General features: G+C 71.7%; 52 protein-coding genes, 1 tRNA gene and 1 pseudogene (2 of these 54 cut by a window edge). 26 read left to right on the top strand and 28 right to left on the bottom strand.

Translation table 11 applies throughout. The features are described 5' to 3' along the window. The 7 genes from ACIBUY_RS28905 to ACIBUY_RS28875 all read right to left on the bottom strand — a co-directional run. Positions 1 to 1,811, bottom strand: partial view of a hypothetical protein gene (locus tag ACIBUY_RS28905; protein WP_399154187.1) — the 5' portion only. The gene continues 658 nt to the left of window position 1, outside the view; the window shows 1,811 of its 2,469 coding nt (coding positions 1-1,811); it begins with the start codon at positions 1,809 to 1,811; its stop codon lies beyond the left edge, outside the window. 23 nt (positions 1,812 to 1,834) lie between these two features. Continuing rightward, the gene (locus ACIBUY_RS28900; RefSeq protein ID WP_399154186.1) at positions 1,835 to 2,821 is read right to left on the bottom strand and encodes a nucleoside triphosphate pyrophosphohydrolase; all 987 of its coding nucleotides are present in this window, start codon (positions 2,819 to 2,821) and stop codon (positions 1,835 to 1,837) included. Between the two features lie 57 nt (positions 2,822 to 2,878). After that, positions 2,879 to 3,550, bottom strand: coding sequence for a SurA N-terminal domain-containing protein (locus ACIBUY_RS28895; protein WP_365566274.1), 672 nt, complete (start codon positions 3,548 to 3,550; stop codon positions 2,879 to 2,881). A gap of 136 nt (positions 3,551 to 3,686) precedes the next feature. Beyond that, a complete protein-coding gene (locus ACIBUY_RS28890; RefSeq protein WP_365566272.1) occupies positions 3,687 to 4,532 on the bottom strand; it encodes a glycoside hydrolase domain-containing protein in 846 nt (281 codons plus the stop codon). Positions 4,533 to 4,597: 65 nt separating this feature from the next. Next, on the bottom strand, positions 4,598 to 6,163 hold the full coding sequence (locus ACIBUY_RS28885; RefSeq protein WP_399154185.1) for a protein kinase: 1,566 nt from the start codon (positions 6,161 to 6,163) through the stop codon (positions 4,598 to 4,600). Further along, positions 6,160 to 6,750 carry a hypothetical protein gene (locus tag ACIBUY_RS28880; protein ID WP_365566268.1) on the bottom strand — a complete coding sequence of 197 codons (591 nt, stop codon included), beginning with the start codon at positions 6,748 to 6,750 and terminating at the stop codon, positions 6,160 to 6,162. The genes ACIBUY_RS28885 and ACIBUY_RS28880 overlap by 4 nt, the downstream gene beginning before the upstream one ends. A 245-nt stretch (positions 6,751 to 6,995) precedes the next feature. Next, positions 6,996 to 9,074 (bottom strand): N-6 DNA methylase, encoded by a 2,079-nt coding sequence (locus tag ACIBUY_RS28875; protein WP_399154184.1) that lies wholly within the window; start codon positions 9,072 to 9,074, stop codon positions 6,996 to 6,998. Between the two features lie 239 nt (positions 9,075 to 9,313). Between ACIBUY_RS28875 and ACIBUY_RS28870 the strand changes: the two genes are divergently transcribed. Then, on the top strand, positions 9,314 to 10,183 hold the full coding sequence (locus ACIBUY_RS28870; protein WP_399154183.1) for a DUF4190 domain-containing protein: 870 nt from the start codon (positions 9,314 to 9,316) through the stop codon (positions 10,181 to 10,183). A 44-nt stretch (positions 10,184 to 10,227) separates the two neighbouring features. On the opposite strand, the gene ACIBUY_RS28865 is transcribed toward ACIBUY_RS28870, so the two are convergent. The 3 genes from ACIBUY_RS28865 to ACIBUY_RS28855 all read right to left on the bottom strand — a co-directional run bounded on the left by ACIBUY_RS28865 (position 10,228) and on the right by ACIBUY_RS28855 (position 12,680). Continuing rightward, positions 10,228 to 10,989 (bottom strand): N-acetyltransferase, encoded by a 762-nt coding sequence (locus ACIBUY_RS28865; protein WP_365566261.1) that lies wholly within the window; start codon positions 10,987 to 10,989, stop codon positions 10,228 to 10,230. 26 nt (positions 10,990 to 11,015) lie between these two features. Then, positions 11,016 to 11,744, bottom strand: a complete 729-nt coding sequence (locus ACIBUY_RS28860) for an HNH endonuclease family protein (protein WP_399154182.1) — start codon at positions 11,742 to 11,744, stop codon at positions 11,016 to 11,018. Positions 11,745 to 11,813: 69 nt separating this feature from the next. Beyond that, positions 11,814 to 12,680, bottom strand: coding sequence for a hypothetical protein (locus ACIBUY_RS28855; protein WP_399154181.1), 867 nt, complete (start codon positions 12,678 to 12,680; stop codon positions 11,814 to 11,816). Between the two features lie 151 nt (positions 12,681 to 12,831). Here ACIBUY_RS28855 and ACIBUY_RS28850 point away from each other — a divergent pair, with 151 nt between their 5' ends. After that, positions 12,832 to 13,476: a TetR/AcrR family transcriptional regulator gene (locus tag ACIBUY_RS28850; RefSeq protein WP_399154180.1), complete on the top strand. Its 645-nt coding sequence runs from the start codon at positions 12,832 to 12,834 to the stop codon at positions 13,474 to 13,476. A gap of 56 nt (positions 13,477 to 13,532) precedes the next feature. Here the strand turns inward: ACIBUY_RS28850 and ACIBUY_RS28845 are convergent, their stop codons facing one another. The 3 genes and pseudogenes from ACIBUY_RS28845 to ACIBUY_RS28835 all read right to left on the bottom strand — a co-directional run. Continuing rightward, positions 13,533 to 14,564, bottom strand: coding sequence for an endo-1,4-beta-xylanase (locus ACIBUY_RS28845; RefSeq protein WP_365566255.1), 1,032 nt, complete (start codon positions 14,562 to 14,564; stop codon positions 13,533 to 13,535). A gap of 52 nt (positions 14,565 to 14,616) precedes the next feature. Continuing rightward, the gene (locus tag ACIBUY_RS28840; RefSeq protein WP_365566253.1) at positions 14,617 to 15,519 is read right to left on the bottom strand and encodes an alpha/beta hydrolase; all 903 of its coding nucleotides are present in this window, start codon (positions 15,517 to 15,519) and stop codon (positions 14,617 to 14,619) included. A gap of 443 nt (positions 15,520 to 15,962) precedes the next feature. Then, a pseudogene (locus ACIBUY_RS28835) lies at positions 15,963 to 16,122 on the bottom strand (substrate-binding domain-containing protein); the annotation flags it as partial. 144 nt (positions 16,123 to 16,266) lie between these two features. Here ACIBUY_RS28835 and ACIBUY_RS28830 point away from each other — a divergent pair. The 3 genes from ACIBUY_RS28830 (at position 16,267) to ACIBUY_RS28820 (ending at position 18,148) form a co-directional block, all read left to right on the top strand. After that, entirely contained in the window at positions 16,267 to 17,064 is a 798-nt protein-coding gene (locus ACIBUY_RS28830) for an SDR family NAD(P)-dependent oxidoreductase (protein ID WP_399154179.1), read from the top strand. Positions 17,065 to 17,075: 11 nt separating this feature from the next. Next, entirely contained in the window at positions 17,076 to 17,432 is a 357-nt protein-coding gene (locus tag ACIBUY_RS28825; RefSeq protein ID WP_399154178.1) for a MerR family transcriptional regulator, read from the top strand. 80 nt (positions 17,433 to 17,512) lie between these two features. Further along, positions 17,513 to 18,148: a Uma2 family endonuclease gene (locus ACIBUY_RS28820; RefSeq protein ID WP_365566247.1), complete on the top strand. Its 636-nt coding sequence runs from the start codon at positions 17,513 to 17,515 to the stop codon at positions 18,146 to 18,148. Between the two features lie 4 nt (positions 18,149 to 18,152). Here ACIBUY_RS28820 and mfd read toward each other — a convergent pair whose 3' ends face one another. Then, positions 18,153 to 21,692 (bottom strand): transcription-repair coupling factor, encoded by a 3,540-nt coding sequence (gene mfd / locus ACIBUY_RS28815; protein WP_365566245.1) that lies wholly within the window; start codon positions 21,690 to 21,692, stop codon positions 18,153 to 18,155. A gap of 197 nt (positions 21,693 to 21,889) precedes the next feature. Here mfd and ACIBUY_RS28810 point away from each other — a divergent pair, with 197 nt between their 5' ends. Together ACIBUY_RS28810 and ACIBUY_RS28805 are read left to right on the top strand one after the other, a co-directional pair. Next, complete coding sequence (locus ACIBUY_RS28810) at positions 21,890 to 22,159, top strand: type II toxin-antitoxin system prevent-host-death family antitoxin (protein ID WP_365566243.1); 270 nt, start codon at positions 21,890 to 21,892, stop codon at positions 22,157 to 22,159. Then, positions 22,156 to 22,530, top strand: coding sequence for a type II toxin-antitoxin system VapC family toxin (locus ACIBUY_RS28805; protein WP_365566241.1), 375 nt, complete (start codon positions 22,156 to 22,158; stop codon positions 22,528 to 22,530). Before ACIBUY_RS28810 ends, ACIBUY_RS28805 begins: the two co-directional genes overlap by 4 nt. A gap of 88 nt (positions 22,531 to 22,618) precedes the next feature. Here ACIBUY_RS28805 and ACIBUY_RS28800 read toward each other — a convergent pair whose 3' ends face one another. Together ACIBUY_RS28800 and ACIBUY_RS28795 are read right to left on the bottom strand one after the other, a co-directional pair. Continuing rightward, positions 22,619 to 25,207 (bottom strand): FtsX-like permease family protein, encoded by a 2,589-nt coding sequence (locus ACIBUY_RS28800; RefSeq protein ID WP_365566239.1) that lies wholly within the window; start codon positions 25,205 to 25,207, stop codon positions 22,619 to 22,621. A 118-nt stretch (positions 25,208 to 25,325) separates the two neighbouring features. Then, on the bottom strand, positions 25,326 to 26,114 hold the full coding sequence (locus ACIBUY_RS28795; RefSeq protein WP_365566237.1) for an ABC transporter ATP-binding protein: 789 nt from the start codon (positions 26,112 to 26,114) through the stop codon (positions 25,326 to 25,328). 311 nt (positions 26,115 to 26,425) lie between these two features. Between ACIBUY_RS28795 and ACIBUY_RS28790 the strand changes: the two genes are divergently transcribed. The 3 genes from ACIBUY_RS28790 to ACIBUY_RS28780 all read left to right on the top strand — a co-directional run bounded on the left by ACIBUY_RS28790 (position 26,426) and on the right by ACIBUY_RS28780 (position 30,021). Beyond that, positions 26,426 to 27,961, top strand: a complete 1,536-nt coding sequence (locus tag ACIBUY_RS28790) for an MDR family MFS transporter (RefSeq protein ID WP_399154177.1) — start codon at positions 26,426 to 26,428, stop codon at positions 27,959 to 27,961. Between the two features lie 81 nt (positions 27,962 to 28,042). Beyond that, a complete protein-coding gene (locus ACIBUY_RS28785) occupies positions 28,043 to 28,396 on the top strand; it encodes a DUF485 domain-containing protein (protein WP_365566233.1) in 354 nt (117 codons plus the stop codon). Further along, positions 28,393 to 30,021 carry a cation acetate symporter gene (locus tag ACIBUY_RS28780; protein ID WP_399154176.1) on the top strand — a complete coding sequence of 543 codons (1,629 nt, stop codon included), beginning with the start codon at positions 28,393 to 28,395 and terminating at the stop codon, positions 30,019 to 30,021. Before ACIBUY_RS28785 ends, ACIBUY_RS28780 begins: the two co-directional genes overlap by 4 nt. 18 nt (positions 30,022 to 30,039) lie before the next feature. On the opposite strand, the gene ACIBUY_RS28775 is transcribed toward ACIBUY_RS28780, so the two are convergent. Then, entirely contained in the window at positions 30,040 to 30,693 is a 654-nt protein-coding gene (locus tag ACIBUY_RS28775; RefSeq protein ID WP_399154175.1) for an MOSC domain-containing protein, read from the bottom strand. Between the two features lie 120 nt (positions 30,694 to 30,813). Here ACIBUY_RS28775 and ACIBUY_RS28770 point away from each other — a divergent pair, with 120 nt between their 5' ends. The 4 genes from ACIBUY_RS28770 (at position 30,814) to ACIBUY_RS28755 (ending at position 33,336) form a co-directional block, all read left to right on the top strand. Next, a complete protein-coding gene (locus ACIBUY_RS28770) occupies positions 30,814 to 31,389 on the top strand; it encodes a GNAT family N-acetyltransferase (RefSeq protein WP_399154174.1) in 576 nt (191 codons plus the stop codon). A 64-nt stretch (positions 31,390 to 31,453) separates the two neighbouring features. Further along, positions 31,454 to 31,858 carry a PxKF domain-containing protein gene (locus tag ACIBUY_RS28765; RefSeq protein WP_399154173.1) on the top strand — a complete coding sequence of 135 codons (405 nt, stop codon included), beginning with the start codon at positions 31,454 to 31,456 and terminating at the stop codon, positions 31,856 to 31,858. 283 nt (positions 31,859 to 32,141) lie between these two features. Further along, positions 32,142 to 32,582 (top strand): hypothetical protein, encoded by a 441-nt coding sequence (locus ACIBUY_RS28760; RefSeq protein WP_365566225.1) that lies wholly within the window; start codon positions 32,142 to 32,144, stop codon positions 32,580 to 32,582. 4 nt (positions 32,583 to 32,586) lie between these two features. Next, a complete protein-coding gene (locus ACIBUY_RS28755; RefSeq protein WP_399154172.1) occupies positions 32,587 to 33,336 on the top strand; it encodes a phosphotransferase family protein in 750 nt (249 codons plus the stop codon). Positions 33,337 to 33,403: 67 nt separating this feature from the next. On the opposite strand, the gene ACIBUY_RS28750 is transcribed toward ACIBUY_RS28755, so the two are convergent. Both ACIBUY_RS28750 and def read right to left on the bottom strand, forming a co-directional pair. After that, the gene (locus tag ACIBUY_RS28750) at positions 33,404 to 33,961 is read right to left on the bottom strand and encodes a CAP domain-containing protein (protein WP_365566446.1); all 558 of its coding nucleotides are present in this window, start codon (positions 33,959 to 33,961) and stop codon (positions 33,404 to 33,406) included. A gap of 101 nt (positions 33,962 to 34,062) precedes the next feature. Further along, positions 34,063 to 34,668: a peptide deformylase gene (gene def / locus ACIBUY_RS28745; RefSeq protein ID WP_365566222.1), complete on the bottom strand. Its 606-nt coding sequence runs from the start codon at positions 34,666 to 34,668 to the stop codon at positions 34,063 to 34,065. Between the two features lie 69 nt (positions 34,669 to 34,737). On the opposite strand from def, the gene ACIBUY_RS28740 reads away from it, so the two are divergent. Together ACIBUY_RS28740 and ACIBUY_RS28735 are read left to right on the top strand one after the other, a co-directional pair. Then, positions 34,738 to 35,250, top strand: coding sequence for a helix-turn-helix domain-containing protein (locus tag ACIBUY_RS28740; RefSeq protein ID WP_399154171.1), 513 nt, complete (start codon positions 34,738 to 34,740; stop codon positions 35,248 to 35,250). A gap of 120 nt (positions 35,251 to 35,370) precedes the next feature. Next, entirely contained in the window at positions 35,371 to 36,402 is a 1,032-nt protein-coding gene (locus ACIBUY_RS28735) for an NlpC/P60 family protein (RefSeq protein ID WP_365566219.1), read from the top strand. Between the two features lie 36 nt (positions 36,403 to 36,438). Here the strand turns inward: ACIBUY_RS28735 and ACIBUY_RS28730 are convergent, their stop codons facing one another. From ACIBUY_RS28730 to ACIBUY_RS28710, 5 genes are all read right to left on the bottom strand, one after another. Beyond that, entirely contained in the window at positions 36,439 to 36,663 is a 225-nt protein-coding gene (locus tag ACIBUY_RS28730; RefSeq protein WP_399154170.1) for a hypothetical protein, read from the bottom strand. Between the two features lie 44 nt (positions 36,664 to 36,707). Continuing rightward, positions 36,708 to 37,604, bottom strand: coding sequence for a cellulose-binding protein (locus tag ACIBUY_RS28725; protein ID WP_365566216.1), 897 nt, complete (start codon positions 37,602 to 37,604; stop codon positions 36,708 to 36,710). Positions 37,605 to 37,730: 126 nt separating this feature from the next. Then, entirely contained in the window at positions 37,731 to 38,717 is a 987-nt protein-coding gene (locus ACIBUY_RS28720) for an LCP family protein (RefSeq protein ID WP_365566215.1), read from the bottom strand. A 69-nt stretch (positions 38,718 to 38,786) separates the two neighbouring features. Further along, on the bottom strand, positions 38,787 to 41,339 hold the full coding sequence (locus tag ACIBUY_RS28715) for an SUKH-4 family immunity protein (protein ID WP_399154169.1): 2,553 nt from the start codon (positions 41,337 to 41,339) through the stop codon (positions 38,787 to 38,789). Between the two features lie 7 nt (positions 41,340 to 41,346). Next, positions 41,347 to 42,339 (bottom strand): SMI1/KNR4 family protein, encoded by a 993-nt coding sequence (locus tag ACIBUY_RS28710; protein WP_365566212.1) that lies wholly within the window; start codon positions 42,337 to 42,339, stop codon positions 41,347 to 41,349. A 241-nt stretch (positions 42,340 to 42,580) separates the two neighbouring features. On the opposite strand from ACIBUY_RS28710, the gene ACIBUY_RS28705 reads away from it, so the two are divergent. Together ACIBUY_RS28705 and ACIBUY_RS28700 are read left to right on the top strand one after the other, a co-directional pair. Continuing rightward, complete coding sequence (locus ACIBUY_RS28705) at positions 42,581 to 43,135, top strand: YwqJ-related putative deaminase (protein ID WP_365566211.1); 555 nt, start codon at positions 42,581 to 42,583, stop codon at positions 43,133 to 43,135. After that, positions 43,135 to 43,644 (top strand): SUKH-3 domain-containing protein, encoded by a 510-nt coding sequence (locus ACIBUY_RS28700; RefSeq protein WP_399154168.1) that lies wholly within the window; start codon positions 43,135 to 43,137, stop codon positions 43,642 to 43,644. Before ACIBUY_RS28705 ends, ACIBUY_RS28700 begins: the two co-directional genes overlap by 1 nt. A gap of 158 nt (positions 43,645 to 43,802) precedes the next feature. On the opposite strand, the gene ACIBUY_RS28695 is transcribed toward ACIBUY_RS28700, so the two are convergent. Next, a complete protein-coding gene (locus tag ACIBUY_RS28695; protein ID WP_365566208.1) occupies positions 43,803 to 45,110 on the bottom strand; it encodes a histidine kinase in 1,308 nt (435 codons plus the stop codon). Positions 45,111 to 45,273: 163 nt separating this feature from the next. On the opposite strand from ACIBUY_RS28695, the gene ACIBUY_RS28690 reads away from it, so the two are divergent. The 6 genes from ACIBUY_RS28690 (at position 45,274) to ACIBUY_RS28665 (ending at position 50,057) form a co-directional block, all read left to right on the top strand. Further along, positions 45,274 to 45,345 (top strand) — tRNA-Gln (locus ACIBUY_RS28690). Positions 45,346 to 45,463: 118 nt separating this feature from the next. Continuing rightward, complete coding sequence (gene glmU, locus ACIBUY_RS28685) at positions 45,464 to 46,936, top strand: bifunctional UDP-N-acetylglucosamine diphosphorylase/glucosamine-1-phosphate N-acetyltransferase GlmU (protein WP_365566206.1); 1,473 nt, start codon at positions 45,464 to 45,466, stop codon at positions 46,934 to 46,936. Positions 46,937 to 47,056: 120 nt separating this feature from the next. Continuing rightward, positions 47,057 to 48,034, top strand: coding sequence for a ribose-phosphate diphosphokinase (locus ACIBUY_RS28680; protein WP_365566204.1), 978 nt, complete (start codon positions 47,057 to 47,059; stop codon positions 48,032 to 48,034). Positions 48,035 to 48,224: 190 nt separating this feature from the next. Beyond that, entirely contained in the window at positions 48,225 to 48,815 is a 591-nt protein-coding gene (locus ACIBUY_RS28675; protein WP_365566202.1) for a 50S ribosomal protein L25/general stress protein Ctc, read from the top strand. An 83-nt stretch (positions 48,816 to 48,898) separates the two neighbouring features. After that, positions 48,899 to 49,492: an aminoacyl-tRNA hydrolase gene (gene pth / locus ACIBUY_RS28670; protein ID WP_365566200.1), complete on the top strand. Its 594-nt coding sequence runs from the start codon at positions 48,899 to 48,901 to the stop codon at positions 49,490 to 49,492. Positions 49,493 to 49,586: 94 nt separating this feature from the next. Next, positions 49,587 to 50,057, top strand: a complete 471-nt coding sequence (locus ACIBUY_RS28665) for a hypothetical protein (protein ID WP_399154167.1) — start codon at positions 49,587 to 49,589, stop codon at positions 50,055 to 50,057. A gap of 24 nt (positions 50,058 to 50,081) precedes the next feature. Here the strand turns inward: ACIBUY_RS28665 and ppc are convergent, their stop codons facing one another. After that, complete coding sequence (gene ppc, locus ACIBUY_RS28660) at positions 50,082 to 52,820, bottom strand: phosphoenolpyruvate carboxylase (RefSeq protein WP_399154166.1); 2,739 nt, start codon at positions 52,818 to 52,820, stop codon at positions 50,082 to 50,084. A gap of 340 nt (positions 52,821 to 53,160) precedes the next feature. Between ppc and ACIBUY_RS28655 the strand changes: the two genes are divergently transcribed. Then, positions 53,161 to 54,144: a fatty acid desaturase gene (locus tag ACIBUY_RS28655; RefSeq protein ID WP_365566195.1), complete on the top strand. Its 984-nt coding sequence runs from the start codon at positions 53,161 to 53,163 to the stop codon at positions 54,142 to 54,144. Positions 54,145 to 54,156: 12 nt separating this feature from the next. Further along, a complete protein-coding gene (locus tag ACIBUY_RS28650; protein WP_365566194.1) occupies positions 54,157 to 54,840 on the top strand; it encodes a TetR/AcrR family transcriptional regulator in 684 nt (227 codons plus the stop codon). Positions 54,841 to 54,861: 21 nt separating this feature from the next. On the opposite strand, the gene ACIBUY_RS28645 is transcribed toward ACIBUY_RS28650, so the two are convergent. Next, the gene (locus ACIBUY_RS28645) at positions 54,862 to 55,239 is read right to left on the bottom strand and encodes a VOC family protein (protein WP_399154165.1); all 378 of its coding nucleotides are present in this window, start codon (positions 55,237 to 55,239) and stop codon (positions 54,862 to 54,864) included. Further along, positions 55,236 to 55,746, bottom strand: partial view of a trans-aconitate 2-methyltransferase gene (locus ACIBUY_RS28640; RefSeq protein ID WP_399154164.1) — the 3' portion only. It continues 305 nt past the right edge of the window; only the last 511 of its 816 coding nucleotides appear in the window; its start codon lies beyond the right edge, outside the window; it ends in the stop codon at positions 55,236 to 55,238. The genes ACIBUY_RS28645 and ACIBUY_RS28640 overlap by 4 nt, the downstream gene beginning before the upstream one ends.

Here is a 55,746-nt window from a genome sequence, read left to right as displayed (position 1 = left end):
GGGACGGCCTCGTCCGCCCTGCCGTGGCGGAGCAGGCTGCCGCCGAGTGCGGACATGGCGTTCGCCATGCCCGCGTCGGCGGCCTGCCGCAGCAGGCGCTCCGCCTCCGGCCCGAAGGGAAGCAGGCCCGACAGTTCGTACGCGGCCTCCATGTCGCCCGCCTCGGCACGCGGGCGCAGCGTCGCGGCGAGGGTCTCGATCACCGCGCGGTCCTCCGGGGAGTCCGGTGCGGTGTACTCGTACATCTCCCACAGCCGCTCCTCGGAGACCGGCTCCTTCGCGGTCCGCAGCTCTCCCGCCACCAGCGCCCCGTGCGCCCGCCAGGTGTCCGGCTCCGGCCCCGGCATCAGGAAGCCGACGTTGCCGATCCGTTCCTGCACGGCCCACTCTCCGAGGTCGGACGCGCCCAGGTCCCTGAGCAGTTCGGCCGGCACCGCCCCCGCGTACCCGCACCGCGCCACGTCGAGAGCGGCCCGCACGGTCGCGACGCCGTCCGGGTCGGCGTCGCGCGCGCTGAGCCGCTGCCACTCCTCGTACAGCAGATGCCCGAGCGCCAGGTACGCGGCCGGGTTGTTGCCATCGGTCCACAGGTACGCCTCGTACGCGCGCGGGTCCTCCGTCTGCTCGGCCAGGCGCGCGAACTCCGCGTCGCTCCAGGCCCTCGGAAGCTCCACGGTGTGCGCGTGCCCGACGACCCGGTCGCCCGGTGTCGAACCGGTCCTGCGCTCGTAGTACGCGTCGGCGTCCATCGTGGCGAGCACCCGCACGCCGAGCGCCGTCAGACGCCCCAACAGGCCTGGTTCCAGGCCGCGTTCACCGAGGTGCCCCTCGATGTCGTCGAGCCAGAGCAGATACCGGCCGGGGCTCCCCCTGAGCGCGCCGAGCAGCGCGCGCAGATCGGCGCCGCGCTCGGGGGCGTAGAACTGGTACCCGTCCAGGCAGTGCGCCGCGTGCCAGGCGGTGTACGACATTCCGGTGACCGGCTTGCCGAGGAGCAGGACGAGCCCGTTCAGGGTGAGCCGCTCGGCGAGTTCGGCGTCGCGGTCGCGCGGGACGTACGGCGGGATGTCGGGCAGCCCCGGAACGCGCCGGGTGGGGCGCACCCCGAACTCGGCGGGACCGACCTCGTGGACGGGCCGCCAGTCGACTCCGTCGGGGACGGGCCCGAAGTGCTGGTTGAGGGTGCCGATGTGGGCGGCCTGGGTCACGGACTGCTGGGTGCCGCCGCTGATGGTGCTGGTGGTGGTGTAGACCGTGCCGCCCACGGTCCGCTGCGTGGACTCCCCCGTCACACCGGCCGGTACGCCGGCGGGGCGCGCGTCCCCCTGTGCGTCGCCCGGGTCCGGCGCGGTGTCGACCGCCAGGACCCGCAAGAAGCGCTCGCCCGCGGGCGCTTCCGCGCCACAGATCCCGCAGGAGCCGTCGGAAAACCTGTTGAAGGTGTCGCAGTGTCCGCACCGCCAGGCCGCCCGGGTACGGCCCCGGGCACGCGTCGCATAGAGGAAGGAGAGCGCCGACCGGAGCGCCGGCTCGAGCCGCCGGTCCCGGCGCACGGCGTCCGACAGGTCCGCGCACCATGCGGCCTCGGTGACCGCACGGTCCTTCGTGCCGAGCCGGAGACCGGTCGCGTCCCGTTCGAGGGCGAGCTCCACCGCGGCCACGTCGCCCGCCTCCCGGAAGAACTCCAGGAACACGTCCCGGGTCATCGGCCAGGCTCCGGACCCGCCCTCCCCCATCGCGGAGACGAGCACCTTCGCCCCCGAAGCCGCCAGCTCCGCCAACTCCCGCTCCACACAAGCCCCCAGCCCCACGAACCGACCCTGGGGCAACGGTACTAACCCGCGAGCCCCTCAGCGGCCCGAACCGCGTCCCGATAGGCCCGGGCGGCAGCCCTGAGTGCCGCCTCCGGGTCGACCCCGGCCTCCTCCGCGCGCAGGGCGAGTGCCAGGAGTTCGTAGCCGACGCCCTGGCCCGTGGGCAGCGGGACGTCCAGGGCCGCCGTGCGCACGCGCGAGCCGAGCTTCGCCGCGAGGGCGAGAGCGGGCTGGCCGACCGGGACGCCGTCCGTGACCGACTCCCGCTGCTTCTCCTCCGCCTTGGTGCGCAGCCAGTGCTCCTTGACCTCCTCGGGGGTGGAGGCGGTGTCGTCGCCGAAGACGTGCGGGTGGCGGTGGATGAGCTTGGTGACGATGCCGCCCGCGACGTCGTCGATGGAGAACGGCTCCCCCTCGTCGCCCTCGCCGGTCGCCTCCTGGGCGATCCGGGCGTGGAAGACGACCTGGAGCAGCACGTCGCCGAGCTCCTCGCGCAGTTCGTCCCTGTCCCCCGTCTCGATCGCCTCGACCAGTTCGTACGCCTCCTCCAGCGCGTACTTGGCGAGGTCCTCGTGCGTGCGCCGGGACGACCACGGGCATTCGACGCGGATCCGGTCCATGACCTGGACGAGATCGAGCAGCCGGGCGCCCGGCAGGTCGTAGGAGCCGGGGAGCAGCTCCAGGGACGGCATCTGCTCGCGGCCCGAACCGGCGAGGGCGGCGAGGCCGTCGGTGAGGCGGCGGTCGCCCTCGGCGGTGGTGAGCACGACGACGGTGCGGCCGCCGTCGGCGCAGCGGTCGACGAGGTCGCGGGCCGTCGTGGTCACGACGGTGACCTCGACGCCCGCCTCCTTCAGGTACGGCAGCTGCGGGTGCGCGGCGTCGGCGCACAGGACGTCGGCGGCGTCGCGCAGGGTCGCCCACGCCTGCCAGGACAGCAGGCCGGGGGCGACCCGGTGGCTGGTGGTGAGCAGGACGATGCGGCCCGCGGTGTCTGAGTCGTTCACCCGTCGAACGTAACGCAGGCCGCCGACAGTCCTCGTGCCGTCCCCGCCACGACGGGGCTACGCGGTCTGCTGCTGCTCCGCCGACGGCACCGCGGTGACCTGCTTGAGCCACGGCGTCTTGGCGTCGACGCGGCTGCTGTTGGCCACGTCCCACGCTCCGTAGCGCGGGTTCAGGCCGACGTTGAGCTCCTTGGACGCCTTGCCGAGGGCCTTCCAGAAGACGGCCTTGCCCGCTTCGGTCTGCATGTCGGCGCCGAGCGCCGTCGCGAGCTTCTGCGCCTCGATCTCGGTGCGCAGGGACTCGGTGAGCCGCTTCGGCGCGACGCTGTACTGCGCCAGCCAGGCGGTCTCCAACTGCTTGGCGCCGCCCGCCTGTTGCTCCAGGCCGGCCCGCATGTCCTGCATCTCCTTGCGGGTGACCGTGATGCCCTCGTCGGTGGCGGCGCGGTGCAGGACCCGGTCGAGGACCATCGTGTGCAGCGTGTTGCGGGTCAGGCCGCCGGTCTTGGCGATGGCCTGTTCGTACTGCGCGCTGTCGGTGGTGGCAGCCTGCTGTGCGTCCCGCACCTCGTTCACCCGGCTCTCCAGCTGGGAGACCGTGATGCGCTGGCCGCCGACGACGGCCGCGGCGCCGGGGTGGGCCTCGCCTCCGCAGGCGGTGAGGAGGGGGACGGCCACGGCGGCGGACGTGAGCGCGATGGCGGTGCGGCGGCTGTTGCGGCGGTGCAAGGTGGGCCTCCCTGCGGCGAGTTTGTGCGTCGGTGCACAAAGTCCGTGATCGATAGTAGGAGGTGGCCGACTGCTCGGCCACCTATTCGACAACGATTCGCCGCGAGTTGAGGTACTCGGTCGGGCTCCGCCGTGCTCAGCCGACGATGGCCACGGGGGCGTCCCACGCGTTGCGGTCCACGGTGATCGTGTAACTGCCGCGCTTCTCCTTGCTGTTCACCATGTACTGGTGGCCGCGGCTGTGGTTCGTGTACAGCGACGTCGACCAGGGCCAGTCGGAGGTGGTCGTGGCGAGCTTGTCCCACTTGGCGTACCAGAGGTTGCCCGGCAGGTCCGTGCGGTCCTTCTCGGTGGCGATCGCGGCCGCGCTCGAGCTGCTGAAGCCGTAGTAGCCGGCCCGGTAGGTCTTGCCGCGCAGCGTCTTGGTGAAGGCGCGCACGTAGGAGAGCACGGCCTTGTTGCAGGACGCGTTCTTGATGTCGTACGGCTCCATGTCGAGGTAGAGCGCGCTGCCCGCCTTCATGCCGAGCGCGGACGCCTTGGCCACGGCGTCCTTGCCGTCGGCGGCGCCGAGCGTGGCGGCGTTCGACGTGGTCATCTTCTCGTTGCGGGTGCCGGTCTGGCAGGGCGGCTGGGCGCCTACGTAGAGCGGGATCAGCTTCCAGCCCTGGGAGTTGACGGTCTTGACCCAGGACTGGGTGAGGTTGGGCTGGTTGCAGCCGCGGTTCTTGCCGCCTATGTAGACGGCCGCCGCTCCGTAGAAGCCGGTGCGCCAGGCCTTCATGGCGGCGGCGGACGGCGCGGTGCAGGTGTCGAAGGCGCGGCCCGTGAACGTTTTCTGGGCGGGCCAGGTGGTGGCCGCCGACGCGGTGTTCGCGGCGACCGCGCCGCCCGCGACGACGACGGCACCGGCCGCGCCCCAGGCGACGTAACGGTTGCGCTTGGAGAGTCTGTGGCTCCCGCGGCTCCCGGACTTGGACATGCTGAGATCCCCACCCCTGGTTGCTGATCTTCGGCTACGAAAGATAGCCGGTCGGTGCGGAGCGCTCAGCCCCGGACCTGCCCGAGCCACTGCAGCGTGCGCCGCACCTCGGCCGGGAACGGGTGGCCCGGGCCGTGCAGCCGCTCGGAGTCGTGCAGCAGCCGGATCAGCGTCTCGTGGGCGGCGCCCCGGTCGCCGACGGCGAGCAGCAACTGGCCGATGCGGCGGCGCACTTCGAGGGCGAGGCGCAGGTCCGTGGTCGCGTACTGGTTCTCGTAGTACGGCAGGAGCGAGCGGTACTCGGCGAGGGCCGCGGCCGGTTCGCCGAGGGCCTCCAGGCACTGGGCGGCCTCGTAGCGGAACTGGAGGGAGGCCGGGTCGGCGTGCCCGGCCTCCGCGGCGCGCTCGTCGGCGAGCCGGCGCAGCTCGGGCAGGGCGCGGCGGTACTGGCCGTCGTCCATGAGCGTCGCCGCGTACTGCTTGCGCAGCGTGCGCACGACGGGCGAGTGCTCGCCGTGCTGGGCCGCCGCCGCGGGCAGGATCGCGCCGAGGATGTCGACGGCCTGCGTGATGCGGCCCTCGCCGAGCAGCCGCTTGACCTCGTCGACGGCGCGGGCCACGTCCGGGCGCTCGCCCTGGGCGCCCTGCATCTCGGCTCCGGCGGGCTGCGGCGCGGGCGTCACGGCCCGGTCGGGCCAGGGGGCGTGCGGGCGGAGGAAGGGGCGGGTCGGGTCGAGCGGGTGGCCTGTGGGCACTCCGCGCGCGGGCAGCAGCGGGAGCAGTTCCTCGTACGTCTGCTGCGCGGAGGCAGGCCGGTGCTGCGGGTCCTTGGCGAGCAGGCGCAGCACCAGGTTCTCCAGGGCCTCCGGTACTTCGGGGCGCAGTTGACGCACCGGGAGCGGGGCCTCGTACAGGTGGCGGTGGAGGATGCCGAGGGCGGTGGTGCCCGCGAACGGGACGTCTCCGCTGAGGAGTTCGTGCAGCAGCACCCCGAGCGCGTACAGGTCGGTGTACGGGCCGACGGCGCCGCCCATCGCCTGCTCGGGCGCCATGTAGGCGGGCGTGCCGATGGGGGAACCGGTGTGGGTCAGGCGCGTGGTGTCGGAGTCGAGGACGGAGGCGACGCCGAGGTCGAGGACGGTGACCGTGCCGTCCTTCTTCACCATCACGTTGCGCGGCTTGAGGTCGCGGTGGACGATCGGCACCGCGTGCACGGCCGACAGGACGGCGCACAGCTGGGCGGCGATCGAGACGGCCCACTGCCACGGGTACGGGTCGTGCTCGGCGAGGTGGTCGCCGAGGTCGGACCCGTCGATGTACTGCATGACGAGGTACAGCTCGGAGCCGATGCCCTCGCCCTCGGCGCCCGCGTCGTGCACGGTGACCAGGCCCGGGTGGTCGACCTGGGCGGTGACGCGGCACTCGCGCAGGAAGCGGCGGCGCAGCTCGTCGGCCTCGTGGCCGGCGACGCGGTCGGGGCGCAGCAGCTTCACGGCGACGCGGCGGTCGAGGCGCTGGTCGTACGCCGTCCAGACCTGGCCCATGCCGCCCTGGCCGATGAGCGTGGACAGTTCGTAGCGTCCGGCGATGACGCGGCCGCCGGTGGTGGAGGGGCCGGACACAGAGGTCACCGGCCGCCGTCCTGCTTGCGCAGGTAGTCGCTGAGCTCGTCCAGCTCGGCGCGGACCTGGTCGATGCGGTGCGGGGGCCCCGGCTGGCTCTGCGGGGCGGCCGGGGGCGCCGGGGTCGGCGCGGTGGCCGGAGTGGGGGTCGGCGTCGGCGCGGGGCCCGCGGCCTGGGTGGGCATCGCGTGCATGGGCGCCTGGGGCTGCGGCTGCGGCATGTAGGGCTGGGCCGGGGCCTGCGGCGGGTAGCCGTACGGGGTGCCGACCGGCGGGGCGCCGTACATCAGGGACGCCGTCGCGGCCTGCTGGGTCCGGTGGCCGTGGAAGCGGATGTCGGCGATCAGGTAGTACGTGACCGAGACGGCCATGTTGATGAGCATCAGGCCCATCCCGCCGTTCCCGTACCAACTGGTGAACTCCTCCGCGCCCGGGTCGCTGAAGATGCCGATCCAGCACACCAGTTGGACCGCGGCCACGGCTATGAAGACCCGCCAGTTGACCTTGCTGCGCGTCGTCAGGGCGAGCCGGAGCATGGGCACGAAGCCGAGGAAGCCGATGCTGAGGACGGCGATGGCCACGAAGAGCACGCGCATGCCCGCCAGTGCTCCGGAAGAAGGGAGCCTGGGCGGGGGTGCATAGCCGTGGCCGTGCATGGGTGCTCCTGCTGGTGGGTGCCTACGTTGCGAAGGACTGGCTGGCGAAGGTCGAGCTGATGACGGTCGGGCCGATGAAGGTCAAGCCGGCGAAAATTGGTGCTGCACCGAGCGTATAGGCCGACGCGGACAACGGAACCCGGGTTGTCCTCACTCCGGCCTTACACCGGTTCACGCGCACGCCCTCACTCCGGTTCCACAGTGCCGTCCGTAAGTCCGTCGTGCAGCCCCTGGACGAGCTGCTCGCCGAGCCTGACCGCGAGGCGCAGCGCGTCCTCGAAGGCGGCGAGGGACCTGAACCGGTCGCCGTACCCGGCCTGTTCGGCCAGCGGCAGGCGGGGCAGCTGGAGGCGGCGCACGTCGAGCCGGGTCGCGGTCGACGCGTAGCTGCTGGCCTGCCGGTTGTTCGCGGTGCCGCGCAGGAACCCGGCGACGAACCACGGGTCGAGCGCCGCCGGATCGGGCCGCAGGAGCGCGAGGCCCCGGCCCAGGGCGGCGCCCGCGGTGGCCTCGTCGACGACACGGACGACGGAGCCGCCGCCGACGACGGGCACGACGACGTCGCCGGGCTCCAGCAGGACGGGCTCGTCCGCGGTGGTGTGCGTGCCGGAGGGGGCGGCGCCGGTGAGCACGTCGTGGTCGGTGAGCATCGGCACGCGCGCGTGGCCGCCGGTGGCGCCGGAGGCCGCGGCGGTGTGCAGCGTGAGGGCGCCCGCGCGCGCGAGCTCGCCGATCGTGGTCTGCGGCCAGCGCGACGCCGCGGCGGCGGGCCGCGCGTCCCTCGGAGTCAGCTCCGTGGCCAGCCGCAGGGTGTCGGCGAGCCGTCCGCGCACGGCGGTCAGCTCCTCGGCGCCCGAGCCGCCCGCGGCCGGCGGGGGCAGGCGGCGGGCGGGCGCGAGGTCGACCTCGTCGTCGAGCAGCTCGATGACGGGCACGGAGCGGGCCAGGCCGGGCCGCTCGGCCAGGGAACCGGCACGGTCGAAGGCGCGCCACGCGTCGAGCACGGCTTCCTGCACGGCGTCCCAGGCCTGCTTCTCGCGTACGTCGCCGGAGGCGGCGGCCGTGGTGTCGACGAGCAGCAGCTCGGGCGCCGCGGGGACGGTCGCGGCGGGGCGGCGCAGGACCCACAGGTGCAGCGGGATGTTGTTCGGCGGGACGGCGCCCGCGGGCAGCGCGATCACCGCGCGCAGGGCGCCGCGGCGCAGCAGGTCGGCGCGGATGCGGCGCCCCGAACGGCGGGACGCGACGGCGGGCGGCATCAGGAGGACGGCGGTGCCGCCGTCCTCGAGGCGGGCCAACGCGTGCTGCACCCAGGCCAGTTCGGACTCGGTGCGGGCCGGGAAGCCGTACTCCCAGCGCGGGTCGTACGCCAGCTCGTCGTGGCCCCAGCCGCGCTCGTTGAACGGCGGGTGGGCGAGCACCACGCCCGCCCGTACGTCACTCAGGGCGTCGCCGCGCAGGGTGTCGGCGGCGGCGGTGCGGATGACCGGCGCGTCACCGCTGCCGTTGCCGTCGAGGGCGAGGCGGAGCGCGGTGAGGGCGGCCAGCTCGGGGGCGGCGTCCTGCCCGTAGAGACGCTGCCCCGGGCGGGTGTCCGCGGCGCGCACGGCGTGCAGCAGGGCGCCGGTGCCGCAGGCCGGGTCGAGCACGGTGGCGGCGGGCCCGGCGAGGGCGGCCATCAGCGCGGCCGGGCCCGGCGGGGTCAGCGTGTACTGGCGCGGGTTCGCGTCGAGGTGGCGGCCGAGGAGGAACGCGAAAGTGCCGCGCGCGCCCAGCTCCGCGGCGAGTTCGGCGGCACCGCGCAGCAGCGGCACGGACGGCAGGAGCGCGGTGGCCGTCGGGGTGGCCAGGGCCCGCTCGGTGGTGTGGCCGAAGCGCGGGGCGAGGACGCCTTCCAGGGCGGCGGGCAGCAGCTCGGCGAGGGCGGCGTCGTCGTCCGTGCCGCCGAGGGCGAGCCATTCGGTGGGGCGGTCGTGCACGAGGAGCAGGGCGCTTCCGGCGTGCAGCAGGGCAGTGACCGGGCCTGCCGGGTGTCCGGCGAGCTGCTGCCAGACGCGCTCGCGCAGCGGGACCTCGGCGAGCTTGCCCTGGGTGCGCAGCCAGTCCTCGACCTCGGCGAGCGCGAAGGAGGGGCTGGTCTCGGTGCCGCCGACTGGCTTGGGGAAGTCGGCGTGCCTGCGCCGCCAGTTGCTGACGGCGGCGCGGCCCACCCCCGCGAGCCGGGCGATCCCGGCGGCGGTCACTTCTGTCGCGTTGTCCTGCACCGATCGGCTCCCCTCGCGAGCGTGTGTGGCCGTGTACGGCCGTGCACGTCTGTGTGTGGCCGTGTGTGGCCGACCCTACCGACGTTCGCGTAAGAACCCCATTCACAACTGTTCACGCCTCACCTTTCGTGAATCGTGTTGACTCGGTTCACACATCATGATGTTCTTGACTCAGCCAACCGCCGGACAGGGAGAAAGCCGGGGGGAGGTTGGCATCTCTCATCTCGGAGGAAACAGTCATGTCCCAGACCCAGCCGCAGCAGCACCCCCAGTACCCGCCGTTCCAGCCGCCGCAGCACCAGCAGCCGCAGCAGATCGCGCGGAACGGCCTGGGGACGGCCGCGCTGATCCTCGGCATCATCGGCGCCCTGTCCGGGATCGTCCCGATCATGTTCTGGCTGGCCGGCGTCCTCGGCGTGGTCGCCCTGATCCTGGGCCTGACGGGGCACGCCAGGGCCAGGCGCGGCGAGGCGACGAACAAGGGGGTGGCCCTGACCGGCGCGATCCTCGCGCTGATCTCCCTGGGACTCGCGGTCTTCGGCGCGGTCACCACGTTCAAGGCGGTCGACGACGCGGTCGACGAGATCAACAAGTCGGTGTCGGACACCAAGCCGAAGGACACGAAGCCCTCGGGCGCCGCGAAGGACGACAGCGCCAAGGGCAGCGACAAGAGCGACGACAAGGGCGACAAGGGCGACGACAAGAAGGTCGACACCAGCAAGCCGTTGGCGGCGGGCGACGCCGTGGTCTACGACGACGACCTGACGGTCACGGTGTCGAACGCGGTCTCCTACCACCCGAGCGAGTACGCGGCGGGTCACACGGGGGGCAACCACGCCTACAAGGTGACCGTGACCGTCACCAACGACAGCAAGAAGAAGTTCGACGCGAGCCTGCTGCAGGCCGACGCGCGCGCCGGCCAGGACGGCGTCGAGGCGGAGCAGATCTTCGACGACAAGATCGGCAGCGGCTTCGACGGCACGATCCTGCCCGGCAAGAAGGCCACGGTCGTCTACGCCTTCGACGCCCCGGCCGCCGCGAAGAACCTCACGGTCGAGGTCACGCCGAGCTTCGAGTACGACGGGACCCAGTGGGACCTGAAGCTGTAGCCACCCGGGCAGTCGCCCGGGGACGGATCAGGTGCGGCAGGCGCTCAGAGCGCGTGCCGCACCCACACGTTGGGCTCGACGTACACGGCGACGTCGCGCTCCGGGTCGCAGTGCACCGGCACGAGAGCGGCCGGCACCTCGACCGGGCCCGCGGTGTCGAAGGCGACCCCGGTCCACGCCCGCCACTCGGCGAGCGAGCCGGACACGGTCATCGAGGCGGGCGCCACCTTGTCGATGACGCCGCCCGCGCGGACGTGCACCCGCAGCCACGGGTCGTGCGGCAGCCCGTCCGACTCCCGCACCCGGTACGCGTATTCGCTCATCGGGGTCTTCGGCTCCTGGTGCTTGCCGCTGGGCCGCACCGGCGCGACGACCTCGTCGAATCCACGGGACCGCGCGTTCTCCCGCAGCGCGGCGAGCATCCGTCCGGACAGGCCGCGGCCGAGGAGCCGCGGCACGATGGTGATCTCGACGGCGCTGACCGTGTCGGGCGCGACGCCGTGCCGGCGGTCGGCGAACGACCACTGGATCACCCGGTCCCAGCCCCGGTCCGGCAGCACTCCGCCGCGCCCCTCCACGTGCTGGGCGAACGGCACGCTGAAGCCCTTGGCCACGACGTCCCCGGCCGGGTCGGTGGCGACCAGCACGTACTCCGGCAGCTCTGCGGCGATCCGTCCCATGAAGGACCAGCCGACCGGGTCGTGCTGCACGAACACCGGCCAGGTGTCCTCCATCGTCCACACCGCGTCGCGCAGTTCGGGCCGCTCGGCGAGCGTCGTGATGGTGAGGTCCGCGTCGCTGGTCATGGCGTACGTCCTTCAGGGACAGGAGGTCAGCGGGCGTGGAAACGCGCCGGGGCCTCGGTGGGGTTGCCGCCCGACGGTAGCTTCTGGTCGGGGCAGGTGGTCAACACCTTTTGCATGGCGTCCCGTTCGGCGGCGGTCACCCACAGCCCGTACTTCTTCTTCACGGCGACCTGCCCGGCGACGTACGTACAGCGATATCCCTTGTTCGCGGGCAGCCAGGTCGCGGTGTCCCCGTCTCCCTTGCTGCGGTTGGGAGTCGCGTCGACGGCGAGCAGGTTCAGCGGGTCGTTGGCGAACGCGATGCGCTTGCTCGGGTCCCACTGGAAGGCGCCCTTCTGCCAGGCGTCGGACAGGGCGACGAGGTGGTCGATGTCGACCTTGCTGCGCCCGCGCGCGTACGAGACGTCCTTGCCACCGTACGGATCGGGGGACAGCAGGCCCGACGTCACCTTGCAGTGCCCGTCCGAGAACCGCACCGACTTCAGGTCCCGCTTGAGGATGTCGGAGCGGGTGTCGCAGCCGTTCGAGTCGGTGTCGGCCCAGGCGCTGCCGAACCGCTCCCGCGCGTAACCGGTCTTCGGCGCACGCCCCTTGACGGTGAGCGTGTCCACGGCGGCGAGCGCGCTGCCCGCCTTCCCCTCGGGCCCGGGCCCGGCCTCGCCGCCCGTCCCGGTCGTCGACTCGCACCCGGTGACGGCGACGACGCCCACCAGCACGACGCCCGCGATCCGACCGCCGACTCGCTGCACAGCCACGGCAGTACCTCCCCTTTTGTTCCTCTTCGCGACCTATTTCCCCCGCCGCTCACGGTACCCGAGGCAAGATCACACCTTGCCGATGCCCAGGGTCGTGACGGACGGCAGCAGTCCCGACCCCAGAACAGCTACCCACAACGGGCCCAGGAGATCGGCCAGTTCGGCGGTGCGGTCGGGGCCGAGCGCCTGCCAGGGGGCGGCGGCGAGCCGGTCGGTGCGGGACTCGACCCCGGCGCGCAGGGCGCGGCCCGCGTCGGTCGCGACGCCGTCGGCGTCCACCAGGCCGCGCGCGGCGAGGCGTTGGCGTGCGGCCCGCCACTCCTGCTCCGGCCAGCCGCGACTGGCGAACTGCTGCTCGGGGGCCGCGCCGATCGCCGCGAACGACACCAGCGACTCGGCCGGGTCGAGCTCCGCGGCGAGCAGCGCCACGAGGTGCCCGTCGCCCCGGTGTTCGCGCAGCACGGTCGCGGCCTGCCACAGGACCAGGTGCGGGGCGTCGGGCCAGGGCAGTTCGGCGTTGGCCGCCGCCAGCGGTCGCCCCTCGGTGTGCACGGCCTCGGCCGCGCGCCGGGCCAGGTCGGCGGCGCGCGACAGCTCGGGGCCGTCCAGTACGTCACCCAGGAGCGTTCGGTAGGCCCGGTCGATGCCGCGCAGCCGGGCGGCCAGGACGTCCTCCGGGGAGGCGACCTTCCATGCGGCCGGTACGTGCGCGGCGACCGTGTGGGGGTTGAAGCTGTAGAACGCGGACGCGACCCGCTCGGTGCCGGCTGCGCCCAGCGGAGCGGCGCGCAGCGCGAAGTAGCTCGGCCACCGCTCCGCCACGTCGTAGCCGAGCGCGGCGGACTCCTCGAAGACCTCGGGCGCGTAATAGAGGACGGCGTGCAACGGTTCCAGCAGGTGCCACATCTGGCGGGTGCGAGCAGATTCCTGTGCCATGTCGGTCATCCCCCTCGGCGCGTTCAGCGGCGCGTTCGCGCTCCCGCTTCTTGTCAGTGACACGTCTTGCCACTGACACGTCTTGTCAGTGACAAGATTGCGCGCCATCGGGGAACTTGTCAATGACAAGATGGGGCGTACGCTGATGGCCATGGCCGACACCCCGGCGCCCGCGCGCGCCTACCACCACGGCGACCTGCGACGCGCCCTGCTCACCGCCGCCCTGGACGAAATCGCCGCCGGCGGTCCGGACGCGGTGAGCCTGCGGGCGCTGGCCCGCCGCGCGGGCGTCTCGCACGCCGCCCCCGCACACCATTTCGGCGACCGGCCCGGCCTGCTCACCGCGATCGCCACGGAGGGATTCGACCTGCTCGCGCAGGAGCTGTCCGAGGCGGACGGGCTGCGGGAGGCGGGCGCACGCTATGTACGGTTCGCGGTCAGGCACCGTGCGTACTTCCAGGTGATGTTCCGCCCGGAACTCCTGCACACCGGCGACCCCGCGCTGGTCACCGCCCGCTCTCACGCGTCCGCCGCCCTCGGCGCCGGCATCACCGGGCTCCCGCCACAGAACCGGGGTGCGGACGCCCGCACCGCCGGAATCGCGGCCTGGTCCCTGGCCCACGGTTTCGCCACGCTGCTGCTGGCGCGGAATCTGACGGAACCCGTGGGCGGACAGGACCCGGAGGAGTACTTCCGCCTGCTGGCGGACCTGCTGTTCCAAGGCGGCGGGAACAGCAACGGCAACAGCGACGGCGACGGCGACAGCGACAGCGACAGCGACAGCGACAGCGACTGAGCCACGGCAGGGGGCCCCGGCGGCAGCTGCCGCCGGGGCCCCCTGCCGATGTCAGGTCAGCCCGTCGCGCTGTTCAGTGCCGCGAGGACCGCTCCGTACGCCTCCTTCTTCTGGTACGAGCCGTTGAAGAGCAGCGGGGTTTCCTGGGCGCGCCAGGAGTACTTGTCGGTGATGCCCCACACGGTGATGCCGTTGCACCGGGCGACGGCGACGCAGGCCTGCGTGACCTGCCGGTACACGTTCGCCTGCGCGGAGCCCGAGCCGCCGACGTCGAGTTCGGTGATCTGCACGTGCACGCCGAGGTCGGCGAAGCGCTGGAGGTTCTGCCGGTACGTGCTCAGGTCGGAGTTGGAGGCGAGGTGGCTCTGGAAGCCGACGCAGTCGATCGGGACGCCGCGGGCCTTGAAGTCCTTGACCATGCGGTAGATGCCGTCGCTCTTCGCGTTGAGGCCGTCGGTGCCGTAGTCGTTGTAACAGAGCTTGGCCTTGGGGTCGGCGGCCCGCGCGGTGCGGAAGGCGTCCTCGATCCAGCCGTCGCCGAGCTGCTTCTGGAGGTTGGACTGGCGCCGGCTGCCGTCCCATTCGAAGGCCTCGTTGACCACGTCCCAGGAGTCGATCTTGCCCGCGTAGTGTCCTGCGACCTTGGTGATGTGGTTGCGCATCGCGCTGCGCAGGGCGTCGCCCGTCAGGCCCTGGACCCAGCCGGGCTGCTGCGCGTGCCAGACCAGGGTGTGGCCGCGGACGAACTTGCCGTGCTGCTGGGCGTAGGTGACGAGTTGGTCGCCGCCGCTGAAGTTGAACTGGTTCGGGCTGGGCTCGGTGGCGTCCCACTTCATCGCGTTCTCCGAGACGACGCTGGAGAACTCCCGGTTGAGCGTGGACTCGTAGTCGGTCTCGCCGAGGTGCGGGGCGACCGCGGCACCGAAGTACCGGCCGTGCGCGGAGGCCGCGCCGCCGAGCGTGTCGGCGGCCTGGGCGGTGGGCGACAGGGTCAGGGCGGCGGCGGCCGCCAGGGCGCCGCCCGCCGCGGCGACGAGCACGGACTTGGTCCGTCGTGAGGTACGGGTTCTTGAGGAGCTGTCGGTCATGGCGCTTCCGTCTCTCTTGTGGGGGGGGCGGGACAGGGCCTCTTGTGGGGAGTCAGGCCAGGGCGGCTTCCCAGCGGGTGCCGGCGCCGGTGGCGTCCGCGGCGAGTCGGTCGCGGGCCGCGGTGTCGTCGTACAGGCGCCAGCGGAACCAGTCCACGAGGGTGTTCTGGGTCCGGTCGAAGGTGGGGAACCCCGGGTTCAGGTACGAGGCGTGGTCCGCGCCGATGTGGGTGAGGAACGCCTTGGGCGCGGGCAGTTCCTGGTACGCCTGCCGGGCCAGGTCGTAGCGGCAGGTCGGGTCCTTGTCACCGTGGATGAACAGCGTGCCCGCGTGGACCGAGGCCGCGGGGGTGCCCATGTCGACGCAGGCGACCGGCACGGCGGCGACGATCCGCTCGTCGGGCCAGGCGGTCAGCAGGCCGTGAATGGTCATGCCGCCCATCGAGTGCCCGGAGACACCGACGCCGGCCGCGGTGTCGATGTGTCCGGCGAAGGGTCCGCTCCCGTTCAGGGCCAGGGTCCGGGTGAGGACCTCGGAGACGTCCCTCGACCACTCCCCGCCGTACACGGAACCGATGTTGGTGTTGTCGGAGATCGAGGGTGCCGGACAGATGAATCCGGCGGCGGCTATCGCGTGGGTCTGCGAGGCGTACGAGTCGGAGTTGCCGTACGCGCCGTGGTTCCACTCCGCGACGGGGAACACCCCGTCCGCGAGCGGGGCGTTGGGGACGGGGGCGCCGCCGGGGGCACCGGGGGTCGGATAGAAGACCTTGGTGAACAGCGAGCGGCTGCCGCGGCTCCAGTTGAACTGGCGCACTCCGACGGCGAACTGCCGGGCGGGCGCCGCTCGTTCGGCACCGGAGGCGGTCCGCAGACCGGAGTCGAGCAGGGGGACGCTCAGACCCGCGGTCGCGGCCGCGGTCAGGCCGAGGAAGGTACGTCGCTTCAACGACATGCGTGACTCCTTACGTGGGGGCGTGGGGGACGTGGGGGGACGTGGGGGACGTGGGGGACGCGAGGGGTTCAGCAGGTGAAGCCCGTCTGCGTGACCAGGCCGACCTTGGAGGGCAACTGGCGTTTCTCACCGCGGGAGTTGGGGTCCCGGACCTGGTGGAGGCGATGCGTGAGGGGCATGGGCAACTCCAGAGCGGCTCATGAAGTGGGGGGATGGTGCGCATGCGTGCAGCTCAGGCCGTCATTGGTCGAAATCCCGGACGACTGCCGGGTCTTCGGACGTCTAGGAATGATGGTGGCTTGACGGTGGGCGGTCAACGCTTCGCGCGCAATTGTTTCGACCGACTGCTCGAAACAGTTGCGGAAAAGTTTCCACTGCACTGGCGAGCGGGCGACTTGGATACTTGGAGACCGAGAAAAAAGTCAGCCCGGCCCGGACCGCGAAAGGCACGCCGTCGAAGCCGACCACGCTCAGGTCCGCGGGAACGCGCAGCCCGGCCTCGCGCGCCGCCTGGTAGACGCCGAGTGCCTGCATGTCGTTGGCGGTGACGATCGCGGTGGGCCGGTCCGGCCGGCCGAGCAGAGTCCCGGCCGCGGCCTGGCCGCCCTTGAAGTTGGTGGCGCCGGCGTCGTGCAGGCCAAACGTGGAGACCACGACCACGACCACGACCCCGGTCCCGATCACCGAGCCTCTGCGGGCCGATTCGACTTGACGTTGTCACTGGCGTCAAGGTCGCACGATCCCCGCATGAACAGCACGAGCAGCACGCGCAGCGTCATCAACGCAGAGAACACCGCGCACACGGTCGCGCCCACGGTCGTCGTCACCGGAGCGGGCACCGGCATCGGCCGTGCCACCGCCCACGCCTTCGCCGACCGCGGCTACCGGGTCGTCGCGGTGGGCCGCAGGCCGCAGCCGCTGGACGGGACCGCCGCGTACGCCCCGGAGCTGATCACCCCGCTCGCCGCCGACGTCACGGCCGACGACGGACCGGCCTCCATCGTCCGTACGACCCTTCGGGCGCACGGCCGGCTCGACGTCCTGGTCCACAACGCGGGGATCACCAACTCCGAGTCCCTGGAGACGTACACGCGGGACTCGGCCCATGCCCTGCTCGCCACCAACCTGGTCGCCCCGACGCTGCTCACCCAGGCCGCGCTGCCCGCGCTGACCGCCTCGCGCGGCGTCGTCATCAGCGTCACGACCGCGATCGGGCAGCGCGGCTGGCCCGGCAACTCCCTCTACGCGGCCGGGAAAGCGGCCCTCGACTCGCTCACCCGGAGCTGGGCGGTGCAGCTCGCGCCGCGCGGGGTCCGGGTCGCGGCGGTCGCCCCCGGCGCGATCGAGACGCCGATCGCCGACCACTCCGCGTACACCGCCGAGGAGCGGGCCGCGATCCGCAAGTGGCAGCTGGAGCACACGCCGCTCGGCCGGGTCGGGCGCCCGGAGGAGGTGGCGGCGACGATCGTCCATCTCGCCTCGCCGGACGCGTCGTTCGTCACCGGAGTGATCGTGCCGGTGGACGGCGGAGCGGTCGTCGCCTGAGACTGCCGGGTATGCGGATCGGAGAACTGGCGGCGACCACCGGGACCTCGCCGCGCGCCCTGCGCCACTACGAGCAGGCGGGCCTGCTCACGTCCGAGCGCGCGGCCAACGGCTACCGGGTGTACGACGCGGCCGCCGTCACCCGCGTCGGCAACATCCGCCTCCTGCTCGACGCGGGCCTCACCGTGGACGACGTCCAGCTGTTCCTGCCGTGCCTGGACGGCGACATGCTGGCGCAGGGCCCCTCGGACGGCTTCCTCCGCATCGTCCGCGAACGGCTCGCGGTGATCGACCGGAGGATCGCGGCGCAGGTGGCGGTGCGGAATCGGTTGGCCACCGCACTGGACGAAGCGGCTCCGAACAAGTGACCCGAGGCGGGGTCACTCGTTCCGGCGATGCGTCGATCAAGCCGCCGAGTACGCTGGCAGGACGCGCCAGACTCCGTCGCATGGGAGCGCTGATGATGAGCACCGCCGCCGAGCATGAGCCGGAGCGTCCGCAGCCGAAGAGTACGTGGCCGACGCCACCGCTCGACGGCTGGACCGCAGACGACCTCGACACCATTCCGGGCCTCCCCCCCCACGCCGAGATGATCGACGGAGGCCTGTTCCTCGTGAGCCCGCAGACGTACTTCCACATGGAGACCCTCTGGCTGCTGGAAAGCGGACTGCGTGCCCATGCGCCCACGAAGCTGGCCGTGGTCCGCGAAATGACCACAAAGATCGACAAGCGGACCAGGCCGGAGCCGGACCTCATGGTGCTCCCGCGCAGCGCCGTGTCCGGCCGCCGCGAGACGTGGTACGACCCGGCCAAGGTCCTCCTCGCCGTCGAGGTCGTCTCCGACGATTCCGTGGAACGCGACCGTGAGATCAAGCCCCGCAAGTACGCTGCTGCCCGCATCCCGCACTACTGGCGCGTGGAGGACAGTGACGGCAAGCCCGTCGTCTACGTCTACGAACTCGATCCGGCGACCAACTCGTACGCGATCACCGGCATCCACCACGACCGGTTGAAGGTCAGCGTCCCCTTCGCCGTCGACCTCGAACTGGTGCTGCCCGAGGACGACGGCGTCGACGACGAGTGACTGCCTACGACCCCAGGATCGTCGCCAGGAACTCCCCGACCCAGGCCAGCAACTCCCGGCCGACCAGCGGCTTTCCGCCGACCTTTGCCGTCTTCGGGCGCGGTACGAGGATCTGGTGCGTGGCCGGCTTGATCACCGTGCCCGGGTACAGGCGCTTCAGCCTGAGCTCCTGCGACTCCCTCAACTCCACCGGCGCGAAGCGGATGTTGGTGCCCTGGAGCACGATCTCGCCGACGCCGCAGGCGCGGGAGAGCATCCGCAGGCCTGCGACCAGCAGGAGGTTCTCGACGGGCTCGGGCAACTTGCCGTAGCGGTCGGTCAGTTCCTCGCGGACCTGCTTGACGTCGTCCTCGGTGCCGGCGCTCGCGATGGCCCGGTAGGCCTGGAGGCGCAGCCGCTCGCCCGGCGCGTAGTCGTGCGGGACGTGCGCGTCGACCGGGAGCTCGATCTTGACCTCCAGCGGCGGCTGCTCGTCCGAAGAGCCGTCGCCGCCCTCCATCTGCGCGCGGTAGTCGGCCACGGCCTCGCCGACCATGCGGACGTACAGGTCGAAGCCGACGCCCGCGATGTGCCCCGACTGTTCGCCGCCCAGCAGGTTGCCCGCGCCGCGGATCTCCAGGTCCTTCATCGCCACGTACATGCCCGCGCCCATCTCGGTGTGCTGGGCGATGGTGGCCAGGCGCTCGTGGGCGGTCTCGGTCAGCGGCTTCTCCGGCGGGTACAGGAAGTACGCGTAGCCGCGCTCGCGGCCACGGCCGACGCGGCCGCGCAGCTGGTGGAGCTGGGAGAGGCCGAAGTTGTCGCCGCGCTCGACGATGAGCGTGTTGGCGTTCGAGATGTCGATGCCGGACTCGACGATCGTCGTCGACACCAGCACGTCGAACTTCTTCTCCCAGAAGTCCACCACGACCTGCTCCAGGGCCTGTTCGGACATCTGGCCGTGGGCCGTCGCGATGCGCGCCTCGGGCACGATCTCGCGCAGGCGGGCCGCCGCCCGGTCGATCGACTCGACCCGGTTGTGGATGTAGAAGACCTGGCCCTCGCGCAGCAGCTCGCGGCGGATGGCCGCGCCGATCTGCTTCTCCTCGTACGGGCCGACGAAGGTGAGGACCGGGTGCCGCTCCTCGGGCGGTGTCGTGATCGTCGACATCTCGCGGATGCCGGTCACCGCCATTTCGAGCGTACGGGGGATGGGGGTGGCGGACATCGTCAGCACGTCCACGTTGGCCCGCAGCTTCTTCAGCTGCTCCTTGTGCTCGACGCCGAACCGCTGCTCCTCGTCGACGATGACCAGGCCCAGGTCCTTGAACTTGGTCTCGGAGGAGAACAGGCGGTGCGTGCCGATGACGACGTCGACCGCGCCGTCCTTCAGCCCCTCGAGCGTCGCCTTCGCCTCCGTGTCCGTCTGGAAGCGGCTCAACGCCTTGACGCTGACGGGGAATTGGGAATACCGCTCGGAGAACGTGCCGAAGTGCTGCTGCACGAGCAGGGTCGTCGGGACGAGGACGGCGACCTGCTTGCCGTCCTGGACCGCCTTGAAGGCCGCGCGGACCGCGATCTCGGTCTTGCCGTAGCCGACGTCGCCGCAGATCAGCCGGTCCATCGGGACCGTCTTCTCCATGTCGTCCTTGACCTCGGCGATCGTGGTCAGCTGGTCGGGCGTCTCCGCGTACGGGAACGCGTCCTCCAGCTCGCGCTGCCAGGGCGTGTCCGCCCCGAAGGCGTGGCCGGGCGCCGCCATGCGGGCCGAGTACAGCTTGATCAGGTCGGCGGCGATCTCCTTGACCGCCTTCTTCGCGCGCGCCTTCGTCTTCGTCCAGTCGGCGCCGCCGAGCCGGTGCAGCGTCGGGGCCTCGCCGCCGACGTACTTGGTGATCTGCTCCAGCTGGTCGGTGGGGATGTAGAGGCGGTCGCCGGGCTGGCCGCGCTTGGCGGGGGCGTACTCGACGACGAGGTACTCGCGGGTGGCGCCCTGCACCGTGCGCTGCACCATCTCGATGTAGCGGCCGACACCGTGCTGCTCGTGCACGATGTAGTCGCCGGACTCGAGGGTGAGCGGGTCGATGGTCTTGCGGCGCCTGGCCGGCATCCGCTGGCCGTCCTTGCCGGCCGTCCGCTGCCCGGTCAGGTCCGTCTCGGTGAGGACGGCGACCTTCAACTCCGGGTGCACGAAGCCGACTTCGAGCGAGCCGCACGCCACCTGCACCACGGCGGGGGCGAGTGCGGCGAGGTCCTTGTCGAGGCGGGCGGCGATGCCCTCGCCGCCGAGCACCTCGACGGTGCGGGCCGCGGGGCCGTGGCCCTCGGTGACGAAGACGGTGCGCCATCCGTCGGCGAGCCAGCCCTTGGTGTCGGCGAGGGCCTTGGCGGTGTCGCCGCGGTACATCTCCGGTGCGTGCATGCCGAGTTGGAGGGTGTCGGCGTCCACATCCGCGTCGGCGGCGAACGGCGAGACCGACCACCACATCATGCCGAGCTCGCGCGCCCGCTCGCGCACGTCCGCGATGGACCACAGCGACGCCGCCCCTACGTCGATGGGGGCGTCGCCGCCCGTCGCGGAGGCGGCCCAGGACGCCTGCAGGAACTCCTGCGAGGTCGCCACCAGGTCCGCGGCCCGCGTCCGCACCCGCTCCGGGTCGCAGACCACGGCCATGGACCCCGCGGGCAGGACGTCGACCAGCAGCTCCATGTCGTCGACGAGGACGGGCGCGAGGGACTCCATGCCCTCGACCGCGATGCCCTCGGCGATCTTGCCGAGGAGCTCGCCCAACTCCGGGTGCTGCTCGGCGAGTTCGGCCGCCCTGGCGCGCACGTCGGCGGTGAGCAGGAGCTCCCGGCAGGGCGGCGCCCACAGTCCGTGCTCGGCGATCTCCAGGGACCGCTGGTCGGCGACCTTGAAGTAACGGATCTCCTCGACGTCGTCGCCCCAGAACTCGACGCGGAGCGGGTGCTCCTCGGTCGGCGGGAAGACATCGAGGATGCCGCCGCGCACGGCGAACTCGCCGCGCTTCTCGACGAGTTCGACCCGGGCGTACGCGGCCGCGGCCAGCGCCTCGACGATCTCGTTCAGATCGGCGCTCTGCCCGCTGCGCAGCGCCACGGGCTCCAACTCCCCGAGGCCCTTGACCTGCGGCTGCAGCACGGAGCGGATGGGTGCGACGACGACGGACACCGGGCCGGTCTCCGGGTCGTCGGCGCTCGGGTGGGTCAGCCTGCGCAGCACGGCGAGCCGCCGCCCGACCGTGTCCGACCTCGGGCTCAGCCGCTCGTGCGGCAGCGTCTCCCACGACGGGTACTCGGCGACCCCGTCCTCGGGCAGCAGCGAGCGCAGCGCCGCGGCCAGGTCCTCGGCCTCGCGCCCGGTGGCGGTGACGGCGAGCACGGGCCGCTTCGCCTCGCGCGCGAGGGCGGCCACCGTGAAGGGCCGGGACGCGGGCGGGCCGACCAGGTCGATGTGCATCCGGTTGCCGTCGCCGGCGGCCTTCACCGCTTCGGTGAGGGCCGCGTCCTTGACGACGGCGTCGAGAAGTCCGTACAGGCTCATGGGTGGGACTTGGCCTTTCCCGTCCGGGGTGGGCAACGCAAAGGGCCCGACACGTGGGACGGGCCGGGGGTTTCCAGGGTACGTCGCCGGGGAGCCCGTCACCCGGCAGAGGGAACGCGCTGGCCCATAGGGGGGAGGCGGGCTACCTTGGGAGCAGGCCCTAGTCCGCCCTTAGTCCATCCCTCCGGGAGAGCGTCATGGCCCCGAACGAAGCCCAGCGGCAGTACAACGTCCACGACGCCAAGACCCACTTCTCCCGGATCCTGCAACTGGTCGAGACAGGGGAAGAGGTCATCATCAGCCGCGCCGGGCAGCCGGTCGCGAAGGTGGTGCCCCTCCACCCCACCGTGCGGCGGACCGCACGGGGCAGCCTTCGGTCTCCGGTGGTCTTCCATGACGACTTCGACGACCTGTCCGACGACGACGGGTTCGCCGAGGCCTTCGGACTGCGGGAGGGCCCCGCGTGAAGCTTCTCGCCGACACACACGTGGTGATCTGGTGGCTGCTCGACTCCCCGGAGCTCTCCGACGACGTCAAGGAGTTACTGGACACCGAGTCATCGGCCTATGTCAGTGCGGTCACCCCATGGGAAATTGCCGTCAAGCAGGCGCTCGGCAAGATGGACGCACCGGATGACCTGCCTGAGCGAGCCCGAGACTGCCAGCTGAAGGCGCTCCCGATCTCGCTGGACCACGGCATGCGCGCCGGCCGCCTCCCGCTGCTGCACCGCGACCCCTTCGACCGCATGCTCGTCGCCCAGGCCCAGGCGGAGGGCCTGACGATCATCACGCGCGACGCGTGGATCCCGAAGTACGACGTCCAGGTCATGCGCGCCTGAGCCGGCAGCCGGCCGACAGACGGTCGACAGCCACAAGGGGCCCGGGAAGCGCAAGCTCCCCGGGCCCCTTCTCGTACGACCGACGGAGTCAGTCCGTCGCGATCGCGTTCAGCACGTTCATCCGGCCCGCCCGGAACGCCGGGATCAGGGCCGCGAACAGGCCCACGAAGGCCGAGGCGACGAAGACACCGATGATCGTCGGCCACGGGATCTCCAGGACCTTCAGGCCCTCCAGAGCCAGCAGCTTCTGGGCCGTCGCGCCCCAGCCCATGCCGAGGCCGAGGCCGAGGAGGGCGCCGAAGAGGGCGATGACCACCGACTCCAGGCGGATCATGCGGCGCAGCTGGCGGCGGGAGAGGCCGATGGCGCGCATCAGGCCGATCTCGCGGGTCCGCTCGACGACCGAGAGGGCCAGGGTGTTCACGACGCCGAGCACCGCCACGATGATCGCCAGGGCCAGGAGGCCGTAGATCATGTTCAGGAGCTGGCCGATCTGGTCCTTCAGGGTCTGCTTGTAGTCGGTCTGGTCCTTGACCTTGACGGTCGGGTCGGACGCGACGGACTTCTTGAGCGCCGCGTACGCCTGGTCGGCCTTGCCGTCGGCCGCCTTGGCGAACATCATCCCGTTCAGCGGCACCCGGTCCGCCGGCAGGTACGCGGTCGCGGTCGCGATGTTCGTGTACATCGCGCCCTTGTCGAAGACCGTGTCGTCGGACGTGATCGCCGCGATGCGCAGCTTCGCCGTCCGGCCGTGGTCGAAGGCGACGGTCATCGTGTCGCCGACCTCGAGGTGGTTCTTCTTCGCGAACTCGGAGCCGACCGACATCGCGTTCTTCCCGTACGCCGCCGTCAGCTCACCCGAGGTGGCCTCGCGGCGCAGGTCCTGGGCGTAGGACGGGCTGGCCGCGACCAGTTCCTCGTCCTCCTTCACCCCGTTCGGCGCGGTCAGCGTCGTCTTGACGTACTTGACCTCGGTGACGTGGGCGATGTCCCCGGACGCCGTGGTCTTCTTCAGGGCCGCGGCGGCCTGCGGCGTGATGACGCCGTTGCTGGGTTCCACGATGAAGTCCGCGCCGACCGACTTGTCGAGCTGGTCGGTGGCCGAGGCGACCATCGAGGAGCCGACGACCGAGAGGCAGGCGACGAGCGCGAGGCCGATCATGAGGGCCGCACCCGTGGCTCCCGTACGCCGCGGGTTGCGCAGCGCGTTGCGCTCGGCCATCCGTCCGACGGGCCCGAAGAAGCGGAGCAGTACGGCGCTGAGGACGCGGACGACACCGCCGGCGAGCAGCGGGCCGACGACGACGAAGCCGATGAGCGAGGCGACGATGCCGAGGCCGAGCCAGAGCGAGCCCTGGCTGGCCTTGTCGGCCTGGGTCGCGAGGTAGAGGGCGCATCCGCCGCCGCCCGTGAGGACGGTGCCGATGATCCCGCGGACGACTCCGGCCTTGGTGTCGGCGGGCGTGCCCGCGTCCCGCAGGGCCGCCATCGGGGAGACCTTGCCGGCCCGGCGTGCGGGCAGGTAGGCGGCGAGGACGGTGACGACGATGCCGAGCAGCAGCCCGATCGCCGGGGTCGTCCACTTCACGGTGAGGTCGTCGGTGGACAGGTCCATGCCCGCAGCGGACATCAGCTTCATCAGGCCGATGGCGAGGCCGACGCCCGCGCCGACGCCCACGACGGAGCCGACGACGCCGAGCAGCAGCGCCTCGACGAGCACCGACCGGTTGACCTGCTTGCGGCTGGATCCGATGGCGCGCATCAGGCCGATCTCGCGGGTCCGCTGGGCGACCAGCATCGAGAACGTGTTGATGATCAGGAAGATGCCGACGAGGAACGCGATCCCGGCGAAGCCGAGCAGCGCGTACTTGATGACGTCCATGAAGCCGGAGACGTCGGAGGCGTTGGCGTCCGCCGCTTCCTTCTGCGTCTGGATCTTGTACGCGCCGCCGCTGCCGAGCGTGTCCTTGACGTTCTGCTTGACCTGGGCGTCGGTGTACCCGGCGGCCGCGACGACGTTGATCTGGGTGAACTGCCCGGTCTTGCCGATGAGTTCACGCTGGGCAGTGGCGGTGTCGAAGTAGACGACGGCCGCGCCCGGGTTGGTGACCTTGAAGGAGGCGATGCCGACGATCCTCGCCTTGAGGTCGCCGGTGGCGGCGATGGTGCGCAGCTCGTCGCCGATCTTCAGGTGGTGCTTCTTCGCGGTGTCGGCGTCGACCATCACCTCGGTCGGGCCGCGCGGCGAGTGGCCCGAGGTGATCTCCATGGAGCGGAGGTCGTTCCTGGTCCAGTTGCCCGCGATGGTCGGGGCGCCGTTCTCGGAGCCCATGTTCTTGTTGGCGGAGTTCACGACGGTCACGTTCATCGAACTGACCGCGCCCTCGGCCGACTTGACGCCCTTCGCCTTCGCCACGGTGGCGATGGTGGCCGCGGGCAGCGACTCGGGGCGGCCCGTCGCGCTGCCCTCGGTCTTGGCGTCCTTAGGGCTGACCGTGACGTCGGAGGACGTCGCCGTGAACAGCTTGTCGAAGGTCTTGTCCATCGTGTCCGTGAACACGAGCGTCCCGCAGACGAAGGCCACGGACAGCAGCACGGCGACCGCGGAGAGGGCCATGCGGCCCTTGTGCGCGAAGAAGTTGCGCAGGGAGGTCTTCATGACCGTGTTGGCACTCATGACGTCAGTCCTGGGAGGTCGGCTCCGGCGCGCGGCCGGTGGGCGTCGAGGGGCGGTCGGCGGTCCGCAGGCCCAACAGGCGTGCTGCCAGGCCTGGTTGAGGTGCGGTCGGCGGTCTTCACGACGTACGCCCCCGCGCGTCGAAGTCCTTCATGCGGTCGAGGACGGCGTCGGCGGTCGGCCGGTACATCTCGTCGACGATGCGGCCGTCGGCGAGGTACAGGACGCGGTCCGCGTACGAGGCGGCGACCGGGTCGTGCGTGACCATCACGATGGTCTGGCCGAGCTCGTCGACCGAGCGGCGCAGGAAGCCGAGCACCTCGGCGCCCGCGCGGGAGTCCAGGTTTCCGGTCGGCTCGTCACCGAAGATGATCTCGGGCCGGGCGGCCAACGCCCGTGCCACGGCGACGCGTTGCTGCTGGCCGCCGGAGAGCTGGGTGGGCCGGTGCTTGAGCCGCTCGGCGAGGCCGACGGTCGTGACGACGCGGTCCAGCCACTGCCGGTCCGGCTTGCGGCCCGCGATGTCCATCGGGAGCGTGATGTTCTCGAGCGCGTTCAGCGTGGGCAGCAGGTTGAACGCCTGGAAGATGAAGCCGATCCGGTCCCGGCGCAGCTGCGTGAGCTTCTTGTCCTTCAGGCCGGTGATCTCGGTCTCGTCGAGGTAGATCTGCCCGGACGAGACCGTGTCGAGTCCGGCGAGGCAGTGCATCAGCGTCGACTTGCCGGAGCCGGACGGGCCCATGATCGCGGTGAACTGCCCGCGCGCAATGTCCACGTCGACGTGGTCGAGGGCAACGACGCGGGTCTCCCCCGACCCGTACGCCTTGACGACCTGCCGCGCCCTGGCGGCAACGGCCGTACGCCCTCCAGTGCCCCCGTGCCTGGGAATGCTTACAGCCGTTGTCACGGTTCTTCTCCTATGTCGGTTACCCACATCCCGCAGCGGTCTGCGGTACGCGTACAAGTCTGGTGATGCGGGGCCCCGGGCGCCCTGGTGGAAGTCACCGTCTTTCCCGGGGGAAAACCCCACCCCTGAACGGTAGGAAGAACCCCCGCACCCCCTCGTCCTCCGGGGGGAGGAACCGCCCCCGGTCCGTTGTACGGAGGTCCCCCTAGGGGAGGTCCACCCCTCGGTGGAGCCCTACTCAGGGTCGCCTCCACCCGCATAAGCTCCCGACCGGAGATACGTGCAGGGGGAACGAAATGCAGGGGGAACGGATGCAGCGGGCTCGGACGCCGGGGAAGAACAACACGGCGGTCGTCGCCGCGCTGATGCTGAGCATGGCGCTCGCCGCGCTCGACTCGACGATCGTGTCCACCGCGGTCCCGCAGATCGTCGGCGACCTCGGCGGCTTCTCCGTCTTCTCCTGGCTGTTCTCCGGCTATCTGCTCGCGGTGACCGTCACGCTCCCCGTCTACGGAAAGCTGTCGGACACCCTCGGCCGCAAGCCGGTCCTCGTCGCGGGCAGCGTGCTGTTCCTGGTGGGTTCCCTGCTGTGCGCATCGGCGTGGAACATGGCGGCCCTGATCGCGTTCCGGGTGATCCAGGGCCTGGGCGGCGGCGCGATCCAGGGCACGGTGCAGACGCTCGCCGCGGATCTGTACCCCTTGGCCGAACGCCCCAAGATCCAGGCCAAGTTGTCGACGGTGTGGGCCACGTCCTCCGTCCTCGGCCCGGCGCTCGGCGGCCTGCTCGCCTCGACCGGGGGCTGGCGCTGGATCTTCCTCGTCAACCTGCCGATCGGCGCCGTCGCGCTCCTCTTCGTCGTACGCCATCTGCACGAGCCGCCGCGCGAGCGCGGCCCGCGCGCCCGGATCGACTGGGCGGGCGCGCTCGCGGTGTTCGCGGCGGGCGGCGTCCTGCTGACGTGGCTGGTGCAGGGCGGAGTGGCGTGGTCCTGGACGTCACCGCCCTCAACGGCCCTTCTCTGTACGGGACTTGCCCTCGTCGCGGCGGTCGTGGTCATCGAGCGCAGGGCGGCCGAACCCATCCTCCCGGGCTGGGTGTGGCGACGGCGCACCATCGCCGCCGTGAACCTCTCCCTGGCCGCGCTCGGCCTCCTCATGGTCGCCCCCACCACCTTCCTGCCCACCTACGCGCAGTCGGTCCTCGGCCTCTCTCCCACGGCGGCCGGCTTCGTGCTGTCCGTGATGACGCTGAGCTGGCCGGTCTCGGCGGCCCTGAGCCAGCACGTCTACCGCAGGATCGGCTTCCGCGACACGGCCGCGCTCGGCATGACGGCGGCCCTCGCGGTCCTCGCCGCGTTCCCCCTGCTCCCCTACCCCGGGTCGGTCTGGCAGCCGGTCCTGCTCAGCCTGCTGCTCGGGGCGGCCCTCGGCCTGTTCCAGCTCCCGCTGATCGTGGGCGTCCAGTCCACGGTCGGCTGGGCGGAGCGCGGCACGGCCACCGCCTCGATCCTCTTCTACCGCCAGATCGGGCAGACCGTCGGCGCGGCCCTGTTCGGCGCGGTCGCCAACTCGGTGATCTCCTCGCACCTCGGCAGCGGCACCGACCTGGACTCGGTGGCCCGCAACTCCGGGACCGGTCCCGTGCGCCGGGCGATCGACGCGGCCGTCGACTCGGTCTACATCGGCGCGGCCTGCGCGGCGGCGCTCGCCCTCTTCGTCCTCGTCCTGCTCGCGCCGCGCCGCTTCCCGGTCCTGACGGCGGACCCCTCGGATGCCCACTCGCGGGAGCCGGACCGCCCCACCAGTTCGCCCGAACCCTCCCCCAACTCCCGTACCTCCGAGTAGCGTTCCGGCTTCCCACGCACTCCTCACGCACTCCCTGCGGTCCGCTCCCCCGGCGGGCCCGAGCCACGCAAGGAGAACGGGATGCCGCACCGCGCCCACCGCTCGCACGCGCACCGCCTCCCCCGCCACCCCGACCTGCCCGCACCCACCGGACCGAGCGCCGATCTGCGGCTCCTGCGCACGGCGTACCGCTGGCAGCGGCGCGTCGCCACCCTCACCGCACTCGGCTACTTCGTCGCCTTCCTCCTTCTCTCGGCGTTCGCCCCGTCCCTGATGAACCGCGCGGTCACCGGCGGCCTGTCCACGGGACTCCTGATCGGCCTGTGCCAACTCCCCGTCACCTGCGTGGCGTTGATGGTGTACGAGGCCACGGCCGCACGCCGGGTGGATCCGCTCGCGCACCGGCTGCGCCGGATCGGCGGCGGTGCGCGATGAGTACGTCGTCACAGTCGCTGTCCCTGGTGGCGTTCACCGCGGTGGCGACGGCCACGCTCCTGCTGTCCGTCGTGACCAGCCCCGACCGTGACGACCTGGAGACGTTCTACACGGGCTTCGGCCGCCTGACGCCGCTGCGCAACGGCCTGGCGATCGCGGGCGACTACCTCTCCGCGGCGACGGTCCTCGCGACCACCGGCATCATCGCGCTGGTCGGCTACGACGGAGTGGTCCTGGCCCTGAGCACGGCGCTCTCCCTGATGCTCCTGATGTTCCTGCTGGCCGAACCGCTGCGCAACGCGGGCCTGTTCACCATGGGCGACGTCCTGGCACGCCGGATGCCGGGCCGGGCCACGCGCATGGCGGCCTGCACGGTGACGCTGGCGGCGCTCCTGCCGCTCATGCTGGTCCAACTGGCGGGAGCGGGCGACCTGTTGGCGTTCCTCCTCGGCTTCAACAGCGGGGCGTTCAAAACGGTCTCGGTCATCGCGCTGGGCGCGCTGATGATCAGCTACGCGGCGATCGGCGGCATGAAGGGCACCGCCCTCATCCAGATCCTCAAGATCGTGATGCTGCTCGGTTCGGGCGCGGTGGCCGCGGCGCTGATCCTGCACCGCTTCGACTGGAACCCGGGCGAGCTGCTCGCGGCGGCGGCCCGGGGCAGCGGCGCGGGCCGCGCGTACCTCACCTCGGGCCTGCAGTTCACGGACAGCGCGGCGCCCCGCCTCGACATGATCAGCTCCGAACTGACCGTGGTGCTCGGCGGCGCCGCCCTCCCCCACGTCACGATGCGCATGTACACGGCCCGCAACGCCAGGGAGATACGCCGCTCCCTGTCCTGGGCGGTCTCATCGGTGGCCGTGGTCATCCTCATCGTCTCGGTCATCGGGTTCGGCGCGGCGGCGCTGGTGGGCCGTACGTCGATCACGACGGCGAACGCCCAGGGCAACACGGCGTTCCTGCTGGGCGCGCGAGCGGCGTTCGAGACCCTGGCCTCGACGACCCGCTCCCTCCTCTTCACTGCGGTCACCACGGCGATCTTCCTGACGCTGCTCGCGTCGGTGGCGGGCATGATCCTGGCCTGCGCGAACTCGCTGGCCCACGACGTGTTCGCGTACCGGCGCCGCCCGTTGTCCGCCCGCGCCGAACTGAGGACGGCCCGCATCTGCGCCCTGGCGGTGGGCGCCCCCGCCATCGCCCTGGCCACGCTGGTCCAGCACCACAACCTCCAGCCCCTGGCCACCCTCTCCTTCTGCCTGGGCGCGTCGGCCCTGGCCCCCGCCCTCGTCTACGGCCTCTTCTGGCGCCGCTACACGCGAACGGGCCTGCTGTGGACGCTGATCGGCGGGACGGTGACGTGCCTGATCCTGATGACGGGCACGAACCTGGTCTCGGGCACACCGACGTCGGCGCTCCCGGGCCGCGACTTCAACTGGTTCCCGTTCACGACACCGGGCCTGGTGTCGATCCCGCTCGGCTTCGCGTTCGGCTGGCTGGGATCGGTCCTGACGCCGCCCCGGAAGGCGGCGGAGCAGCGGCGGCAGTACGAGGCGGTGGAGGGCTGGATCCTGGCGGGGGCGGCGGGCCAGGGCCCGCCCCGCGCACCGACCCGCCGCGAGGGCTGACCGCCGACTACTGACAGGTCAGGTCAGCCGCGTCCGCCGCCGAGCCAACTCCCTTATTTCTCCGGGCAGTTCCTCGACCTCGACCAGCCGGATCAGCAGCTCCGGCTGGAGCGTCATCGCCCGAAAGGTCAGCTCGACGCTCACCTCATGGTCCGGCCGGTGCACGACCTCGACCGGGTCACCGGCACGGATCTCCCCCTCGGTGACGACCCGCAGATACGCGCCCGGCACCGCGGCCCGCGTGAACCGCTTGATCCAGCCCGCACGCTCCAGCCAGCCCTGGAACGTGGCGCACGGAATACGCGGACACGCCACTTCCAGCACCACATCGCCCCCGACCCGCCAACGCTCCCCGATCAGGGCGCCGTTGACGTCCACGCCCTCAGTGGTCAGGTTCTCCCCGAAGACCCCGCTCGCCAGGCCCCGGCCGAACTCGCCCTCCCAACGGTCGAGATCCTCCCGGGCATACGCATAGACAGCCTGATCGGTACCACCGTGATTCTGCACGTCATAGACCCGGTCCCCCACCAGCCCGACGGCACCGTCCCCCTTGGGCCCGGGCACCACAACGCCGACCGGCCCGTCGACCGGCCGCTTGTCGATGCCGGTGACACTGAGCCCCTTCCACGGATTGGCCCGCGGCCTACCGATGTTCACGGACAGCAGCTTCATGCCGGTGACGATACGGGCCACTGGGGTCCGGGGCTGCGCAATTTCCCACTGGTGGCAGGCAGTTCGGGGCGGCTGGGGGGGGTAGAAGATGGGCGCCACCGCACTTGAAACACTGCGGTCATGCCCTCTCTGGTCACTCCGCTGATACCCGCCGGCTCTCTCGCCGACAGCCCCCAGCCGTCACTGCCCGTCGCGGGTGGACTGCTGGCGAGGCCGTGGCGGCTGACGGACGCCGGCGCCGTCGTACGGGTCTTCCAGGACCCGGCGATCCAGCGCTGGCACCTGAAGCGGGCCGACTCGGAGGACGAGGCCCGGGAGTGGATCGCGCAGTGGCAGCGCGGCTGGCAGGACGAGGTCGCGGCGCACTGGACCGTCGTCGACGCGGGCACCGACGAGGTCCTGGGCCGGGTCTCGCTCCAGTCGCTGATCCTGACCGGCGGCCAGGCAGAGATCTCGTACTGGACGGCCCCCGCAGCACGCGGCACCGGCATCGCGTCCCGCTCGGTCGCCGCGGTATCGGACTGGGCCCTGAACGAAGCGGGCTTCCGCCGACTGGAACTCGGCCACTCCACTGTCAATCAGGCGTCGTGCGGAGTCGCGGCCAGGGCGGGATTCGAGCCGGAAGGTGTGCGCCGCAAGGCGTTGCTGCATGCGGACGGGTTGCACGACATGCATCTGCATGCCCGGGTCCGCTAGTGACTCGTCGAACCTGCCCGCCCGTCGCCCCCGGGCGAGGCTGTTCCATAAGCTGTCGGTTCTGTTGGCCGCCGCCGCGCTGAGCGCCGCCGGAATGCTGGCGACCACCGGCGCGGCCCATGCGGACGCCGTCATCCAGATCACCGACTCGGCCGACCCGGTCGCGGTCAACACCCCCTACGACTACGTCGTCAACCCCAATACCAACTGCTTCGCGGTCGGCGCCGCCGCGGAGTGCGGCAACGCCGGCTTCCACGGCACCTCCGAAACCATCACACTGACCGGGCTGCCCATCGACCCGGTCGAGGAGACCACCGGCGCCGGGCAGTCCAGCCTGACCTGCAACGCGGCCACCGACACGTACCCCTGTGTGTGGAAGACCGACAGCGCCTGGAAGAACACCTGCCGCACCTTCGGCCTGAAGCCGGCCGACAGCAGCGACCACTACGCCACCTTCAAGTTCAGCTGACCCACCCAGAATCCGTCCGGCCCGACTGACTCTGTCGTCGACAGGTCCCTGCCTGACCAGCAGACGCCGAACCGGGTTTCCCCAGCGCACCGGCGGCCCGTGCGGGAGTTCGCGTCCCGCACGGGCCGCCAACGCGCGGCGCGCGAGCACGTACGCTTCCTGGCCGCCGAACTCTTCACGGCGGACAGGTCCGCCTACGCACGGCCCCACTGTCAGTGCCCGCTGCTACGTTCGTTCGCCAAGGGCACATACGCATACGCGAGTGGGGAACGGGGCAGCAGGCATGGGCGCATCCGGCTGGGACTACTACGTGCCGTACCGGGAGGACATCGGGGCTGCTCTGGCCGGTCTTCGTCAGGAGGTCTTCGACGCACAGGACTACTACTGGGACCCGTGGGACGAGGACGCCCCGGACCGCTCCCGCACCCGCCCCGCCACCATCGAAGAGCTGTGGGAGGACGAGGGCGTCCAGGAAGAAGGGACGCATTCGATCCTCGACATGGAGCGGGTCCTGCGCCCCGGCGAGCAGCCCGACTACGGCACGGTCGAGCCGGTCCGGCCCGAGGAGGCCCGGCGTCTCACCGGCACGGACGTGCTCACCCGCGAGCACATACAGGCGATAGAGCCGCTGGCCGCACGCCGCTGGTTCGGGCGGGTCGCCGTGCTGCACGACTCGGCCGGGCTGCCCCGGGAGTTGTACTTCTGGGGGTTCTCGGGAGACTGACCCCATGGCACCAGACGACCAGGAAGCGCTCTCCGGCGGCCACATCCACCAGGTCGTACGCGTCGCGGACACCGTGCGCCGCACCCCCACCCCACGATCCGCCTACGTACACGAACTCCTCGCCCTGTTCGAGGAGCGCGGCTGGCCCGGCGCCCCCCGGTTCCTCGGGGTCGACGAGCAGCGGCGGGAGATCCTCGGGTTCCTGCCCGGGCGGGCGGCGTTGGGGCCGGAGGAGCGGCGGGCCGCGCGTACCGATGAGGGTCTCGCCCAACTGGCCGTTCTCGTAAGGGACTTCCATGACCTGACCGCCGGGTCGGACCTCGCCGGCGGCCACGAAGTCGTCTGCCACAACGACCTCGACCCCCGGAACACCATCTATGCCACGGAAGGCGACACCTGGCGGCCCCTCGCCTTCGTGGACTGGGACCTGGCCGCCCCGGGACGGCGCATCGAGGACGTCGCCCACGTCTGCTGGCAGTACCTCGAACTCGGGCCGGGGATCGAGGACACCGCCGACGCCTCCCGGCAGATGCGGCTGATCTGCGATGCGTACGGGCTTGCGCGCAGCGGGCGTGCCACCCTCCTCGACACCGTGCTGGCGTGGCAGGACCGCTGCCATCGGGGGATCGACGCCGCCGCCGAGCGCGGTGACCCCGCGATGGTGCGGCTGCGCGCGCTCGGGGTCGTGGAGGAGGTGCGGGCCGCGCAGCGGTGGGTCGCGGCGCACCGCTGCGCGCTGGCGGCGCAGCTGTGAGCAACCCGAGCCCCTCAGTGCCCGGCCGTGCGGGTGCAGGACGCCGCCGAGCGCCGCGGCCCCGCGGCTACGCGGCCCGCGGCCCCGCGCACACCGCCGCCCGCGTCACCAGCTTGCGGTGCGGGCCGAGCATGTCGACGTCCCAGTACTCGTGGTCGTATCCGATGCCGAGCGCCACGATGTCGCGGCTCATCAGCGCCTTGTAGAGGCCGTTGTCGGGTGACGGGTCGGTGGCCAGGTCGGCGAAGCGGCCGTCGTGGTGGTAGCCGGAGAGCATGTACTCGGAGATGTATCCGGAGTAGAGCCCGGCGTCGTCGAGGCGGTCGCGCAGCTCGCGGCCGTCACTGCCGACGGTGGTGAGCTCGCCGCGCGCCGCCATGTCCTTCGCGTGCGCGCGCGCCACCTGGGACGCCTTGTCGGAGATCCGCAGGGCCGGCCGGTGGTTGGCCTCCCGCTCCGCGTTGATCTCGCAGACGATGCGGTCGACGTCGGGGTAGTAGGCGCGCACCTGCGATTGCGCCTGCTCCCGCGTCTGCGTCTGCACCTGCGCCTGCGCCTGTGCCGGAAGGGCGGCCCCCACTCCGAGAAGTCCGCTCGCCACGGCCACGGCCACCATCCGAGCCATCCGCTTCACGTTCACACTGCCACCTCTCCTGAGGGCCGGTTTGCCCCGAGAAGTGTGTCAATGCCCGTACGCATACGGCGTATTCGACATGCGGCGGCGGCCTACGCCTTGTCCAGCCGCTCCGCCATCGCCGCCCGCCGCGCGAACACGTCCTCCCGCAGCTCCGCCATCTCCCGCAGCGCGTCCCGGCGTTCGCGCTTCGCGAGCCGGTCGAGGTAGAGGCGGCCGTACAGGTGGTCCGTCTCGTGCTGCAGGCAGCGGGCGAAGTAGCCGCGCCCCTCCACCACCAGCGGGTTGCCGTCCATGTCCTGGCCGCGGACGACCGCGTGGTCGGCGCGGGCCAGCGGCTTGTACGGGCCGGGGACCGACAGGCAGCCCTCCATCTCCTCGACCAGGCGGCGGCTCGCGAGCGGCTCCTCGTCCAGGACCGGGTTCGCGATGTGGCCGGTGTGCCGTACGCCCCAGTCGTCCTCCATGTCCCAGACGAACAGCTGCAGGTCCACGTCCACCTGGTTCGCGGCGATCGCCGCACCGTGCGCGACGTGGTTCGTGGCGAACATGTCGTCGATCAGGCGCGCCAGTTCCGGCGTGCCGAACTCCGCGTCCGTGACCGGCCTGCAGCGGCGCCGCAGCACCTCTTCGCCGACCACGGTGATGCGCCGCACCGTCCCCCGCTCGACCTCCGGCAACAGCCGCCCTTCGCCCATGACGTCCTCAACCCCTCGCCCCGTACCGGCACTTGACCAACTCCTTTGCAAAGTAGCACTCTTTGCAAAGTGACCGACGAAGACCTCGCCACCGACGAAGACCTCGCCACCGACAAAGACCTCACGGGAGACACCGGCCGGGCCGCCCGCCCCCTCCCCGACCACCCGCTGCGCATCGCCCTGCTCGACCTGCTCGCCGAGTGGGGCACCGTCACGTCCTCGCAGGCCGCGGCGCGGCTCGGGCAGAGCTCGGGCCTGTGCTCGTTCCATCTGCGCCGGCTCGCCGAGCACGGCCTCATCGAGGAGGCCTCGCACAACGGCGGGCGGGTGCGGCCGTGGCGGCTGCGCTGGGACGACCCGCGGCAGTCGGCCCGGGCCGCCGAGCGCACCCTGGACGCCGTCCTGCACCTGACGCCCGACGAGCTCGATCAACTTGCCGACGGCATCGCGCAGTTGACCGCGCCGTACGAACGGCGCCGGTCCCTTCCGCCCGGCGCGGGCCCGGTGTCGATCACGGCCCGGCTCCGCCCGACTCCGTCCGCACCCGGCGACGTAGCGTCAAATGCCGCTCACCAGCCGTGAATTGTGAGCAAAGAATGAAGAGAATGATCGAGTTTTTTCACATCAGGCTTTCAAAGGTCACGGGAAGGTCACTAGGGTCGGAGGTCGAACCCGCCTTCGGATGAAGAGGAGCTCGCCTTCGTGGCGTCCCACCGTCGACCCAAGCAACCGAACCGCGCCCGCGTGACACTGCTCACCGCGACCGCCGCCGCAGCCGTGGCACTCACCTCGCAGGCCGCCAACGCGGCCCCCAAGCCATCGAAGAGCGAGGTCAAGGCCAAGGTCGACAAGCTCTACGAAGAGGCCGAGCGCGCCACCAACCAGTACGACGGCGCCAAGGAGAAGCAGGAGAAGCTGGAGAAGGAGATCGGCGCGCTCCAGGACAAGGTGGCGCGCGAGCAGGAGGAGCTCAACGAACTGCGCAAGGGCCTCGGCGCGATGGCCAGCGAGCAGTACCGCACCGGCGGGATCGACCCCTCCGTCCAGCTGTTCCTCTCCGCCGACCCGGACGACTACCTCGACAGGGCGGCCACCCTCGACTCGCTGTCCGCGCAGCAGCTCGAGTCGCTGAAGAAGGTCCAGGCGAAGCAGCGCACGCTGGCCCAGGAGCGCTCGGAGGCGGCAGGCAAGCTCAAGGACCTCTCCGAGACCCGCACCGAACTCGGCAAGAAGAAGCGGGAGATCCAGGGCAAGCTCAGCAAGGCGCAGAAGCTGCTCAACACGCTGACCACCGCCGAGCGCCGGCAGATGGCCGACGACGACGCACGCGCCAGCCGCTCCTCGGCGGGCCGCGTCGACCTCGGCAACGAGCAGGCCGCCTCCCGGTTCGGTGCCGCCGCCCTGAACGCCGCCGCCACCCAGATAGGCAAGCCGTACGCCCGCGGCATGACCGGACCCAACTCGTACGACTGCTCGGGCCTGACGCAGTGGGCGTACGGGCAGGCCGGGGTCCAGATATCCCGGGTCACGTACACGCAGGCCAACGAGGGGCCCCGGCTCGGCATGAGTCAGCTCAAGCCCGGCGACCTGGTCTTCTTCAGCAACACCGAGCACGTCGGCCTCTACGCGGGCGGCGGCCAGGTGCTGCACGCCCCGCACCCGGGCGCGTACGTGCGCTACGAGTCGATGAGCACGGTCGGACCGTTCCAGTTCGGGGTCCGCGTCACCGGCTGACCGGGGCCTGGCCGGTGAGTGGATCGTGCTCGTCCCTCAGGGCACGAGCACGATCCACTCACCGGCCCCGGCCCCCGTGTCGGCGGCCCACGCCCGGCCGGCCTCGGCCAGCGGCATCGGCACGGGCCGCACCGTGAGGGCGCCGGCCGCGATCTCGGCGGCCAGCGCGGGCAGTTCGGACACGATGGCGGCGGTGGGGACGGAGCCCTGGCCGCTGCCGAGGACGCGCAGGTTCGCCTTGCGCAGGAGGGCGGAGGGCAAGGCACCGGCACTCACCAGGTACCTACGCGCTGCCTACGCGCCGCTCACTCGGCCGGAGCCCGCCCGGTCAGAGCGGCCAGCGAACTCCGCACGTGATCCATGTGGGCCCGCACCTCGTCCCAGGCCTCCCCGTGCTCGCGCAACACCCGCTCCGTGTCGCGAGACACCCGCTCCTCCTTGGCACGGGCCTGCGCCAGCAGTTCCGCCGCCGTCGCCTCCGCGTCCTCCTGCCCGTGCCGCGCCGCCTCCCGGGCCTCCGCGAACGCCCGCTTCGCCTCCGAGAGCCGCTCCTCGGCCGCGGTGACCCCGGCCGCCTCCCACGCGTCGACCGCGGCCTCCCGCTCGGCGGTCTCCCGCTCGAACGCCTCGGCCCGCTCGGCGTGCTCCTTGGCCTGGTCGGCGAGGACCCCTTCGCAGCGCTGCCGCATCTCGCGCAGCGCGGCCAGGGCCTCGCCCCGCATCTCCTTCACGTCCTGGCGCGCGGCCACCCGCAGTTCGTCGGCGGCGGCCCGCCCGGCCGTCTCCCGGCGCCGGGCCCGCTCCTCGGCCTCGCCGCGCACCTCGTCGGCGTACGCCCGGGCACTCTCGCGCACCTCGCGGCCCGCCGCCCGAGCCGCCTCCGTCAAGGCCTGCGCCTCGGTCTGCGCCGTGTGCCGGACGGCGCGGGCCTCTTCCTCGGTGAGCTCCAGCAGGTACTGCGCGCGCTTGCCGAGCGTGTCGTACGTCTGCGGGGCGAGCTGGGCGACGACCGTGCGCAGCCGCTCGGCCTCCGCCTCCATCTGCTTGTGCAGAACGGTCAGCCGGGCGGCCCGCTCCCACGCGTCGTCGCGGGACTGCGACAGCTGCGCCGCACGCTCCTCCACCTGCTCGGGACGGTAACCACGGCCACTGCGCCCCTTGGTGACGACGAAACCGTGCGGCGACGGCGCCGATGCACTCATCTCGATCCCCTCTGCGACGTTCTGCGCGATTGGCGCACATCTTTGTGGATCAAGCGGAAGCGTCCATAACGCGACACACGTGAGCGCACATGAACACACCACCCGACCTACCCGGTCAAGGATGCGTCAATTGCTGTCGAAAGTCGGAATCGTGGTGTCGTCGCGCAGCGCGGCGAAGAGTTGATCGGCCTCGCCCTGGTTCCATTCGACGACGTCCCCGACCCCTGCGACGTAGGGCTCACTGCCCACCGGCACGGTCGTCGTGGCCGCCAGATCGGACATCTTGAGGCCCATCGTGCCCAGTGATCCGATGCCGGTGCCCTCGTCGACGGTGAGCGCGTCGAGGGAGGCGCTCAGGAACGGGATCAGCTTCCACGGCGGGATCAGGACCCCCGCGCTCAGCGCCTTGTCGGCGATCGCGTCGACCAGCTGCCGCTGGCGCTTGACCCGGCCGAGGTCGCCCTGCGGGTCGGAGTAGCGGGCCCGCGCGTACTGCAGGGCCTGCACCCCGTCCATGTGCTGACAGCCCGCGTCGAAGTCGGCCCCGGACTTCTCGTCGTGCAGACCCCCGTCCGGTACGCAGATGGTGACGCCGCCGAGCGAGTCGACGACGTCCACCAGACCGAGGAAGTTGATCTCCGCGTAGTGGTCGAGGTGCAGACCGGTCGCCTGCTCCACGGTCCGGGTGAGCAGCGGTGCGCCGCCGAGCGCGTACGCCGCGTTGATCTTGTTCTTGCCGTGACCGGGGACGGACACGTACGAGTCGCGGGGGATCGAGATCAGGTACGGGCCGCTGTCCCCGTAGTGCAGGAGCATGATCGTGTCGGTGTTCAGGCCCTGGTCGTTGCCGACGTGCAGTTCCTTGCGCTGTTCGGGCGTCAGGTTCGCGCGCGAGTCGGAGCCGACGAGCAGCCAGTCCGTGCCCTTGCCCGCCGTCGGACGGCCGGAGTAGTCGGTGAAGGCCTTGGTGGTCTGCAGCCGGGAATCCGCCCAGAAGTACAGGGCCGTGCCGTATCCGACGAGCAGCACCAGGACGACGAGCAGCGTCAGCAGCACGCGCTTGGGCCAGCGCCGCTTCTTCGTCGCCCCGGTCTGCGTCCGTCTGCCCGCCATGACCGCATGATCGGGGTGCCCGACCGATTCCGCAGGTCGAGCGCCCCGATCACGTCCGGTCCTACGTGGCTACAGCAGGCCGTCCCACATCTGCTCGAGCAGCACCGACCACCAGGTCTCGGGCGAGCCGAGGGCGGCCGGGTCGAGCGCGTTCAGCTGGGCCTGGAAGTCGACGGTCCAGCGGCCCGCCTGCTCCTGGTTCAGGCCGTAGCGCAGGCGCCACATGCGGCCGAGCAGGCCGAGCGAGCGCGCGAACTCCGGCAGCCCGCTGTTCACGAACTGCGGCGGCACGGGGGCGCCGCCCGGACCGGCCTCGACCGGCACGGCCACGATGTGCGCCGTCCCGTACTGGACGCAGATCGCCTTGCCGAAGTCGGAGCCCATCACCAGGTACGAGCCCGCGTCCGACGCCGGGGCCACCCCGCGCTCCTGCGCGAGCTCGGCCAGCGTCGGCACCGGGCGGCCCGGCTGGGCCTGCGCCCAGAAGAACGGCCCGAAGTCGGCGGGGAGTCCGGCCACGACGAGCGTGTGCGCGACGACGTCCGGGACGCCCTGGCGCGACACGGCCCGCTGGTCGAACCGGAAGACGCCGGGCCCGAAGGCCGCGGCCAGCTCCTGCGCGATGGCCTCCGGCGGGACCGGCGGCGACGGCTGCGCGGGCGGCAGCGGCGCCCGCACCGGGGCGAGCCGCGCGGGACCGTCGGCGACCTGGTGCAACTCGCCCTGGTGCGCGATGAGTTGCTGCATGCCCTGCTGACGCGAGGCGTGATCGGTGCCGTACGGGGCGATCGAGGTGATCCGCGCCTGCGGCCACTGCTCCTTGATCATGCGCGCGCAGTACGCACCGGGCAGCGCACAGGACTCCAGCTCGGTGTGGAGCTCGAGGACCTGGTCCGCCGGTACGTTCATGCCGCGCAGCTCGTGGAAGATCTGCCACTCCGGGTGCGGCGTACCGGGCGCGGACCGCCGGATGAGCTGCTGCTCGGAGCCGTCGGGCGCGCGGTAGCGCAGCACGGCCTGGTAGCCGGGGCCGACGGTCGGCTGCCCCGTGGGCTGCTGCGGATAGCCGTACGCCGGGGGCGGACCGCCGGGGATCTGCTGCCCCGGGACGGGCGGCGGCATGGCGCCGGGCGGCGGGACGGCGGCACCGGGACCCGCGAGCATCGTGGCGGCGTGGTGGACGCCGCCGCCGGGAGGCGGCGGGGTGTGACCACCACCGGGCACACCGGGCGGACCCGGGGGCGGCGGGGTGTGACCACCGGGCGCTCCCGGTACGCCGGGCGGACCGGGCGGCGGCGGCGCCTGGCCGGGCGCACCGGGGCCGCCGACGGCCGGACCTGCCAGCATCGTCGCCGCGTGGTGCACACCGCCACCGGGAGGCGGCGGCGTCGACCCGGGCGGGGCCGGAGGCGTGGGAGCGGCAGGCGCGGGAGCGGCAGGCGCGCCGGGCGGCGTGACCTGCGGCTGCCCGTCGGGACCGAGCGAGGACACCATCTGCGTAGGGATGTACCCCCCGGCCGGAGCGCTGGGCGCACTGGGCGCACTGGGCGCACTGGGAGCACCGGGAGCACCGGGCGTGCCGGGCGCACCCGGCACCCCGGGCGCGCTGGGCGGCGGCGGAGTCTGCGCACCGCCACCGCGCGGACCGCGCGGCGGGGGCCCCGCCTTGCTGGTGGCGACGTCCGCGATGTCCCCGGCACCGGGCGCGAGCGGCCGCCCGGAGGCGTCCCGCGGCGCGCCCTGGGCGGGCGGCGGCGTCGAACTCACGGGAGGCGGCGGGGTGTTGGCCCCGGGCGCCCCACCGGGGTACCCGTACGACGGCACGGCGCCGGGCGGCGGCGTGGCCGGCACGGCCGTACCCGGCACCGGAGGCGGCATCGCGGCGGGCGTGTCACCGAGCGCCGGTGCCACCGCGGTCGGCGGGAGCTGGCTGCCGCCCGAGATCAGGGCGGTCTTGGCGTCGGCGGGGACGGGCGGCGGTGTGTCCTCGGACAGCGGCGGCGAGAAGACGGTCTGGGGCAGCGGCACCGAACGGTCGTCCTCGTCACCCGCGCCGTTCGTGTCCGTACCGGCCCAGGGCGTCGCACCGACCGGGGCGGCGGGCGAGGGGACCTGCGGCTCGACGGGGGCACGCACCGACTCGGGCACCGAATCGGCAGGCGCGGCAGGCGAGTTGGCGGCGGGGGTGGAGGCGGCAGGGGTGGAGGAGGACTGGGTGGAAGAGGACGCCGAACGGCGGTCCGGAATCCCCAGCTTGTCCGCCGCCTCCTGAAGCCACTCGGGCGGACTCAGCAGGAACGACGTCTGGTTCAGGTCCACCCGCTCGGGCGGTCGCGGCGCGGCCGGCTCCGCGGACGCCTCCGGCAGCCCGTACTCCTCCTCGTACCGCCTGATCACCTCGCCCACGGGCAGCGCGGGCCACAGCGTCGCCTCGCCGGAGTCGCGGGCGATGACGAGCCGCTGGCGGCCGCCGTCGGACACCGGACCGGTCTCCCGGTCCTCGGCCCACACCACGAAGCCCAGCTCGAACTCCCGCACCCGCACCTCGCGGTGCTGGTACGCGGGCACCTCTCCGTTGATCCATTCCTCGGCGCGCTCCTGCGCCTGCGCGAAGGTCACCATCGCGAGCTCACTCCCCACCCTCGACCGGGACGGCGCGGGCGAAGCCGCCGTCCACCATCAAGTTCGCCACCGTCTCCAACTCCGGCGGATTTCCCGCCAGTCGGGACAGGAAGGCATCGAAGTCGTCACCGCACGGCAGCAGCAGCCGTGCCACCCGGTCGGCCACCGTCCAGGACGCGGTGTCGGCGTCGTCGCGCGCGTCGTCGTACGCGCAGAACCACACGGACCCGATCGCCGAGCCCTTCACCTTCACCGCGAGGATGCCGCCCTGCACGAAGCCGACGCCGAGGTAGTCCTTCGTCAGGTGATCGCGCAGACACTTGTTGACGTAGACCAGGTCGTTGACCGCCGCCTCGTCGCGCACCGTGAAGAACGGCTGGTCGATCAGCAGCCCCAACTCGGCGTCCAGCGCGGTCCCGACGGGCGCGCACCCGCCACCGGCCTTGAGGAACGAGCGGTACGCGCCGGGCAGCCGGTACCCCAAGTCCTCTTCCACACCGAGCACTTGACTCTCCGTCACCGCGACCGCCGACTTCGGCAGGCCGAAGTGCGCGGGCCGGGTGTCCTGCAGCGGACGCGTGCCCCGCTTGTGCTGGTCCACCGCCGCCGTCGCGAGCCCGCCGTGATGACGCAGCAACGCCTTCACCTCCACGGGCACCAGCTCCAGGCGGCGCGAGGCGCGCACGTGGTGCCAGGTCCAGCCGTGCGGCGTCGCCACCGGCGGAATCGTGTCCCACAGCTCGTGGCCCGTCGCGGCGAGCGCCGCGTTCGCCGACACGTAGTCCGTGAGCCGCAGCTCGTCGACGCCGAAACCCTCGGGCGGCTCCGCGATCTCGGCCGCGGCGCGCGCGTACGCCGAGAAGTCCGGATAGCCGTCGCCGTCCACCCGCACCCCTCTCGGGTGCCTGGCGGCGCGGACCGGGTCCGGGAAGTTCACTACCTGCCCGGCATAGGCCGCGTTCGGCGGCGCGGTCTGCTGCCCGAGCCGACCTGTCGTCATGGCGGTTGCCCCCTGCGGCGCTGTGGACGGTTCTGGTGTTCCCTGCTTGTTCCTTGGTCGTGACAGCCTATGCGGTTGTACGACACCGGTCACCGGCGCTCCGGTTCCATGACCAGCAGTCACCCCACTGTCACCACCCCGTGACGATCGGGCGTGTCGTGGGGTACCGGCTTCCGCACCAGCCGTCCCATTTGGCACTCTGTGCAGGCAACCTGGGGGATTGCAGGAGGGGAAGCACCACATGAACACCGGCACCGCAGAACCACCCGCGCCCGCGGACGCGCCGCCCGGCGGCGATCCTCGCGTGGGCTGGAGCGCCACCGACCAGAGCGCGGCCCCCGTGCTGCGCGGCCGCCGCGACGGCATCCTGCCCGCCGTCGCCGCCGCCCTCTCGGTGCGCGGCACCACCCTCACCTCGACCGCGGCCCGGGGCGAACAGCCGCCCGGTCTGCACCCGTTGGTCCAGGATTTCCTCGATACGCTCACCAGCGCGCAGCGCGACCGCTTCACCGGGCGCTGCGCCGAGACCATCCTCGTCTCGCGCCACCTCGAGGCCGCCGACGCCGAGCGCACCGAGAAGTCGAAGCGGGCCCGGCGCAGACCCATGACCATGAGCGAGGCCCGCAAGGCCCTCAAGCACGCCAAGCTCACCACCCGCCGCATCCGCGAGGACGGGGACCCGCTGCACGGCGGCTTCGCCCGGCCCTGCCGCGCCTGCGCCGCGCTGACGGCCCACTTCGGCGTCCACGTGGTCGAGCCCACCGCCGAGACCGCCGACAGCGAGGCCGCCCACTGATGCCCAACTCCCGCGCCGCGGACCGCACTTCGAGCACCCGCTTCACCGTTCCCGTCGACGCCGCGCTGCGGGCCGCCGGCTGGCAGCCCGGGCGCTGGGACATCAAGCAGGCCGAGTTCTGGGCCGACGCCCTGCGCACCCACGTCTCCCCCGCGGGCCACCGGCACGCCGTCTTCCCGGCGGCGGTCGAGGCCTGGGCCGAGTTCGGCGGCCTCCACCTCACGCCCACCGGGCCCGGCCGCCAGATAGCCCCGTCCCAGCCGCACCTCGACCCGCTGCACGGCCTGCACATGGCCCGCACGCTCGGCGACCTGGGCCGCGCCCTCGACACGGAGGTCTGCCCGCTCGGCGCGGAGTCCGGCTCGGAGGCCCTCCTGGCCATCGACACGGAGGGCCGCGTCTACGCCCTCGACCACAGCGGCGACTGGTACCTGGGCCCGTCGATCGACCACGCCCTGGAAACCTTGACCACGGGGGTCCAGCCGATTCGGCTCCAGCCGTCGCCGTAACTTCGCCGGTCACGTCGCCGACTCACGGTGCGTGGGGCTTCTCGCGCGGGGCTGTGTCATTAGCGGCTCCGCCGCGGGGCGCGACCAGCCACGACGGCGGGCGCACCCGGCGACGAACCCGCACCCGGCAGACGCGCCCCCGCTAGGCCGCTAGGCCGCTAGGCCGCAGGCAAAACCGCCGACACCCGATACCCACCCGCATCCGTCGGCCCGGACACGAACACACCCCCGAGATCGGCGACCCGCTCCTTCATCCCGATCAGCCCGTTGCCCCCCGAGGGAAGACCGGCCGCCGAGGCCGCCGCAGGCACCGGCGGCGGCTCGTTCTCCACCTGCATCGCCACCTCGGCCCCGCGGTGTGCGAGACGGACGTACGTCTTCGCACCGGCCGCGTGCTTGTGCACGTTCGTCAGCGCTTCCTGCACCACCCGGTACGCCGTCTGCTCCACGGCCGCCGCATACGCCCGCACCTGGCCCTCGACCTGCATCTCGACGACCATTCCGGCGGCCCGCGACTGCCCCACCAGCTCGTCGAGCTCGGCCAGACACGGCCCGTCGCCCGCCTCGTCCATGGCCCGCGAGGCAGCCGCCGCTGCGGCCGCGCCCACCGCCTCCAGCGGTACGGCCACCCGCTCCGGCGCGGGATCCCCGGACCGCAGCACGCCGAGCATCTCCCTGAGCTCGGTGAGCGCCTGGCGGCCCATGTCCCCGACCAGCGCGGCGTTCTTCACGGCCTTCTCGGGGTCCTTCCTGGCCACCGCCTGCAGCGCCGCGGCGTGCACCACCATGAGCGAGACCCGGTGGGCGACCACGTCGTGCATCTCGCGCGCGATCCGGGTCCGCTCCTCGCCGCGCGCCCACTCGGCCCGCTCCTCGGCCCGCTCCGCGAGCAGCAGCAGCTCCCGCTCGAGCGACTCGTTGCGCTCCTGCAGCGACTCCATCAGGCGGCGCCTGGCACCGACGTAGAGGCCGAGCAGCAGGGGTGGAGCCGTGAGCCCGAGGGACGTGGTGATGGCGACGAACGGCACGAACCAGCCGCCCACCTGGAACCGGTCGCCGGCCGCCATGTCCTGCTGCGCCCGCACCACCGACACGATCAGCGTCCCGGCGAAGGACATCCCGGCGAGGGCGCCGATGATCCGCCGCGGCATCTCCGACGCCGCCAGCGAGTAGAGGCCGACGATGGTGAGCAGCACGCCCATCTGGGCCGGCGTCACCGCCACCGACACGAGGACCACGGCGATCGGCCAGCGCCGCCGCAGCAGCAGCGTCGCACCCGTGAGGACACCGAAGACGATCCCCACCGAGGCCGGCAGACCGGCCTTGTGCGCGAACGGCACCCCTTCGAACGCGCACTCCACCGCGGAGGCCACGCCGAGCCCCACGTCCAGCACGGCAGCACGCCGCCGCTCCCACCACCACGGCCCCCCGGCCGTGGCTCGGTGCACTTCCCCCGTCGCGGTCATGCCTCAAGACTACGGGCGCACCCGTCCCGATTTCCGGTGAGTTCTGCGGACTGGCCTACACCACTCCGTCGCATGGTCCGTCGCATGGGAGGCCCTTGGTACGGCATAGTGTTGGGTGCCTGATCGACCGACCTGGGCAAATGTCCGGTTCTGTTGAGTTTGATCCCCCGTGGTGTAATTGGCAGCACCGTGGCTTTTGGTGCCATTTGTCCGGGTTCGAGTCCTGGCGGGGGAGCTGTACGCGAGCGGGGCCCGGCCGGACGGTCGGGCCCCGCCCTTATTTCCGCCGCCAAACCCCCCGGTATCCTGCGGATGTCCACCCCACAACGCATCCACAGCCGAAGGGCACACCCGTGAGCGCCAATCACCCGGCCGCCGTCGTCGTTCTCGCAGCGGGTGAGGGCACCCGTATGAAGTCGGCCACCCCCAAAGTCCTGCACGACCTCTGCGGTCGCTCGCTGGTCGGTCATGTGCTGGCCGCCGCACGGGAGTTGAGCCCGGAACAGCTCGTCGTGGTCGTGGGCCACGAGCGCGAGAAGGTCGCCGCGCACGTGACCGGTGTCGACGCCGAGGCGCTGACCGCCGTACAGGCCGAGCAGAACGGCACGGGTCACGCGGTCCGCATGGGCCTCGAGGGCCTGCGCGGCACCGGCCCGGACGGCGCCGTCGACGGCACGGTCATCGTCGTCTGCGGCGACACCCCGCTGCTCACCGCCGAGACCCTCGCCGACCTCGCCGCCACGCACACCTCCGACGGCAACGCGGTGACGGTGCTGACCGCCGACGTCCCGGACGCCACCGGCTACGGCCGCATCGTCCGTGACAACGTCTCGGGCGCGGTGACCGCGATCGTCGAGCACAAGGACGCGACCGAGGCGCAGCGCGCGATCACCGAGATCAACTCGGGCGTCTTCGCCTTCGACGGCCTGCTGCTCGCGGACGCGCTGAAGAAGGTGCGCACGGACAACAGCCAGGGCGAGGAGTACCTCACCGACGTGCTCGGCATCCTGCGCGAGGCCGGGTACCGGGTCGGCGCCTCCGTGGCCCGCGACCACCGCGAGATCGCCGGCATCAACAACCGCGTACAGCTCTCCGAGGCGCGCCGCATCCTCAACGACCGGCTGCTGGAGCGCGCGATGCTCGACGGCGTCACGGTCGTCGACCCGGCGAGCACGTTCGTGGACGTGACCGTGACCTTCGAGCGGGACGCGACGGTCCTGCCCGGCACGCAGCTGACCGGCGCCACGCACATCGCCGAGGGCGCCGTCGTCGGCCCCAACACCCGGCTCGCGGACACCACGGTCGGCGCGGGCGCCCGCGTCGACAACACCGTGGCGAACAGCGCGGAGATCGGCCCCGAGGCCTCCGTCGGCCCCTTCGCCTACCTCCGTCCCGGTACGCGCCTCGGCCTCAAGTCGAAGATCGGCACGTACGTCGAGACCAAGAACGCGACGATCGGCGAGGGTACGAAGGTGCCGCACCTGTCGTACGTGGGCGACGCGACCATCGGTGACTTCTCCAACATCGGCGCCGCCAGCGTCTTCGTGAACTACGACGGGGAGAGCAAGCACCACTCCGTCGTCGGGTCGCACTGCAAGACCGGCTCGGACAACATGTTTGTGGCGCCTGTCACCATCGGGGACGGCGCGTACACCGCCGCCGGGTCGGTCATCACGAAGGACGTACCGGCCGGTTCGCTGGCCGTCGCCCGGGGCCAGCAACGGAATATCGAGGGTTGGGTGGCCCGCAAGCGTCCCGGGAGCGCGGCCGCGAAGGCGGCCGAGGCGGCTTCGAAGGACGCCCAGGACACGGTCGGCGAAGGCTGACCGGAAACAGGTGCGTCCGACACGGCGTACCGTGATAGATGCTCACGATTCGCCTGGCTCGCTGCTATAGGGACGCGCGGGCAGCTGCGGCGGACGAACTCGTCTGAGGAGACTAGTGCTGTGACCGGGCTTAAGACGCAGGGCGAGAAGAAGATGATGTTCTTCTCTGGCCGCGCCCACCCCGAGCTTGCTGAGGAGATCGCGCACCAGCTCGGTGTCGGGATCGTTCCGACCAAGGCGTTCGACTTCGCCAACGGCGAGATCTACGTCCGCTACCAGGAGTCCGCCCGTGGCGCCGACTGCTTCCTGATCCAGAGCCACACGGCTCCGATCAACAAGTGGATCATGGAGCAGCTGATCATGATCGACGCGCTGAAGCGCGCGTCGGCCCGCTCCATCACCGTCATCGTGCCGTTCTACGGTTACGCGCGGCAGGACAAGAAGCACCGTGGACGTGAACCGATCTCGGCGCGTCTGATCGCGGACCTGATGAAGACCGCGGGCGCCGACCGGATCCTCACCGTGGACCTGCACACGGACCAGATCCAGGGCTTCTTCGACGGCCCGGTGGACCACCTGTTCGCGCTGCCGATCCTCGCGGACTACGTGGGCGCCAAGGTGGACCGCGACAAGCTGACCGTCGTCTCCCCCGACGCCGGCCGCGTGCGCGTCGCCGACCGCTGGTGCGACCGCCTCGGCGCTCCGCTGGCGATCGTCCACAAGCGCCGCGACAAGGACGTCGCCAACCAGGTCACCGTGCACGAGGTCGTCGGTGACGTGAAGGGCCGCGTCTGCGTCCTGGTCGACGACATGATCGACACGGGTGGCACGATCTGCGCCGCCGCCGACGCCCTGTTCGCGCACGGCGCCGAGGACGTCATCGTGACGGCCACGCACGGTGTGCTCTCCGGCCCCGCCGCGGACCGCCTGAAGAACTCGAAGGTCAGCGAGTTCGTCTTCACGAACACGCTGCCGACGCCGAACGAGCTGGAGCTCGACAAGATCACGGTCCTGTCGATCGCCCCGACCATCGCCTCCGCGGTGCGCGAGGTCTTCGAGGACGGCTCGGTGACCAGCCTCTTCGAGGGCGAAGCCTGATCCCGTAAGAGATCTTGTCGCTGAAGATCCATTTGGGTGCGGCCTCCCACTCCGAGTAAGCTGTCGAAGTTGCTCGGCGAGGGAGGCCGTACGCGTCTGCGTACGGCGGTCCGTTATCGACGCGCTCTTCGTAGCAGGCCGTTCGTGGCCGGGTGACCCTTTCCCCAGTTCTACGAGGAGTGAAGAGCACATGGCCGAGATCAAGATCGCCGCCGAAGTCCGTTCCGAGTTCGGCAAGGGTGCCGCCCGCAGCATCCGCCGCGACAACAAGGTTCCCGCCGTCGTCTACGGTCACGGTGCCGAGCCGGTCCACGTCACGCTGCCGGGCCACGAGCTGCTGCTCGCCCTGCGCACGCCGAACGTCCTGCTGTCCCTGGACATCGACGGCAAGAACGAGCTGGCGATCCCGAAGGCCGTCCAGCGCGACGCGATCAAGGGCTTCCTGGTCCACGTCGACCTGCTCCTCGTCAAGCGCGGCGAGAAGGTCACCGTCGAGCTCCCGATCGTCACCGAGGGCGAGCTCGCCGCCGGCGGCAACCTGCTCGAGCACGTGCTGAACACGCTGTCGGTCGAGACCGAGGCCACGCACATCCCCGAGTCGGTCACCGTCTCCATCGCGGGCCTGGAGTCCGGCTCCGCCGTCCTCGCCAAGGACATCACGCTGCCCTCCGGCACCACGCTGGCCGTCGACGGCGACGCCGTCGTCCTGCAGGTCGTGTCGGCGCAGGCCGAGGAGGCCCCGGCCGAGGCCGCGGGCGACGAGGCCGCCGCGGAGGCCTGAGCCTTCGGCGACTGAGCCGTTTCGTACGGGGTGGCGGGCATGGCCCGCCACCCCGTACCGCTATCCCTACCTAAGGAAGGCGCATGTCCGACGAGAACGCCCCCTGGCTGATCGCCGGGCTCGGCAACCCCGGTCCCGAGTACGCGATGAACCGGCACAACGTCGGCTTCATGGTGGCCGATCTGCTCGCGCGCCGGATGGGCGCCAAGTTCAAGCGGGCGACCAAGGGCCAGGCACAGGTCGTCGAGGGCCGGATCGGTCCGCCCGGGCCCGCGAACCGCCGCGTGATCCTCGCCAAGCCGATGTCCTTCATGAACGTCTCCGGCGGCCCCGTCACGGCCCTGCGCGACTTCTACAAGGTGCCGACGGCGCACATCGTGGCCGTCCACGACGAGCTGGACATCGACTACGGCGTGCTGCGCCTGAAGCTGGGCGGCGGCGACAACGGGCACAACGGTCTGAAGTCGATGACGAAGGCGATGGGCCCCGACTACCACCGGGTGCGGTTCGGCATCGGACGCCCGCCCGGGCGGATGCAGGTCGCCGACTTCGTCCTCAAGGACTTCTCGTCGGCCGAGCGCAAGGAGCTCGACTACTTCGTGGACCGGGCGGCCGACGCGGTCGAGGCGCTCGTCACCGAAGGACTCGAGCGCGCGCAGTCGACGTACAACTCCTGACCGGGCGACTCCTGCCCGAACAACTCCTGACCTGTACGGATATACCGACGGCGGGAGTTGACCGTACGCCGGGTCATGGCCAAGGATCCCGGCCATGTCTTCTTCGGTGCCGGTGCCCGTTGCCCGTCAGGTCGCCGCGGGGGCGCTCGCCGCGCTGCTGCTGATCGCCGGTGTCTGGGCGTCGTGGGGCTCGGCCCAGCACGTGATGTTCCCCAAGGGCCGCGAGCGCGGCTCGATGACCGTGGCCCGGTGCACGGACGACGTCTGCACCGGCCCGTTCTCCCCCGCATCCCCCACCGCCGTGCGGCATGCGAGCGTGACGATCAACCGCTCGATCGGGGAGAAGAAGGGGGTCAGCTTCCCCGTCGTCCTCAAGCCGAGCACGCAGCAGGCCGTGCGCGCGGGCACGGCCGGGTTCCTGCACGCCTGGGTGCCGCTGGGCGGCGCGCTGCTGCTCGCGTCGGTGGTGATCGCGGGCGGAATGCGCAACCGGCGCCTGACGTGGATCACGTCAGGCGCCGGTTTCGTGGTGCTGACGGCGGCCTTCGCCGCGCTCAGCATCTAGGGCATGTCTGCAGGTCTGCAGGGGTCAGCCGGTGTTGCGCAGACCGGCCGCGACGCCGTTGACGGTGAGCAGCAGGGCGCGGGCGAGCGTCGGGTCCGGGTCCTGGCCCGCGGCGGCCGCGTCGCGCTGCCGCTTCAGGAGCGCGACCTGGAGGTACGAGATCGGGTCGAGGTAGGCGTCGCGGATGGCGAACGTCTGCTTCAACACGGGCTGCGCGGCGAGGAGTTCGGACTCCCCGGTGATGCGGAGCACCTCGGCGACGGTGAGCGCGTGCTCGGCCTCGATGTCGTCGAAGACGTGCTTCAGGTTCTCCGGGACGAGCGTGTCGACGTAGTGCCGGGCGATCCTCAGGTCCGTCTTCGCCAGCGTCATCTCGACGTTGGACATGAAGTTGCGGAAGAAGTGCCAGTGCTCCTTCATCTCGTCGAGCACGGTGTCCAGGCCCGCCTCGCGCAGCGCCTTCAGGCCGGAGCCGACACCGAACCAGCCGGGCACGATCTGCCGCGACTGGGTCCAGCCGAACACCCACGGGATCGCCCGCAGTCCGTCGAGCGAGACGCCCGAGCCGGGGCGGCGCGAGGGCCGAGAGCCCAGGTGCAGGTCGGCGAGCTGGTCGACCGGCGTGGAGGCGAGGAAGTACGTCGGCAGGTCCGGGTCCTCGACCAGCTTGCGGTACGCGGCGTGCGCGGCGTCGGAGACGACGTCCATCGCGGCGTCCCAGCGGGCGAGCGCCTCGTCGGACTGGCGCGGCTGGGTGTGCATGGCGGAGGCCTGCAGCGTTGCCGCGACGGTCAGTTCGAGGTTCTCCCTGGCCAGGGACGGCACCAGGTACTTGTCGCTGATCACCTCGCCCTGCTCGGTGACCTTGATCTCGCCCTCCAGCGTTCCCCACGGCTGGGCGAGGATCGCGTCGTGCGAGGGGCCGCCGCCACGGCCGACGGTGCCGCCGCGGCCGTGGAAGAGGCGCAGGCGGACGCCGTAGCGGTGCGCGACGTCACGCAGCCGGCGCTGGGCGCGGTGGATCTCCCACTGCGACGTCGTGATGCCGCCGAACTTCGACGAGTCGGAGTAGCCGAGCATGACCTCCTGCACGTCGCCGTTGAGCGCGACGAGGCGCCGGTAGGACGGGTCGGAGAGCATGTCCTCGAGGATCGTGTCGGCGGCCTTGAGCTCGTCCGTCGTCTCCAGGAGCGGCACGATGCCGATCTTCGCCCAGCCCGCGTGCAGGTCGATGAGCCCGGCCTCACGGGCGAGCACGGCGGCGGCGAACACGTCGTCGGCGCCCTGGCACATCGAGATGATGTACGACTCGATGACCTCGGGCCCGAACACGTCGAGCGCCTTGGCGATGGTGTGGAAGACGCCCAGGGTCTTCTCGCCGTCGGCGTCGAGCGGCGCCGGGGTCGGGGCGAGCGGCCGCCGCGACCTGAGTTCCTTGGCGAGCAGCTTGCCGCGGTAGTCGCGGGGCATGTCGCTGTAGCGCCAGGACTCCTCGCCGAGCCGGTCGAAGAGCTGGCCGAGGGTGTGGTGGTGGGCGTCGGCGTGCTCGCGTACGTCCATCGTGGCCAGCTGCAGACCGAACGCGGACAGGGTCCGGATCGTACGGTTCATGCGGCCCTCGGCGAACAGGCCGCCGCGGTGCTCGCGCAGCGAGGTCTGGATGAGCGTCAGGTCGTGCAGCAGCTCGGCGGTGCCGAGGTAGTCGCGGCCGTCCTCGTGCGGCGTGTTCCGCGCGAGCCGCGTCTTGGTGTTCTCCAGCTTCTGGCGGATCGCGGTGGCCTTGAGCCGGTAGGGCTCCTCGGCGTTGAGCCGCTTGTAGCGGGGGCTGATCTCCGGCAGGCGCTCCAGGTCGCACTGGAGCGAGGTGAGCATCTCCTCGGTGGCGCCCGTGTACCGGATGGAGTTGGAGAGGAAGCCGCGCAGCTCGTCGATCATGTCGAGCGCGTCGTTGATGCCGTGCTCGTGCTGGAGGATCAGGACGTCCCAGGTGACCTGCGGCGTCACGTTCGGGTTGCCGTCGCGGTCGCCGCCGATCCAGGTGCCGAAGGTGAGCGGCCGGGTCTCCTCGGGAAGGGTGACGCCGACGCGCTCCAGCTCGGCGGTGAGGTCCTCGAGGACGTCACCGACGGCGCCGGCGTGCAGCTCGTCCAGGTAGTAGATGGCGTTGCGCGACTCGTCGGTCACCTCGGGGCGGACGACGCGCAGCTCGTCGGTCTGCCACACCAGGTCGATGTTCTCGGCGAGGCGGGTGTCGTAGCGGCGGCGGTCGGTCTCCAGGACCGGCGTCTCCAGAAGCTCGGCGATGCGGCGCAGCTTGTTCAGGACGGAACGGCGGGCGGCCTCGGTCGGGTGGGCCGTGAAGACGGGGCGCACGTTCAGGTGCTGCACGGTCTCGCGCAGGTGGTCCGGGTCGGCGTCCTTGAGCCGGTCCGCGGTGCGGGCGAGGAGACCGCCCTCGGCGGCACGCTTGGCGCGCAGCTCGCGGCCGCGGTGCACCTGCTCCGTCACGTTGGCCAGGTGGAAGTAGGTCGAGAACGCGCGCACCAGCTTGGCGGCGGTCTCCAGCTCGGTGCCCCGCAGCAGCTCGGCGGCGGCCTCGCCGTCCTCGCGCGTCAGGCGGCGCACCTTCTCCACGAGGTCGAGGAGCTCGGGCCCCTCCTGGCGCACGAGCGTCTCGCCCAGCAGATCGCCGAGGCGGCGGATGTCGGCGCGCAGCTCGGCACTGGTGCTCGTCGCGGCGGTCTGTTCGTCGGCACTGCTCACAGGTGCGGCTCCTTGCAGTGGTGAAGCTCATCTGGAGGGAAGAGTCCCCGGGAACGGGTAGTAGTCCCGGGTGGAGATTCAGAGCGGACCGCGCTGTCCGACCGTTCCCAAGGATATGTGCCTGCGCAGGCGGCACGGTCCTGGGCCTCTTGCCGCCCGGCTGCGCGCTGCCATACTTACGACGCCGTAGGTTACGGAAGCGTAGGCGAGCATGTCCGCGGGACTCCGTGGATCTCCTGACCCGTCACCGGCTGTTTCAACCCCCCTACACCCCCCTCTCCTCCCCCTCTCCCCCCCTTCCTCCCACCTCGACCCACCTCGACCTACACAGGGGACATCCATGGCAACCAGTTCCGATGTGATCGACGACGCCCCGCAGGAGGCGTCCGGCTCGTCCGCCACGCTGCCGTCGGCGACGCTGGGTGGTGAGCAGAAGCGCTCCCTGGAGCAGATCACGCTGCTGCTGTTCATCGCCGTGCCGTTCCTGGCCCTGCTCGCGGCGGTGCCGCTGGTCTGGGGCTGGGGCGTGAGCTGGCTGGACCTCGGCCTCCTCGTCTTCTTCTACTACCTCGGCTGTCACGGCATCACGATCGGTTTCCACCGCTACTTCACGCACGGCTCCTTCAAGGCGAAGCGCCCGCTGCGCATCGCGCTCGCGGTCGCCGGTTCGATGGCGGTGGAGGGCCCCCTGGTCCGCTGGGTCGCGGACCACCGCAAGCACCACAAGTTCTCCGACGCGGAGGGCGACCCGCACTCGCCGTGGCGGTACGGGGAGACCGTGCCCGCGCTGATGAAGGGCCTGTGGTGGGCGCACGTGGGCTGGATGTTCGACGAGGAGCAGACGCCGCAGGAGAAGTACGCCCCCGACCTGATCAAGGATCCGGCGATCCGGGCGATCTCCCGCCAGTTCATCTACTGGACGATGCTGTCGCTGTTCCTGCCCGCGCTGATCGGCGGTCTGGTCACGATGTCGTGGTGGGGCGCGTTCACGGCGTTCTTCTGGGGCTCGCTGGTGCGTGTGGCGCTGCTGCACCACGTCACGTGGTCGATCAACTCGATCTGCCACGCCGTCGGCAAGCGCCCCTTCAAGTCCCGCGACAGGTCCGGCAACGTGTGGTGGCTGGCCGTCCTGTCCTGCGGTGAGTCCTGGCACAACCTCCACCACGCCGACCCCACCTCGGCCCGGCACGGCGTGATGCGCGGCCAGATCGACTCCTCGGCACGGCTGATCCGCTGGTTCGAGCAGCTGGGCTGGGCGTCCGACGTGCGCTGGCCCTCGCAGGACAGGATCGAGGCGAAGCGCAAGGTCGCCGACGCCGCGTGAGCCCGGCACGGCATGATGGGGAGTGTGGCGACCGACTCAAGTACCCCGAGCAACGCGAGCAGTGACAAACAACGGCGTACGCGCCGTCCGCGGATGACGGGGGCCGAGCGCCGCCAGCAGCTGCTCGAGATCGGTCGCACCCTGTTCGCCGAGAAGGGGTTCGAGGGCACGTCGGTCGAGGAGATCGCGGCGAAGGCCGGGGTCTCCAAGCCGGTGGTGTACGAGCACTTCGGCGGCAAGGAGGGCCTGTACGCGGTCGTCGTCGACCGGGAGATGCGCCAGCTCCTGGACATGGTGACCGGCTCCCTGACGGCCGGCCACCCCCGCGAACTGTGCGAGCAGGCCGCCTTCGCCCTCCTCGACTACATCGAGGAGTACACGGACGGCTTCCGGATCCTGGTCCGCGACTCCCCCATCCCGCAGTCCACGGGCTCCTTCGCCTCGCTCATCTCCGACATCGCCACGCAGGTCGAGGACATCCTGGGCCGCGAGTTCAAGACCCGCGGCTTCGACCCGAAGCTCGCGCCGCTGTACGCGCAGGCGCTGGTCGGAATGGTGGCGCTGACGGGCCAGTGGTGGCTGGACGCGCGCAAGCCGAAGAAGGCGGAGGTCGCGGCGCACCTGGTGAATCTGGCGTGGCACGGCCTGGACGGCCTCGAGCCGAAGCCCCGCCTCATAGGGCACCGCAAGAGCTAGCCGAGCTCGCGCCAAGGCCCCTCACGCGTACGCGGACGCCTCCAGGGGCTCCAGGAACTCCAGCCGGTTGCCGACGGGGTCGGTGGAGTAGAACCGCCGGTGCCCCGGCAGGGTGTCGTCCCAGACGACGTCGGCGCCGCGCTCGGCGAGGCGCCGCCCGTACGCCTCGATGTCCCGCACCCGCAGCCCCGGATGCGCTTTGCGCGCGGCCCGGAAGTCCGACTCGATCCCGAGGTGCAGCCGCGCTCCCCCGGCCTCGAACCAGCACCCGCCCCGGGCCGCGAGCACGGGCGGCTTCGGGGTCTCGGTCATGCCGAGGACATCCACGTAGAAGGAGCGCAGGAGCTCTTCGCTGCCCTCGGGCGCGGCGAGCTGCACATGGTCGAGGGCCTCGATCACGCGGGCTTCACCGCCACCACGAAGAGCCGCCGGAACGGCAGCACGGTGCCGTGCGCGGTCGCCGGGTACGCCTCGCGCAGCAGGTCCCGGTACTCCGCCACGAACGCGTCCCGCGCCTCCGGGTCGCCCGCGAGCGCGGTGAGCACGGGCCGCAGCCCCGTCCCCTTCACCCAGTCCAGGACGGGATCCTCGCCCTGCAGCAGGTGCATGTACGTCGTCTCCCAGGCGTCCACCTCGCAGCCCAGGTCCGCGAGCCGCTCCAGGTAGACGGCGGGCGCGAGCACCGCGTCGGCGTGCCGCAGGACCCCGGCGAGGCGGTCCTTCCACCGCGCGGATTCGGCGAGTTCACGCATCAGTACGTGGCTGGGGGCCTCGAAGTTGCCGGGGACCTGGAAGGCCAGCGTGCCGCCGGGGGCCAGGGCGTCCAGCCAGCGCGGGAAGGCGTCGACGTGTCCCGGCACCCACTGCAGCGTCGCGTTCGAGGCGATCAGGTCGTACGTCTCCGCG

This window comes from Streptomyces sp. NPDC050085 (assembly GCF_044460595.1).
Taxonomy (GTDB): domain Bacteria; phylum Actinomycetota; class Actinomycetes; order Streptomycetales; family Streptomycetaceae; genus Streptomyces.
The sequence above is the reverse complement of the archived record's forward strand: the minus strand, read 5'-3'. Positions and strand labels throughout refer to the sequence as shown.

Excerpts from the sequence above, each read along its gene's own strand:
- ACIBUY_RS28720 (WP_365566215.1), bottom strand. The coding sequence starts at position 38,717 with ATGGCGGGCAGACGGACGCAGACCGGGGCGACGAAGAAGCGGCGCTGG.
- ACIBUY_RS28710 (WP_365566212.1), bottom strand. The coding sequence starts at position 42,339 with ATGACGACAGGTCGGCTCGGGCAGCAGACCGCGCCGCCGAACGCGGCC.
- ACIBUY_RS28800 (WP_365566239.1), bottom strand. The coding sequence starts at position 25,207 with ATGAGTGCCAACACGGTCATGAAGACCTCCCTGCGCAACTTCTTCGCG.
- ACIBUY_RS28725 (WP_365566216.1), bottom strand. The coding sequence starts at position 37,604 with ATGAGTGCATCGGCGCCGTCGCCGCACGGTTTCGTCGTCACCAAGGGG.
- ACIBUY_RS28865 (WP_365566261.1), bottom strand. The coding sequence starts at position 10,989 with ATGACCAGCGACGCGGACCTCACCATCACGACGCTCGCCGAGCGGCCC.
- ACIBUY_RS28820 (WP_365566247.1), top strand. The coding sequence starts at position 17,513 with ATGGGAGCGCTGATGATGAGCACCGCCGCCGAGCATGAGCCGGAGCGT.
- ACIBUY_RS28700 (WP_399154168.1), top strand. The coding sequence starts at position 43,135 with ATGCCCAACTCCCGCGCCGCGGACCGCACTTCGAGCACCCGCTTCACC.
- ACIBUY_RS28705 (WP_365566211.1), top strand. The coding sequence starts at position 42,581 with ATGAACACCGGCACCGCAGAACCACCCGCGCCCGCGGACGCGCCGCCC.
- ACIBUY_RS28715 (WP_399154169.1), bottom strand. The coding sequence starts at position 41,339 with ATGGTGACCTTCGCGCAGGCGCAGGAGCGCGCCGAGGAATGGATCAAC.
- ACIBUY_RS28665 (WP_399154167.1), top strand. The coding sequence starts at position 49,587 with ATGTCTTCTTCGGTGCCGGTGCCCGTTGCCCGTCAGGTCGCCGCGGGG.
- ACIBUY_RS28830 (WP_399154179.1), top strand. The coding sequence starts at position 16,267 with ATGAACAGCACGAGCAGCACGCGCAGCGTCATCAACGCAGAGAACACC.
- ACIBUY_RS28770 (WP_399154174.1), top strand. The coding sequence starts at position 30,814 with ATGCCCTCTCTGGTCACTCCGCTGATACCCGCCGGCTCTCTCGCCGAC.
- ACIBUY_RS28755 (WP_399154172.1), top strand. The coding sequence starts at position 32,587 with ATGGCACCAGACGACCAGGAAGCGCTCTCCGGCGGCCACATCCACCAG.
- ACIBUY_RS28695 (WP_365566208.1), bottom strand. The coding sequence starts at position 45,110 with ATGACCGCGACGGGGGAAGTGCACCGAGCCACGGCCGGGGGGCCGTGG.
- ACIBUY_RS28780 (WP_399154176.1), top strand. The coding sequence starts at position 28,393 with ATGAGTACGTCGTCACAGTCGCTGTCCCTGGTGGCGTTCACCGCGGTG.
- ACIBUY_RS28750 (WP_365566446.1), bottom strand. The coding sequence starts at position 33,961 with ATGGCTCGGATGGTGGCCGTGGCCGTGGCGAGCGGACTTCTCGGAGTG.
- ACIBUY_RS28760 (WP_365566225.1), top strand. The coding sequence starts at position 32,142 with ATGGGCGCATCCGGCTGGGACTACTACGTGCCGTACCGGGAGGACATC.
- ACIBUY_RS28850 (WP_399154180.1), top strand. The coding sequence starts at position 12,832 with ATGGCCGACACCCCGGCGCCCGCGCGCGCCTACCACCACGGCGACCTG.
- ACIBUY_RS28790 (WP_399154177.1), top strand. The coding sequence starts at position 26,426 with ATGCAGCGGGCTCGGACGCCGGGGAAGAACAACACGGCGGTCGTCGCC.
- ACIBUY_RS28785 (WP_365566233.1), top strand. The coding sequence starts at position 28,043 with ATGCCGCACCGCGCCCACCGCTCGCACGCGCACCGCCTCCCCCGCCAC.
- mfd (WP_365566245.1), bottom strand. The coding sequence starts at position 21,692 with ATGAGCCTGTACGGACTTCTCGACGCCGTCGTCAAGGACGCGGCCCTC.
- pth (WP_365566200.1), top strand. The coding sequence starts at position 48,899 with ATGTCCGACGAGAACGCCCCCTGGCTGATCGCCGGGCTCGGCAACCCC.
- ACIBUY_RS28655 (WP_365566195.1), top strand. The coding sequence starts at position 53,161 with ATGGCAACCAGTTCCGATGTGATCGACGACGCCCCGCAGGAGGCGTCC.
- ACIBUY_RS28880 (WP_365566268.1), bottom strand. The coding sequence starts at position 6,750 with ATGCGCGTGCTCTTCGTGGCCATCGCCGTCCTCAGCATCGGCTTCCTC.
- ACIBUY_RS28890 (WP_365566272.1), bottom strand. The coding sequence starts at position 4,532 with ATGTCCAAGTCCGGGAGCCGCGGGAGCCACAGACTCTCCAAGCGCAAC.
- def (WP_365566222.1), bottom strand. The coding sequence starts at position 34,668 with ATGGGCGAAGGGCGGCTGTTGCCGGAGGTCGAGCGGGGGACGGTGCGG.
- ACIBUY_RS28675 (WP_365566202.1), top strand. The coding sequence starts at position 48,225 with ATGGCCGAGATCAAGATCGCCGCCGAAGTCCGTTCCGAGTTCGGCAAG.
- ACIBUY_RS28870 (WP_399154183.1), top strand. The coding sequence starts at position 9,314 with ATGTCCCAGACCCAGCCGCAGCAGCACCCCCAGTACCCGCCGTTCCAG.
- ACIBUY_RS28855 (WP_399154181.1), bottom strand. The coding sequence starts at position 12,680 with ATGGCACAGGAATCTGCTCGCACCCGCCAGATGTGGCACCTGCTGGAA.
- ACIBUY_RS28650 (WP_365566194.1), top strand. The coding sequence starts at position 54,157 with ATGATGGGGAGTGTGGCGACCGACTCAAGTACCCCGAGCAACGCGAGC.
- ACIBUY_RS28840 (WP_365566253.1), bottom strand. The coding sequence starts at position 15,519 with ATGTCGTTGAAGCGACGTACCTTCCTCGGCCTGACCGCGGCCGCGACC.
- ACIBUY_RS28845 (WP_365566255.1), bottom strand. The coding sequence starts at position 14,564 with ATGACCGACAGCTCCTCAAGAACCCGTACCTCACGACGGACCAAGTCC.
- ACIBUY_RS28775 (WP_399154175.1), bottom strand. The coding sequence starts at position 30,693 with ATGAAGCTGCTGTCCGTGAACATCGGTAGGCCGCGGGCCAATCCGTGG.
- ACIBUY_RS28825 (WP_399154178.1), top strand. The coding sequence starts at position 17,076 with ATGCGGATCGGAGAACTGGCGGCGACCACCGGGACCTCGCCGCGCGCC.
- ACIBUY_RS28810 (WP_365566243.1), top strand. The coding sequence starts at position 21,890 with ATGGCCCCGAACGAAGCCCAGCGGCAGTACAACGTCCACGACGCCAAG.